Annotated in this window: 42 protein-coding genes; 28 read left to right on the top strand and 14 right to left on the bottom strand. The window is 66.7% G+C overall.

The window, feature by feature from the left end:
* Nucleotides 1–108: 108 nt before the first annotated feature.
* Together glpK and N5C88_RS28870 are read right to left on the bottom strand one after the other, a co-directional pair.
* The gene (gene glpK, locus N5C88_RS28875; RefSeq protein WP_059374016.1) at nt 109–1,635 is read right to left on the bottom strand and encodes a glycerol kinase GlpK; all 1,527 of its coding nucleotides are present in this window, start codon (nt 1,633–1,635) and stop codon (nt 109–111) included.
* Nucleotides 1,622–3,076, bottom strand: coding sequence for a DHA2 family efflux MFS transporter permease subunit (locus tag N5C88_RS28870; RefSeq protein WP_280016715.1), 1,455 nt, complete (start codon nt 3,074–3,076; stop codon nt 1,622–1,624). Before N5C88_RS28870 ends, glpK begins: the two co-directional genes overlap by 14 nt.
* Nucleotides 3,077–3,174: 98 nt before the next feature.
* Between N5C88_RS28870 and N5C88_RS28865 the strand changes: the two genes are divergently transcribed.
* The 4 genes from N5C88_RS28865 to N5C88_RS28850 all read left to right on the top strand — a co-directional run bounded on the left by N5C88_RS28865 (nt 3,175) and on the right by N5C88_RS28850 (nt 5,694).
* Complete coding sequence (locus N5C88_RS28865; protein ID WP_042796240.1) at nt 3,175–3,363, top strand: DUF3460 family protein; 189 nt, start codon at nt 3,175–3,177, stop codon at nt 3,361–3,363.
* 16 nt (nt 3,364–3,379) lie between these two features.
* Nucleotides 3,380–4,270, top strand: a complete 891-nt coding sequence (locus tag N5C88_RS28860; RefSeq protein WP_059374014.1) for a ScpA family protein — start codon at nt 3,380–3,382, stop codon at nt 4,268–4,270.
* 36 nt (nt 4,271–4,306) lie between these two features.
* Nucleotides 4,307–5,161 carry a pantoate--beta-alanine ligase gene (gene panC / locus N5C88_RS28855; RefSeq protein ID WP_059374013.1) on the top strand — a complete coding sequence of 285 codons (855 nt, stop codon included), beginning with the start codon at nt 4,307–4,309 and terminating at the stop codon, nt 5,159–5,161.
* Nucleotides 5,162–5,277: 116 nt separating this feature from the next.
* Nucleotides 5,278–5,694 carry a helix-turn-helix transcriptional regulator gene (locus tag N5C88_RS28850; RefSeq protein ID WP_118935154.1) on the top strand — a complete coding sequence of 139 codons (417 nt, stop codon included), beginning with the start codon at nt 5,278–5,280 and terminating at the stop codon, nt 5,692–5,694.
* An 87-nt stretch (nt 5,695–5,781) separates the two neighbouring features.
* On the opposite strand, the gene N5C88_RS28845 is transcribed toward N5C88_RS28850, so the two are convergent.
* Nucleotides 5,782–6,561, bottom strand: coding sequence for a copper resistance protein NlpE N-terminal domain-containing protein (locus tag N5C88_RS28845; RefSeq protein WP_059374011.1), 780 nt, complete (start codon nt 6,559–6,561; stop codon nt 5,782–5,784).
* A gap of 203 nt (nt 6,562–6,764) precedes the next feature.
* Here N5C88_RS28845 and N5C88_RS28840 point away from each other — a divergent pair, with 203 nt between their 5' ends.
* The 7 genes from N5C88_RS28840 to N5C88_RS28810 all read left to right on the top strand — a co-directional run bounded on the left by N5C88_RS28840 (nt 6,765) and on the right by N5C88_RS28810 (nt 18,427).
* Complete coding sequence (locus N5C88_RS28840) at nt 6,765–7,613, top strand: A24 family peptidase (RefSeq protein WP_059374035.1); 849 nt, start codon at nt 6,765–6,767, stop codon at nt 7,611–7,613.
* Nucleotides 7,614–7,644: 31 nt separating this feature from the next.
* Nucleotides 7,645–8,274, top strand: a complete 630-nt coding sequence (gene coaE, locus N5C88_RS28835; protein WP_118935150.1) for a dephospho-CoA kinase — start codon at nt 7,645–7,647, stop codon at nt 8,272–8,274.
* 61 nt (nt 8,275–8,335) lie between these two features.
* Nucleotides 8,336–9,088, top strand: coding sequence for a cell division protein ZapD (gene zapD / locus N5C88_RS28830; RefSeq protein ID WP_059374009.1), 753 nt, complete (start codon nt 8,336–8,338; stop codon nt 9,086–9,088).
* A gap of 322 nt (nt 9,089–9,410) precedes the next feature.
* Nucleotides 9,411–10,685, top strand: coding sequence for an MdtA/MuxA family multidrug efflux RND transporter periplasmic adaptor subunit (locus tag N5C88_RS28825; protein ID WP_280016714.1), 1,275 nt, complete (start codon nt 9,411–9,413; stop codon nt 10,683–10,685).
* Nucleotides 10,686–10,698: 13 nt separating this feature from the next.
* Nucleotides 10,699–13,797, top strand: a complete 3,099-nt coding sequence (locus N5C88_RS28820) for an MdtB/MuxB family multidrug efflux RND transporter permease subunit (RefSeq protein ID WP_059374007.1) — start codon at nt 10,699–10,701, stop codon at nt 13,795–13,797.
* Entirely contained in the window at nt 13,794–16,907 is a 3,114-nt protein-coding gene (locus tag N5C88_RS28815) for a multidrug efflux RND transporter permease subunit (protein WP_059374006.1), read from the top strand. Before N5C88_RS28820 ends, N5C88_RS28815 begins: the two co-directional genes overlap by 4 nt.
* Nucleotides 16,904–18,427 carry an efflux transporter outer membrane subunit gene (locus N5C88_RS28810; RefSeq protein WP_280016713.1) on the top strand — a complete coding sequence of 508 codons (1,524 nt, stop codon included), beginning with the start codon at nt 16,904–16,906 and terminating at the stop codon, nt 18,425–18,427. Before N5C88_RS28815 ends, N5C88_RS28810 begins: the two co-directional genes overlap by 4 nt.
* Before the next feature lie 53 nt (nt 18,428–18,480).
* Here the strand turns inward: N5C88_RS28810 and N5C88_RS28805 are convergent, their stop codons facing one another.
* Both N5C88_RS28805 and N5C88_RS28800 read right to left on the bottom strand, forming a co-directional pair.
* Complete coding sequence (locus N5C88_RS28805; RefSeq protein ID WP_088138194.1) at nt 18,481–18,750, bottom strand: hypothetical protein; 270 nt, start codon at nt 18,748–18,750, stop codon at nt 18,481–18,483.
* A gap of 10 nt (nt 18,751–18,760) precedes the next feature.
* Nucleotides 18,761–19,534 (bottom strand): SDR family oxidoreductase, encoded by a 774-nt coding sequence (locus N5C88_RS28800; protein WP_059374003.1) that lies wholly within the window; start codon nt 19,532–19,534, stop codon nt 18,761–18,763.
* Nucleotides 19,535–19,681: 147 nt separating this feature from the next.
* On the opposite strand from N5C88_RS28800, the gene N5C88_RS28795 reads away from it, so the two are divergent.
* Entirely contained in the window at nt 19,682–20,590 is a 909-nt protein-coding gene (locus N5C88_RS28795) for a LysR family transcriptional regulator (protein WP_118931441.1), read from the top strand.
* Between the two features lie 63 nt (nt 20,591–20,653).
* On the opposite strand, the gene N5C88_RS28790 is transcribed toward N5C88_RS28795, so the two are convergent.
* Nucleotides 20,654–22,072, bottom strand: coding sequence for an amidase (locus tag N5C88_RS28790; RefSeq protein ID WP_280016712.1), 1,419 nt, complete (start codon nt 22,070–22,072; stop codon nt 20,654–20,656).
* Between the two features lie 64 nt (nt 22,073–22,136).
* Nucleotides 22,137–23,369 (bottom strand): amino acid ABC transporter substrate-binding protein, encoded by a 1,233-nt coding sequence (locus tag N5C88_RS28785; RefSeq protein ID WP_088138198.1) that lies wholly within the window; start codon nt 23,367–23,369, stop codon nt 22,137–22,139.
* Nucleotides 23,370–23,530: 161 nt separating this feature from the next.
* Between N5C88_RS28785 and N5C88_RS28780 the strand changes: the two genes are divergently transcribed.
* The 5 genes from N5C88_RS28780 to N5C88_RS28760 all read left to right on the top strand — a co-directional run bounded on the left by N5C88_RS28780 (nt 23,531) and on the right by N5C88_RS28760 (nt 27,852).
* Nucleotides 23,531–24,415 carry a LysR family transcriptional regulator gene (locus tag N5C88_RS28780; RefSeq protein WP_306637402.1) on the top strand — a complete coding sequence of 295 codons (885 nt, stop codon included), beginning with the start codon at nt 23,531–23,533 and terminating at the stop codon, nt 24,413–24,415.
* An 89-nt stretch (nt 24,416–24,504) separates the two neighbouring features.
* Nucleotides 24,505–25,497: a branched-chain amino acid ABC transporter permease gene (locus N5C88_RS28775; protein WP_280016710.1), complete on the top strand. Its 993-nt coding sequence runs from the start codon at nt 24,505–24,507 to the stop codon at nt 25,495–25,497.
* Between the two features lie 9 nt (nt 25,498–25,506).
* Nucleotides 25,507–26,388: a branched-chain amino acid ABC transporter permease gene (locus N5C88_RS28770; RefSeq protein WP_059373997.1), complete on the top strand. Its 882-nt coding sequence runs from the start codon at nt 25,507–25,509 to the stop codon at nt 26,386–26,388.
* Nucleotides 26,389–26,402: 14 nt separating this feature from the next.
* The gene (locus tag N5C88_RS28765; protein WP_054459256.1) at nt 26,403–27,110 is read left to right on the top strand and encodes an ABC transporter ATP-binding protein; all 708 of its coding nucleotides are present in this window, start codon (nt 26,403–26,405) and stop codon (nt 27,108–27,110) included.
* 1 nt (nt 27,111) lies between these two features.
* Nucleotides 27,112–27,852 (top strand): ABC transporter ATP-binding protein, encoded by a 741-nt coding sequence (locus N5C88_RS28760; protein WP_054459254.1) that lies wholly within the window; start codon nt 27,112–27,114, stop codon nt 27,850–27,852.
* 7 nt (nt 27,853–27,859) lie between these two features.
* On the opposite strand, the gene N5C88_RS28755 is transcribed toward N5C88_RS28760, so the two are convergent.
* A complete protein-coding gene (locus N5C88_RS28755) occupies nt 27,860–28,333 on the bottom strand; it encodes a helix-turn-helix domain-containing protein (RefSeq protein WP_118931444.1) in 474 nt (157 codons plus the stop codon).
* A gap of 106 nt (nt 28,334–28,439) precedes the next feature.
* Complete coding sequence (gene vapC / locus N5C88_RS28750; protein ID WP_280016709.1) at nt 28,440–28,850, bottom strand: tRNA(fMet)-specific endonuclease VapC; 411 nt, start codon at nt 28,848–28,850, stop codon at nt 28,440–28,442.
* A 495-nt stretch (nt 28,851–29,345) separates the two neighbouring features.
* On the opposite strand from vapC, the gene N5C88_RS28745 reads away from it, so the two are divergent.
* A complete protein-coding gene (locus N5C88_RS28745) occupies nt 29,346–30,539 on the top strand; it encodes a low temperature requirement protein A (protein ID WP_059373994.1) in 1,194 nt (397 codons plus the stop codon).
* A 96-nt stretch (nt 30,540–30,635) separates the two neighbouring features.
* Here N5C88_RS28745 and N5C88_RS28740 read toward each other — a convergent pair whose 3' ends face one another.
* From N5C88_RS28740 to N5C88_RS28720, 5 genes are all read right to left on the bottom strand, one after another.
* Nucleotides 30,636–31,598 carry a Nudix family hydrolase gene (locus N5C88_RS28740; protein ID WP_280016708.1) on the bottom strand — a complete coding sequence of 321 codons (963 nt, stop codon included), beginning with the start codon at nt 31,596–31,598 and terminating at the stop codon, nt 30,636–30,638.
* The gene (locus N5C88_RS28735; protein ID WP_059373992.1) at nt 31,591–32,457 is read right to left on the bottom strand and encodes an ATP-binding protein; all 867 of its coding nucleotides are present in this window, start codon (nt 32,455–32,457) and stop codon (nt 31,591–31,593) included. The genes N5C88_RS28740 and N5C88_RS28735 overlap by 8 nt, the downstream gene beginning before the upstream one ends.
* A 24-nt stretch (nt 32,458–32,481) precedes the next feature.
* Nucleotides 32,482–33,708 carry a bifunctional glutamate N-acetyltransferase/amino-acid acetyltransferase ArgJ gene (gene argJ, locus N5C88_RS28730; protein WP_054459243.1) on the bottom strand — a complete coding sequence of 409 codons (1,227 nt, stop codon included), beginning with the start codon at nt 33,706–33,708 and terminating at the stop codon, nt 32,482–32,484.
* 99 nt (nt 33,709–33,807) lie between these two features.
* Nucleotides 33,808–34,830 carry a hypothetical protein gene (locus N5C88_RS28725; RefSeq protein ID WP_118931447.1) on the bottom strand — a complete coding sequence of 341 codons (1,023 nt, stop codon included), beginning with the start codon at nt 34,828–34,830 and terminating at the stop codon, nt 33,808–33,810.
* Between the two features lie 50 nt (nt 34,831–34,880).
* Nucleotides 34,881–35,375, bottom strand: a complete 495-nt coding sequence (locus N5C88_RS28720; RefSeq protein WP_059373990.1) for a MarR family transcriptional regulator — start codon at nt 35,373–35,375, stop codon at nt 34,881–34,883.
* Nucleotides 35,376–35,734: 359 nt separating this feature from the next.
* On the opposite strand from N5C88_RS28720, the gene N5C88_RS28715 reads away from it, so the two are divergent.
* The 10 genes from N5C88_RS28715 to N5C88_RS28670 all read left to right on the top strand — a co-directional run bounded on the left by N5C88_RS28715 (nt 35,735) and on the right by N5C88_RS28670 (nt 47,139).
* Nucleotides 35,735–36,898, top strand: a complete 1,164-nt coding sequence (locus N5C88_RS28715) for an ABC transporter substrate-binding protein (RefSeq protein WP_118931449.1) — start codon at nt 35,735–35,737, stop codon at nt 36,896–36,898.
* Between the two features lie 207 nt (nt 36,899–37,105).
* On the top strand, nt 37,106–38,026 hold the full coding sequence (locus tag N5C88_RS28710; protein WP_013391329.1) for a branched-chain amino acid ABC transporter permease: 921 nt from the start codon (nt 37,106–37,108) through the stop codon (nt 38,024–38,026).
* Between the two features lie 2 nt (nt 38,027–38,028).
* Nucleotides 38,029–38,994: a branched-chain amino acid ABC transporter permease gene (locus N5C88_RS28705; RefSeq protein WP_118931450.1), complete on the top strand. Its 966-nt coding sequence runs from the start codon at nt 38,029–38,031 to the stop codon at nt 38,992–38,994.
* Nucleotides 38,991–39,758, top strand: coding sequence for an ABC transporter ATP-binding protein (locus tag N5C88_RS28700; protein WP_054459230.1), 768 nt, complete (start codon nt 38,991–38,993; stop codon nt 39,756–39,758). Before N5C88_RS28705 ends, N5C88_RS28700 begins: the two co-directional genes overlap by 4 nt.
* Nucleotides 39,758–40,462 carry an ABC transporter ATP-binding protein gene (locus tag N5C88_RS28695; protein WP_059373986.1) on the top strand — a complete coding sequence of 235 codons (705 nt, stop codon included), beginning with the start codon at nt 39,758–39,760 and terminating at the stop codon, nt 40,460–40,462. The genes N5C88_RS28700 and N5C88_RS28695 overlap by 1 nt, the downstream gene beginning before the upstream one ends.
* 308 nt (nt 40,463–40,770) lie before the next feature.
* On the top strand, nt 40,771–42,753 hold the full coding sequence (siaA, locus tag N5C88_RS28690) for a biofilm regulation protein phosphatase SiaA (RefSeq protein WP_205736582.1): 1,983 nt from the start codon (nt 40,771–40,773) through the stop codon (nt 42,751–42,753).
* A gap of 23 nt (nt 42,754–42,776) precedes the next feature.
* The gene (siaB, locus tag N5C88_RS28685) at nt 42,777–43,316 is read left to right on the top strand and encodes a biofilm regulation protein kinase SiaB (protein WP_059373984.1); all 540 of its coding nucleotides are present in this window, start codon (nt 42,777–42,779) and stop codon (nt 43,314–43,316) included.
* A gap of 36 nt (nt 43,317–43,352) precedes the next feature.
* Nucleotides 43,353–43,730 (top strand): biofilm regulation phosphoprotein SiaC, encoded by a 378-nt coding sequence (gene siaC / locus N5C88_RS28680; RefSeq protein WP_059373983.1) that lies wholly within the window; start codon nt 43,353–43,355, stop codon nt 43,728–43,730.
* Nucleotides 43,727–44,527, top strand: a complete 801-nt coding sequence (gene siaD / locus N5C88_RS28675; RefSeq protein WP_059373982.1) for a biofilm regulation diguanylate cyclase SiaD — start codon at nt 43,727–43,729, stop codon at nt 44,525–44,527. The genes siaC and siaD overlap by 4 nt, the downstream gene beginning before the upstream one ends.
* 35 nt (nt 44,528–44,562) lie before the next feature.
* On the top strand, nt 44,563–47,139 hold the full coding sequence (locus N5C88_RS28670; RefSeq protein ID WP_280016707.1) for an EAL domain-containing protein: 2,577 nt from the start codon (nt 44,563–44,565) through the stop codon (nt 47,137–47,139).
* Nucleotides 47,140–47,199: the final 60 nt, after the last annotated feature.

Here is a 47,199-nt window from a genome sequence, read left to right as displayed (position 1 = left end):
GAGCGGCCTACGAAGCAGAGCGGCCGACGAAGCACAGGACCGGCACCCCGAAACCCTGCCAACGAGAAACCTCGGGCGCACTCAAAACCAGAAAGCTACAAAGCCCGCCTACTTCCCAGCGCTATCCGCCCACCCCTTCGACAACTCCACCGCCTGCCGCCACCGCTTCATCCGCGCCGCCCGCACAGACTCCGGCCAGGTCGGTTCGAACGTCCGCTCCGCCTGCCACTTCGACGCGAATTCATCCAGCCCCGACCAGAATCCGACCGCCAGCCCTGCCAACCCCGCAGCCCCCAGCGCCGTCGATTCCGACACGCGCGGACGGACCACCGGGACGCCCAGCAAATCTGCCTGCATCTGCATCAGCAGGTCGTTGCGGGCGGCGCCGCCGTCCACGCGCAGCTCGGTCAGCGCGATGCCGCTGTCGCCGTTCATGCAGGTCAGCAGTTCGGCGCTTTGCAGCGCGATGGATTCCAGCGTGGCGCGGGCGATGTGGGCGCGGGTGGTGCCGCGGGTCAGGCCCACCAGCGTGCCGCGCGCATAGGGATCCCAGTGCGGCGCGCCCAGGCCGGCGAAGGCCGGGACCATGAAGACGTCGTCGGTGTCGGCCACGCTGGCGGCCAGGGATTCGATTTCTTCCGAACGCTGGATGATGCCCAGGCCGTCGCGCAACCATTGCACCGCGGCGCCGGCCACGAACACGCCGCCTTCCAGCATGTAGGTCGGACGCCAGCCGCTGTTGCCGGCTTGCGGCAGGCCCCAGCCTACCGTGGACAGCAGATTGTTGTGGGATTGCACCGGTTTTTCGCCTACGTTCATCAGCATGAAGCAGCCGGTGCCGTAGGTGTTCTTGGCCATGCCCGGCGTAAAGCAGGCCTGGCCGAAGGTGGCCGCCTGCTGGTCGCCGGCGTTGCCGGCGATCGGGATGGAGCCGCCCAGCCACTCTGGCAGGGCGTCGCCCACCACCGCGCTGCTGGGCGCAATGTTGGGCAGCACGCTGCGCGGGATCTTCAGCAGCGCCAGGATCTCGTCGTTCCAGTCCTGCGTGTGCAGGTCGAACAGCATGGTGCGCGAGGCGTTGCTCGGGTCGGTGCTGTGCACCGCGCCGCCGGTCAGTTGCCAGATCAGCCAGGTGTCCACCGTGCCGAAGGCCAGTTCGCCGCGGTCGGCCATCTGGCGCGCGCCCGGCACGTGGTCCAGCAGCCAGGCGAGCTTGGTGCCGGAGAAATAGGCGTCCAGCACCAGGCCGGTGCGCGATTGCAGGAAAGCGGCGTGACCGTCCTGGCGCAGCTGGTCGCATAGCGGCGCCGTGCGGCGGTCCTGCCAGACGATGGCGCGCGCCAGCGGGCGGCCGGTGGCGCGTTCCCAGATCAGGGTGGTTTCGCGCTGATTGGTGATGCCGATGGCGGCGATGTCGGCGGCGGTCGCGGCGGCATTGCGCAGGGCTTCGCGCGCCACGTCCAGCTGGCTGTGCCAGATCTCGCTGGCGTCGTGCTCGACCCAGCCCGGCCGCGGGTAGTGCTGGCGGAATTCGCGCTGGCCCACGCCGCGCACCACGCCCTCACGGTCGAACACGATTGCGCGGGAGCTGGTCGTGCCCTGGTCCAGGGCTAGGACAAATTCATTCGTCGTCACTTTGTTTAGCGCCGTTCAGGTGTGCCCCGGCCAGAGGGTCGAGGCGTCTAAAGGAGAAGGTCGAAGCCATGCACAGCAAGCCGACGACGATGAAGCCCGCGACGACATCGCGGATCGCCAGCGTTTCCGCGCCGCGCAAGGACATGCTGATGTTCAGCGTCACCGCGGCCACGCCCACGCCCAGGCTGATGCCCAGTTGCTGCGCCATCGCGGCGAAACTGCTGGCGCGGCTCATCTTGGACGGGGGGATGTCGGCATAGGTTAGCGTATTTACCCCGGTGAACTGTAGCGAACGGAAAAAGCCTCCGACCAGCAGGACCGCGATCATCAGCCACACCGGCGTGGTGGGCGTGAAGGCGCCGCAGACCACGATGAACGCACCCGCCAGCACGGCGTTCACGGTCAGGACCCGGCGAAAGCCGAAGTGCTTCACGATCGGGGTGGCCACGAACTTCATCAGCAGTGCGCCCGCGGCGCTGGCGAAAGTGATCAGGCCGGCCGCGAACGGCGTCAGGCCAAAGCCCACCTGCAGCAGCATGGCCAGCAGAAAGGGGGTGGCGCCCACGGCGAAGCGGCACAGATTGCCGCCCAGCGTGGAGATGGCGAAGGTGGGGATCCGCATCAGCGAGAGGTCGATGATGGGGTGCTCGGTGCGCTTGGCGTGCCAGCCGTAGAGCAGGCCGCAGACCGTGCCCACCGCGATCAGCCCCAGCAGCATGGACAGCGGCATGACGTCGCGGCCGATGGCCTCGAAACCGCTGACCAGGGCCGCCAGGCAGATTGAGCTGAGCAGGAAGCCCGGCCAGTCCAGGCGCGGGGCGGCTTCCTCGCGGATCTCCGCGACGTAGCGCAGCACCAGGAAAATTCCCAGGACGCCGATAGGGATATTGATCAGGAAGATCCAGTGCCAGGACATATAGGTGACCATGAAGCCGCCCAGCGGCGGTCCGATCACGGGGCCCAGCAGGGCCGGAATGGAAAGGAAGGACATGGCCTTCAGCAAGTCCTGCTTGGGCACGGTGCGCAGCAGGATGATGCGTCCCACTGGCACCATCATTGCGCCCGCCATCCCCTGGACGATGCGGGCCAGGACCAGTTGCGGCAGATCCTGGGACAGCGCACAGGCCACCGAGCTGAGCGTGAACAGGCCGATCGCCGCCACGAACACCCGCCGCGCGCCGTAGCGGTCGGCCGCCCAGCCGCTGACGGGCACGAATACCGCCACCGACAGCAGGTAGGAGGTGATGGCCACGTTCAGCCGCACCGGGGTCGACCCCAGGGCGTGGGCCATGGCTGGCAGGGCGGTGGCCACCACGGTGGCGTCCAGCATCTGCATGAACAGCGCACAGCCTACGATGAAGGGAATCATGCGCGCCGCGCGCGCGGCTTGCTCATTGGAAAGAGGAGCGGGACGGGCTGCTGCTGCGGTTTCTGCGGACATGGCGGGCGGGGGCGATGGGTGCCGCGAGATTGTAACGCCGGGGGGTGGGCCGCCGTGAAGTAAACTCCCTACATCCGAAACCCATTGAAATTGGTGCCATGGCGACCAACTACGAATCCGAGATCACCCTTTTCCTGAAGGACTACAAGAAATCGCATCCTGGCACCGAAGAGCGCCAGCGCGAGGGCCGCGCCCGCCTTTGGGACAAACCGCAGGACTCGGAGCTGCTGGAAGGCTTCCGCGCGGCCCGTGTGCCGCAAAAGCCGTACGTCTACCAGGCCGACTGAGCCCATTGCGGCAATCATGGCCCAAAACGCTTCCGTCCCGGGCGACGCCCTGGCCGCGCTAGTGGAACCGCCCGTCGACAGCACCCCTGACACGATCGACAGCGTGGCGTTCGCGCGCCTGTATGGCGAGCCGCTGTTCCAGATGCCCACGGACCTGTACATCCCGCCGGATGCGCTGGAAGTGTTCCTGGAAGCGTTTGAAGGGCCGCTGGACCTGCTGCTCTACCTGATCCGCAAACAGAACTTCAACGTGCTGGACATCCCCATGGCGGATGTCACGCGGCAGTATCTGTCGTATGTGGAGCAGATCCGCATCCACAATCTGGAGCTGGCCGCCGAGTACCTGCTGATGGCGGCGATGCTCATCGAGATCAAGTCGCGCATGCTGCTGCCGGTCAAGAAGACCGACACCGGCGAAGAGCCGGAAGATCCGCGCGCCGAACTCGTGCGCCGCCTGCTCGAATACGAGCAGATGAAGCTGGCCGCCCAGAAGCTGGACGCGATGCCGCAGCTGGGCCGCGACTTCGTCAGCAGCCAGGCGGTGGCCGACCTGAGCGTGGAGCGCATGCTGCCCGAGGTCAGCGTGGACGACCTGCGCGCGGCCTGGGCCGACATCATGAAGCGGGCCAAGCTGAACCAGCACCATCACATCACGCGCGAACAGCTGTCCGTGCGCGATCACATGACGCACATCCTGCGGCGCCTGAACGACGTGCGTTTCATGGAATTCGGCGACCTGTTCATGGAACGCGTGCGCGAAGGCGCGCCCGCGGCGGTGGTCGTCGTGCATTTCATCGCCATGCTGGAACTGGCGCGCGAGTCCTTGCTGGAAATTACGCAGGCCGAGCCCTATGCTCCCATCTATGTGCGCCTGGCCTACACCAGCGTGGCGGCGGTCGCGGCCTGATCCTGACCGGGCTGCCCCCAACCCCGGAGAAACTCCTTGAAAGTCGTACACACCATCCAGGAATTGCGCGATCACCTGCGCGGCCAGAATCGCGTGTCGTTCGTGCCCACCATGGGCAATCTGCACGAAGGCCACCTGTCCCTGATGAAGCTGGCGCGCCAGCATGGCGACCCGGTGGTGGCCAGCATCTTCGTGAACCGCCTGCAGTTCGGCCCCAACGAAGACTTCGACCAATATCCCCGCACGCTCGCCGCCGACATCGAGAAGCTCGAGCGCGAGCGCGACGTGTACGTGCTGTTCGCGCCGAACGAGCGCGAGATGTATCCCGAGCCGCAGAACTTCCGCGTCCAGCCTCCCGACGATCTGGGCGACATCCTGGAAGGCGAATTCCGCCCGGGCTTCTTCGAAGGCGTCAGCACCGTGGTGCTGAAGCTGTTTTCCTGCGTGCAGCCGCGCGTGGCGGTGTTTGGCAAGAAGGATTACCAGCAGCTGATGGTGGTGCGCAATATGTGCCGCCAGTTCCAGCTGCCCGTCGAAGTGCTGGCCCACGAGACCGTGCGCGCCGACGACGGCCTGGCCTTGTCCTCCCGCAACCGTTACCTCAGCGACGCCGATCGCGCCGAGGCGCCTGCGTTGTATGCCGCGCTGCGGCACGCCAACGAGCGCCTGGCCCAGGGCGAACGCGATGCCGCCGCGCTGGAGCGCGAAGCCATCGAGACCCTGACCCGGCGCGGCTGGCAGGTGGACTACGTGGCCCTGCGCCGCCAGCGCGATCTCAAGCGTCCCGACGCCGCCGACCTGCAGGCCGGCGAACCGTTGGTGGCGCTGGCGGCGGCCAAGCTGGGCACGACCCGCCTGATCGACAATCTGGAGCTGGCCTACACGGCCTGACGCGGCAAGGCCCCAGGGGTGGCGTTCATGTCCACCCCTGAAAGAATTACCAGCTTACGTCGTGACGGGCGGCGGATCAGACTCGGCGCAATCCTACATTGCAAGCGAGCCGCCCCATGCAAGCTCCCCGTCCCGACCTGGAAGCCGTTCTTTCCTCTCTCACGCCGCGCGAACGGCAAATCGTCACCTACGTGGCCGCCGGCCGTCCCAACAAGGTCATCGCCATAGACCTGGGCATTTCGTTGCGCACCGTAGAAGCCCATCGTTCCCGCATTTTCACCAAGCTGCAAGTCCGCAATGCCATGCAACTGGCCTGCCGGCTTTGCGAACACGGACGTTCCGGCGCCTCGCCCGTGCCTGGCGCGGCCGGACCGGACCGCGCGCATGCACTGATTCCGATGCCTCGGAAGCTCATCGACAGTCCGAGCTACACGCTGCATGAGCCGCCAGGGCCGGAGTATCACCGATGTCTGGCAAGTCCCGCGTCACTGCGTGCCGATTCCGGTGTAGATCCGGATCCCGATGCCGGGTAGCCCAAAAGCACCAGGCCCGGCGAACGAGATGTCCGTCGGGCCTGGGGGTAGAGGCTGCGTGGCGGCGTATTCAGCCGCCGCCGGTCTTCAAGGGCACTTGGGCGCTGCCGCCTTGGCCAGTTCGTCGATCGGGTCCAGATCCGGCTGGCGGGTCAGGTTGTAGTTCAGGTTGGGCGTCTGGCCATCGATGGAACGCACGCGCAGCACGTTGTTGGCTGCAACAACGAATTCCGCGCGGCCGTTGCCCTGGCTGTCCATCAGGATGACGCGCGGCGGGCGTTCTTCGGTGGCGTCCCAGCAGCCTTGCTCGGTGACCGGCGGGCCTTTCTTGGGATCGTTTTCCAGGTAGGCCACGCGGCCGCGCCAACGGCCATTGGGCGCCAGCGTCAGCGTCACGCGCTGCGCGGTGCACTGCATGGCGGGCGAGAAGCAAGGCAGGGTGCCCATGTAGGTTTGCGGTTGCGGCACCAGGCTATGCACGGCTGCGCTGGGCGCGGCCGGGTTGGCGGCGACGGGAGCGCTCGCGGCCGATGCCGTCGTTGCCGTGTGTTCGGTTTCCGCCGGAACGGCCTGGCCGTCTTCCGTGGTCTGGCCGCCTGCAGCCTGTGCGGCTTGATTCTGATTCTTGCGGGGAGCGTCCGGCTTGAGGGCGATCTGCACTTGCGACGGGGCGCGGATGATGCTGCGGTATCCCGCGCCCGACCCCTGGTACTGGGCGTCGGTCACGGTGCTTTCGGCGGGCGGGTCGTAATAGCCTTCGGTTTTCTGTTGGGCACAGCCGGCTGCGCCCAGCACGGTGCCTGCGAGCAGCAACCCCATGACGCTGAGTTTGCGGGAGCGGGTACCGATTTCTACGCGCGCGGTCATGGCAGCTTATCCGTGTGGTGAGTCTGTCTCCGATTTTACGCACTTATGCGAAGATTCGATACGTTCCCCTTAGCCGCACTTGGGCATCCTCAACACTTTATGCACTATTTACGACACGGCCGCCGCCAGCTTGCCCCGCGCACTGCCGCCAGCTCCTGGCGCGGCGCCGCTGCGTCCCGGTGCCGCGCGGTCGGATGACGGCGATGCGGCATGTCTTTGATCTGCCTTTGGGCGCCTTCATTGGCCTGGCGGCACTGGCGGGTTTGTTCGTGGGCAACTGGCTGACGGTGCTGACCCACCGGCTGCCGCGCATGATGGAGCAGGAATGGCAGGCGCACTGCCAGGAAGCCTCGGGCAAGCCGCCCGCAGCGGGCCGCTATGGCTTGTGGTCGCCGGCCTCGCACTGTCCCGCCTGCGACACCGCCGTGACCGGCTGGCGGCGGCTGCCGCTCCTGGGTTGGCTGCTGCTGCGGGGCCGCTGCGGCGCTTGCGGCGCGGCCATAGGCTGGCGCTACCCGGCCATCGAACTGCTGACCTGCGCGCTGTTCGCCGCATGTGCCTGGCGTTTCGGCGCCACGCCGCTGGCGCTGTCCGCCATGGGCTTGTCGGCCATGCTGGTGGCGCTGGCCTGGATCGATTTCGAGTCCACGCTGTTGCCCGACGCATTGACCCAGCCGCTGCTCTGGGCCGGGCTGCTGGTCAATCTGTTCGACGCTTATGCCAGCCTGCAGATGGCGGTGGTAGGGGCGGTGGCGGGCTACGTCTTTCTGTGGGTTATCTTTCATGTGTTTCGCCTGCTGACGGGGCGCGAGGGCATGGGCTATGGTGACTTCAAGCTGCTCGCCGCGCTGGGCGCATGGTTCGGCGTGGAAGCCCTGCCGACGCTGCTGCTGAGCGCATCGTTGCTGGGCGTGCTGATCGGCGGCGCGCTGACCTTGAGCGGCCGCGCCAGCCGCGGGCAGCCGTTGCCCTTTGGTCCCTATCTGGCGCTGGCGGGCGTCGTGACGCTGTTGCTGGGCGGCGAGCAGGGCTTGGGGCAGTTTTTGCAATAGGGCGGTTCATGTCCTCCATGGGATGGGCGGTATGTTGAAGATAGGTCTGACGGGCGGCATCGGGTCGGGCAAGACCCGGGTGGCGGACATGCTCGCAGAGTGGGGCGCCACGCTGGTCGATACCGACGAGATCGCGCGCGAACTGACCGCCGCGGGCGGTGCAGCCATGCCTGCCATAGAACGCGAGTTCGGCCCGCGCGCATTGACGCCGGACGGGGCGCTGGACCGCGCGTGGATGCGGGACCAGGCGTTCTCGGATCCGCAGGTGCGCTTGCGGCTGGAGGCCGTGCTGCATCCCGCCATCGGGCAGGAGACCGAGCGTCAGGCTGCGGCTGCGACCGGCGCCTATCTGGTTTTCGTGGTGCCGCTGCTGGTGGAGTCGTTGCCGCGTTGGCGCGCGCGCCTGGACCGCATCTGCGTGGTGGACTGCGACCCGGAAACGCAGGTGGCGCGGGTGCGGCAGCGCAGCGGGCTGACGGAGCCAGCCATACGGCGTATCATGGCGGCACAGGCTGCGCGGGCAAGCCGTCTGGAAGTCGCCGACGACGTCATCGTCAATGACGCAGGCACTACGCCGGAACAACTGCGCGCGCAGGCGAAGACCCTGCATGACCGCTGGCTGGCGCTGGCGAGCACGACGGACCGGCAAGCTCCCCGCTAGGCCGGCACCCCTGAATAACATTGGCCCCGCCGGCCAAACACAGATGGGCCTGTAAAGAAGCGTGATCGTTTACGAATACCCCTTCAATGAGCGCATCCGCGCTTATCTGCGGCTGGAATACCTGTTCGACAGGTTGTTCTTCTTTGCCCGCGAGGGGGACTCGCGCCTGCACCAGGTTGCCGTCACGTCCCTGTTCGACCTGCTCGATGCCTGCGAGCGCACCGATGTGAAAGGCGCGGTCCTGCAAGACCTGGAACGCCAGCGCATGGCGCTGGTCGGGTTGCGCGATCATCCCGGCGTGGCGCAGGATGCGCTCGAAGCCATGCTGCGCGAAATGGAAAAGGTGACCACGGCGCTGGCCGCGCCCGGCAAGACCGGGCAGTCCCTGCGCGAAAACGAATGGCTGACCAGCCTGCGCGGGCGCCTTTCCGTGCCGGGCAGCGCCACCCAGGTCGACATGCCGTCGTACTTCGCCTGGCAGAACAAATCCGAAGCTGCCCGCTGCGCCGACCTGCAGGCCTGGGTGGCACCCTTCATCCCTTTGTATGACGGCCTGACCCTGGCCCTGCGCCTGCTGCGCGAATCCGGCCGCAAGTCGGACATCGTGGGCGAGCAGGGCGCCTACCAGCAGATGCTGGGCGGCAAGCAGTTCCAGCTGCTGCGGGTCTGGCTGGACCCCGCCCAGGGCGTATTCCCCGAGATCAGCGCCAATAAGTACATGATCTGGATACGTTTTTCCACCCAGGACGGCGAATTCAAGCCCCAGCAGGTCGCCCGCGACGTGCCCTTCCAGATGACACTGTGCAGTTCGTAGGACGGGTGAAGCGCGAGCGTTCTTAAGCTAGAACGCGGATGCCGAACGCGCGCAACCCATCCTGCGGCGCCGTATCTATTCCCGATTCGTCGGCAGGGCAGCCCCGGGGCCGCGGCCACCGTTTTCCCACGGTTCCGCCATGGCGACCCGGCCCATCGCCATGATTTCCACGACCCGTCCCCCTGTTTCGCCAGGCTTTGGTCCCCGCCTGCCTCCGTGCCAGATTCCTGTTGCGGCCAGTTTCAACTAGGGGTGGCGAGACTGGAAACCGGGACGGTCTAGTAGACAATACGGCTTTCTCCGCCTGTGCCGGAACTGTTCCATGCCTGATAGCCGTCCCGTATCTCCGCCCACCCGTTGGACCCGCCGCCGCCTGCTTGGGCTGGCGCTGGTATTGCTCGTTGTGGCGGGCATAGCCTGGCTGGCGCTGCGGCCCGCGGCCAAGCCGGGCGCCGCAGGCGGCCCGGGGGGGCGGCCCGGCGGCCGGCCGCCAGCGGGCGCCATGATGACCCCCGCGGTGCCGGTGCGCATCGCCACCGCCGCCAAGCAGGACATCGACATCTACCTGAAGTCGCTGGGCACGGTCACCGCCTACAACACCGTCACCGTGCGCAGCCGGGTCAGCGGCGAGCTGGTGGAAGTGGCTTTCCAGGAAGGCCAGCAAGTGAAGGCCGGCGATCTGCTGGCGCAGGTGGACCCGCGGGCCTTCCAGGTGGCGCTGGACCAGGCGCGCGGCACGCAGATGCAGAACCAGGCCCAGCTGGAGAACGCGCGGCGAGACCTGCAACGCTACCAGGCGCTGTTCAAGCAGGACTCGATTGCCAAGCAGCAGGTCGACACGCAGGCCGCGCTGGTGCGCCAGTACGAAGGCACGGTCAAGAGCGACCAGGCCAATGTGGACAACGCCCGCCTGCAGCTGGATTACGCGCGCATCACCGCGCCGATCAGTGGCCGCCTGGGTTTGCGCCAGGTGGACCGCGGCAATCTGGTGTCCAGTTCTGATGCCAACGGCCTGGTGGTGATTACCCAGACCCAGCCGATTTCCGTGGTGTTCACGCTGCCCGAGACCCAGTTGCCCGAAGTGCGCGCCGAGATCGCGGCGGGCAAGACGCTGACCGTCGACGCCTATGACCGCGCCGACACCCGGCGCATCGCCACCGGCCAGCTGGAAACGCTGGACAACCAGATCGACGTGACTACCGGCACGCTGAAGATGAAGGCGCGCTTCGAGAATGCCGACGACGCGCTCTTCCCCAACCAGTTCGTCAACGTGCGCCTGCACGTGCTGACGCGCAAGGACGTGACCGCGATCCCCACCGCGGCCATCCAGCAGGGCTCGGCCGGCGCCTTCGTGTTCCTGGTGCAGGCGGACGATACCGTGCAGGTGCGCCAGGTGAAGCTGGGCGCGGTCAACAACGGCATGGTGGCCGTCAACGAAGGCCTGCAGCCCGGCGACCGGGTGGTGGTCGAAGGCACCGACCGCCTGCGCGCGGGCGCCAAGGTGGAAGTGGTCGGCGGCGCCGAGACCGTCCCGGCCTCCCCCAACAAGAACCTGGGCGCCGGCGCCCCGGCCGGCACCACGCCGCCGTCGAAGTAAGCCAGGAATTGCCGTGAGTCCGTCGCGCCTGTTCATTCTGCGTCCGGTGGCCACCACGCTGTCGATGGTGGCCATCCTGATCGCCGGTTTCATCGCCTACCGGCTGCTGCCCGTTTCGGCCCTGCCGGAAGTGGACTATCCGACGATCCAGGTGGTGACGCTGTACCCCGGCGCCAGCCCCGACGTGATGACCTCGCTGGTCACCTCGCCATTGGAACGGCAGTTCGGACAGATGCCGGGCCTGAACCAGATGTCGTCCACCAGCTCGGGCGGCGCCTCGGTCATCACCCTGCAGTTCAACCTGACCCTGCCGCTGGACGTGGCCGAGCAGCAGGTGCAGGCGGCGATCAACGCCGCCTCGAACCTGCTGCCCAGCGACCTGCCGGTGCCGCCGACCTATAACAAGGTGAATCCGGCGGACGCCGCAGTGCTGACGCTGGCGATCACTTCCCCCACCATGCCCCTGCCGCAAGTGCGCGATCTGGTGGATACGCGGGTGGCGCAGAAGCTGTCGCAGATCCCGGGCGTGGGCCTGGTCAGCGTGGCGGGCGGCCAGCGGCCGGCGGTGCGGGTGCAGGTCAATCCGCAGGCGCTGGCGGCCAACGGCCTGTCGATGTCGGACTTGCGCACGGCCATCGTCGGCGCCAACGTCAATCAGCCCAAGGGCAATCTGGACGGGCCGCAGCGCTCCACCACCATCAACGCCAACGATCAGCTCAAGACGCCCACCGACTACAACGACCTGATCATCGCGTACAAGAACAATGCGCCGCTGCGCTTGTCCGACGTGGCGCGCGCCGTCGAAGGCGCCGAGGACACGCGCCAGGCGGCCTGGGCCGGCGACAAGCCCGCCATCCTGCTCAATATCCAGCGCCAGCCGGGCGCCAACGTGATCGACGTGGTCAACCGGATCCAGGCGCTGCTGCCCCAGCTGCGCGCCGCCTTGCCGGCGACCCTGGACGTGAGCGTGGTGTCCGACCGCACCCAGACCATCCGCGACTCGGTGGCCGACGTGCAGTTCGAGATGATGCTGGCCGTGGCCCTGGTGGTCATGGTGACCTTCGTGTTCCTGCGCAGCCTGACCGCCACGCTGATCCCCAGCGTGGTCGTGCCGCTGTCGCTGGTGGGCACCTTCGGCATCATGTACCTGGCCGGTTTCTCCATCAACAACCTGACCCTGATGGCGCTGACCATCGCCACCGGCTTCGTGGTGGACGACGCCATCGTCATGATCGAGAACATCGCCCGCCACATCGAGGAAGGCGAAACGCCGCTGCAGGCCGCGCTCAAGGGCGCCTCGCAGATCGGCTTCACGCTGATCTCGCTGACCTTCTCGCTGATCGCGGTGCTGATTCCGCTGTTGTTCATGACCGAAGTGGTGGGGCGGCTGTTCCGCGAGTTCGCCATCACGCTGGCCGTGTCCATCCTGATATCGCTGGTGGTGTCGCTGACCCTGACGCCCATGATGTGCGCGCGCCTGTTGCGCGCCGAGTCGGAGCAGAAGCACGGCCGCTTCCATCAGGTCACCGGCGCCTTCATCGACCGCGTCATTGCCGGCTACGACCGCTGGTTGCAGGTCGTGCTGCGGCATCAGCCGCTGACGCTGCTGGTGGCGCTGGCGACCTTCGCGCTGACGGTGCTGCTGTATCTGGTGATTCCCAAGGGCTTCTTCCCGCAGCAGGACACCGGCCTGATCCAGGCCATCACGCAGGCGCCGCAGTCGATTTCCTTCCCGGCCATGGCCGAGCGCCAGCGCACGGCCGCGCGCCTGGTGCTGGAAGATCCCGACGTGCAGGCCGTATCGTCCTTCATCGGCGTGGACGGCAGCAACGCCACGCTCAGCGCCGGGCGCATGCAGATCGCGCTCAAGCCGCAAGCCGAGCGCAACGGCGACCTGCGCACGGTGATGGGGCGCCTGGAGCAGGCCCTGGCCAAGCAGGACGGCCTGACCGTCTACATGCAGCCGGTGCAGGACTTGACCATCGAGGACCGCGTAAGCCGCACGCAGTACCAGATGACGCTGTCCAATCCCGACCTGAAGGTGCTGAGCGAATGGACGCCCAAGCTGGTGAACCGCCTGCGCCAGGTGCCCGGGCTGAAGGATGTGACCGACGACCTGCAGGACGACGGCCTGCAGACCTGGGTCGAGATCGACCGCGACGCCGCGTCGCGGCTGGGCATCACGGCGGCGGTGATCGATGAGGCGCTCTACAACGCCTTCGGCCAGCGGCTGATTTCCACCATCTTCACGCAATCCAACCAGTACCGCGTGGTGCTGGAGGTCGAGCCGCAATTCCAGGTGACGCCTGCCTCGCTGGGCCAGATCCACGTACCTACCTCGACCGGCGCGCAGGTGCCGCTGTCGTCGGTGGCGCACATCAGCGAAGGCAAGACGATACTGGCCGTCAACCGGCTGGACCAGTTCCCCATGGTGACCGTGTCCTTCAACCTGGCGCCGGGGGCTTCCTTGTCCGGCGCGGTGGAGGACATCATCGCGGCCGAGGCCGACATCGGTTTGCCCACCGGCGTCGAGACGCGCTTCCAGGGCGCGGCGCTGGCGTTCCAGAATTCGCTGTCCAGCACCTTGTGGCTGATCCTGGCCGCCATCGTGACGATGTACATCGTGCTGGGCGTGCTGTACGAAAGCTATATCCACCCCATCACCATCCTGTCGACGCTGCCTTCGGCCGGCGTGGGGGCGCTGCTGGCCTTGCTGATCAGCGGCACCGAGCTGGACATGATCGGCATCATCGGCATCATCCTCTTGATCGGCATCGTCAAGAAGAACGCCATCATGATGATCGACTTCGCGCTGGACGCGGAGCGCAAGCGCGGCCTGAGCCCGCGCGCGGCCATACATGAGGCGGCGCTGCTGCGCTTCCGGCCCATCCTGATGACCACGCTGGCCGCCCTGTTCGGGGCGCTGCCGCTGATGCTGTCCACCGGCACGGGCGCCGAGCTGCGCCAGCCGCTGGGCCTGGTGATGGTGGGCGGGCTGCTGCTGTCGCAGGTGTTGACGCTGTTCACCACGCCGGTCATCTATCTGATGTTCGACCGCATGTCGCGCCGCTGGCGCGGCGTGGATCAGGCGCAGGCGGGGGACGCGTCATGATCCTGTCGGCACCCTTCATCGCCCGGCCGGTAGCGACCACGCTGCTGAGCCTGGCGGTCGTGCTGGCAGGCTTGCTGTCGTTCTTCCTTTTGCCCGTGGCGCCGTTGCCGCAAGTGGACATTCCCACGATTTCGGTGTCGGCCAGCCTGCCGGGCGCCAGTCCGGAAACCATGGCGTCCAGCGTGGCCACGCCGCTGGAGCGTTCGCTGGGCAGCATCGCCGGCGTGACCGAGATGACGTCCAGCAGCTCGCAGGGCTCGACCCGCATCACGCTGCAGTTCGATCTGTCGCGCGACATCAACGGCGCGGCTCGCGACGTGCAGGCCGCCATCAACGCGGCGCGCTCGCTCTTGCCGACCAGCCTGCGCAGCAATCCCACGTACCACAAGGCCAATCCCTCCGCGGCGCCCATCATGACCCTGGCGCTGACGTCCGACACGCTCAGCCAGGGCCAGCTTTACGACATCGCCTCGACCATCGTGGCGCAGAAGCTGTCGCAGGTGGACGGCGTGGGCGAGGTGACGGTGGGCGGCAGTTCGCTGCCGGCGGTGCGCGTTACCGTGCTGCCGGGTGCGCTGGCCAACCGCGGCGTGTCGCTGGACCAGCTGCGCGCCACGCTGGCCAATGCCAACGCCAACCGCCCCAAGGGCGTATTGCAGAACGATCGCTATCACTGGCAGATCATGGTCAGCGACCAGCTCAGCCGCGCCGAGCAATACCGGCCGCTGATCGTCGCCTGGAAGGATGGCGCGCCGGTGCGCGTCTCCGACGTGGCCCGCGTGGAAGACTCGGTCGAAGACCTGTACCAGACCGGTTTCTTCAATGAGCGCAAGGCCATCCTGATGATCGTGCGGCGCCAGGCGGACGCCAACATCATCGAAACCGTGGATGCGGTGCGCGCCCAGCTGCCCATCCTGCAGGCGTTGATGCCGGCGGACGTCAACATGACGGTGGCGCAGGACCGCACCCCCAGCATCCGGGCCTCGCTGCACGAGGCCGAGCTGACGCTGATCATTGCCGTGGGCCTGGTGGTGCTGGTGGTGTTGCTGTTCCTGCGGCGCTGGCGCGCGGCCATCATTCCCAGCGTGGCGGTGCCGGTGTCGCTGATCGGCACCTTTTGCATCATGTACCTCTGCGGCTTCACGCTGAATACCATTTCGCTGATGGCGCTGATCGTGGCGACCGGCTTCGTGGTGGACGACGCGATCGTGGTGCTGGAGAACATCATGCGCCATGTGGAGCGGGGCATGTCGCCCATGCGCGCGGCGCTGCGCGGTTCGCGCGAAGTGGGCTTCACGGTGCTGTCGATGAGCCTGTCGCTGGTGGCGGTGTTCATCCCCATCCTGCTGATGGGCGGCGTGGTCGGCAGGCTGTTCCGCGAGTTCGCGGTGACGCTGTCGGCCGCCATCATGGTGTCGCTGGTGGTGTCGCTGACCTTGACGCCGATGATGTGCGCGCGCCTGTTGCGACAGGAAGCTCCCGACGAGAAGCCGCCGGGCCGGCTGGCGCGCTGGTCGGAGCGCGGCTTTGAGTCCATGCTGGACGGCTACCGCCGCAGCCTGCGCTGGGCGCTGACGCACAGCCGCCTGATGATGCTGATCCTGGCGGTTGCCGTGGGCCTGAACGTCTATCTGTATACCGCGGTACCCAAGGGCTTCTTCCCGCAGCAGGACACGGGCCAACTGCTGGGCTTTTTCCGGGTCGACCAGGGCACCTCGTTCCAGGCCACGCTGCCCAAGCTGGAGGCGCTGCGCAAGGTGGTGCTGGCCGATCCGGCGGTGCAGAGCATGACGGGTTACGCGGGCGGACGCGGCGGCAGCAACAGCAGCTTCATGCAGATCCAGTTAAAGCCCCTGGAAGAGCGCAAGGTCTCGGCGGACGTGGTCATCAACCGGCTGCGCGGCAAGCTGCAGAACATGCCGGGCGCGCGCATGTTCCTGGTGTCGCAGCAGGACATCCGCATCGGCGGGCGCGCCAGCCAGGGTTCCTACGACTACACGCTGATGTCGGGCGATCTGCAATTGCTGCGCACCTGGATGCCCAAGGTGCAGCAGGCCATGGCGCAGGTTCCCGAGATCACCGACGTGGACACCGACGTCGAGGACAAGGGCCGCCAGATCAACCTGGTGATTGACCGCGAGGCCGCGACCCGCCTGGGCGTAAGCATGTCCACCATTTCCACGGTGCTGAACAACTCCTTCAGCCAGCGCCAGGTGTCGGTGATGTACGGACCGTTGAACCAGTACCACGTGGTGCTGGGCGTGGACCCGAAGTTCGCGCAGGACATCGAATCGCTCAGGCAGGTAGAGGTCATCACCGCGGCCGGCGCGCGCGTGCCGCTGTCGGCTTTCACCCGCCTGGAAAACGCCAACGCGCCGCTCAGCGTGCAGCACCAGGGGCTGTTCGTGGCCGACACCATCTCGTTCAGCCTGGCGCCCGGCGTGTCATTGGGCCAGGCGACCAGCGCCATCGACGCGGCGGTGGCGCGCATCGGGCTGCCGTCAGATCAGATCCAGGCTGGTTTCCAGGGCACCGCCGCAGCCTTGCAGCAGACCTTGGCGCAGCAGCCCTGGCTGATCCTCGCGGCGCTGGTCACCATGTATATCGTGCTGGGCATCCTGTACGAGAGCTTCGTGCATCCGCTGACCATCCTGTCGACCTTGCCGTCCGCCGGTCTGGGCGCGCTGCTGGCGCTGCTGCTGGTGCGCTATGACTTCACGCTGATCGCGCTGATCGGGGTGTTCCTGCTGATCGGCATCGTCAAGAAGAACGCCATCATGATGGTGGACTTCGCCCTGGAAGCCGAGCGCACTCAGGGGATGAGCCCGCGCGATGCGATTTTCCAGGCGTGCCTGACGCGCTTTCGCCCCATCATGATGACGACCATGGCCGCCATTTTCGGGGCGCTGCCCCTGGTGCTGGCCACCGGCGCCGGGGTCGAGATGCGCCAGCCGCTGGGCATTACCATCGTCGGCGGCCTGGTCCTGAGCCAGATCCTCACGCTGTACACCACGCCCGTGGTCTATCTTTACCTGGACCGCTTCCGTCTCTGGGCCGCGCGCAAGCGCGCTTCCAGGAACGGGTCCTCCGCTCCCATAGAACCCACATGATGCGCAACGCCAAGTCTGTTCCGAACCTGTTCCTTCCCCGCAGCATCGCCGTGGCCGCGCTGTGCGCGCTGCTGGGCGCTTGCGCGGTCGGCCCCGATTACCAGCGCCCGGCGCTGGACGTGGGCACGGCCTACAAGGAAGGCCAGGACCAGGTCGACGGCTGGAAGCCCGCCCGGCCGCAGGACCAGGCCGAGCGCGGCGCATGGTGGCAGGTCTATGACGACGCGACCTTGAACGGCCTGGTCGAACGCCTGAACGCGTCCAACCAGACCGTGGCCCAGGCCGAGGCCAACTACCGGCAGGCGCTGGGCCTGGTGCGCGGCGCGCGCGCCGGCTTCTTCCCCACGGTAGGCGCGGGCGCGGGCATGACGCGCTCGGGCAGCGGCGGCGGGCAGAACGGCTCGACGTCGTCGTCCGGCAGCAACGTCTCGAACCAGTACTCGCTGACCGGCAACGTCAGTTGGGAAGTGGATCTGTGGGGACGGGTGCGGCGCAGCGTGGAATCCTCGGAAGCCAGCGCCGCGGCCAGCCTGGCCGACCTGGGCGCCACGCGCCTGAGCGCGCAGGCCGCGCTGGTGCAGGCCTATCTGCAATTGCGGGTGCTGGACGAACAGAAGCGCCTGCTGGACGCTACGGTGGCGGCTTATGAGAAATCCCTGCAACTGACGCAGAACCGCTACGCCGTGGGCGTGGCGGGGCAGGCCGACGTGGCCGTGGCGCGCACGCAGGTGGAAAGCACGCGCGCGCAGTCGATCGACCTCGATTGGCAGCGTGGCCAGCTCGAACATGCCATCGCCGTGCTGATGGGCCAGGCGCCGTCGCAATTCAGCCTGCCGCCCACGGTGTTCGCGCTGCAACTGCCGCAGATCCCGGTGGGCCTGCCGTCCGAACTGCTGGAACGCCGGCCCGACGTGGCCGCGGCCGAGCGCCGCGCAGCCGCCGCCAATGCGCAGATCGGCGTGGCGCAGGCCGCGTGGTTCCCCAGCCTGACGCTGTCGGCCGATGGCGGTTTCCGCAACGGCCAGTTCGCGGAACTGCTGACGGCGCCGGCGCGGTTCTGGTCGCTGGGACCGGCGCTGGCGCTGACGATATTCGATGGCGGCGCGCGCGAGGCGCAGGTGGAGCAGGCGCGTGCGTCCTATGACGCGCAAGCGGCCGCCTACCGCCAGACGGCGTTGACCGGACTGCGCGAGGTCGAGGACTATCTGATCCAGCTGCGCGTCATGGAGAACGAGCAGGTGGTGCAGCGCCGTGCGCTCGAAGCGGCGCGCGAATCGCTGCGCCTGACCCAGAATCAATATAAGGCGGGTCTGGTCGATTACCTGAGCGTGGCGGTGGTGGACGCCACCGCGCTCAACAGCGAACGCAATGCGCTGAGCCTGCTGGGCAACCGCTTCGCGGCCAGCGTCAATCTGATCGTGGCCCTGGGCGGTGGCTGGGAAGGGCTGCCTACCGCGGGAGCGCAAGCGCGCGCGGACAATCAGGCGACGCCTGCGGCAGCGGCTCCCGCGCAGCCCTGAGGTCGGGCCGCGCGGATGCGTGATGGAGCGCCGGCGCGGTCAACGCCAGCGTTTCACGCGCGCGGCAGGAAGGCGATGACCAGCCAGGCCGCCGCGGCGGGCACCGCGAACACCAGCAGCAAGATGGGCAGTTCCTCGCGTACCGTATAGCCGGCGCGCGTGACGCCGACCCACATGTTGACGATAGCCATCAGCAGCCACGCGGGCAGGAACAGTTTGGCCGCGGCGATCGAGCCGGCGGCGTCGCCGCCCCATTGCTTGCCAAATAGCGCGAACACGGCCAGCAGCAGCAGGCCTCCGACGATGGTCAACAGTACGTGCATGGCGTCCCTCCTATTTGGTGGTGTAGCCGCCGTTGATCAGCACCGTCTGGCCGGTGATCCACCAGCCGTCCGACACCAGGAAGCGGATGAAGGGGACGACGTCCTCGATGTCGGTAAGCCCGGTTTTCGAGAATGGCGACAAGGCGGCTGCGGTCTTGTGGTACGCCACCGCGTCGGCGCCTTCCGCCGGATAGAAGAACGGCGTGTCCATGGGGCCGGGGCCTACCGCCGTCACCGAAATGCCGCGCGCGCCGAACTCCTTGGAGGCGGCGCGGGTGTAGTGCTCCACCGGCGCCTTGGTGCCGGCGTAAGCCGCGTAGAAAGGCGTGAATGCGCCCAGCAGCGATGTGACCAGCGTGCAGATCTTGCCGTTGTCATTGACGTGGCGGCCGGCTTCCTTCAGGAAGAAGAAGGCGGACTTCGAGTTCACCGCGGCCATCTCGTCGTATTCCGCTTCCGTGATTTCGGTGAAGGGCTTCTTCAGCACTTTGCCGACGGTATTGATCGCAATGTCCGGCCGTCCCACCGCGGCCACCGCGTCGGCGAACAACTTTTCCATCGCGCCGGCCGAGCTCAGGTCGGCCTGCAAGGCAATGGCCTGCGCGCCCGCCGCCTTGACGGCGGCGACCGTCGCGTCCGCATCGGCCTTGGTGGCCGCGCTGTTGTAATGCACCGCCACCGCGCGTGCGCCTTGCTGCGCCAGATCGCGCGCGATCAGTCCGCCCAGGTTTTTCGCGCCGCCCGCGATGATGACGGTTTTGCCTTTGATTCCGTGGTCTGCCATGGTCCTCTCCGCTATCGGGCCGCCGGATGCGAGCCCTAGTGCAGACGATGATATATTCCATAAAATCCGCATAAAACTACTATTTCTGGCATCTCTATCCAGAAATTACGAACAGTGAGGCCCGCCCTCGCAGGAGCCAACCGCCCCATGGACCGTATAGACCTGTTCCGGGTTTACGCCCGTGTCGTCGAGTGCGCGAATTTCTCTCGTGCGGCGGATACACTGGGCCTGCCGCGCTCCACGGTGTCCGCCGCCGTGCAGGAATTGGAGGGCCGGCTGGGCGCGCGGCTGCTGAACCGCACCACGCGGCAAGTGGCGCCCACGCAGGAGGGCGCGGCTTTCTATGAGCGCTGCCTGCGCCTGGTGGCCGACATGGAAGAGGCCGAAAACCTGTTTCGCCACAGTTCGGTGGGCCCCAGCGGCATGCTGCGCGTGGACGTGCCCGGACGCGTGGGCCGCCTGATCGTGGCGCCGGCGTTGCCGTCTTTCCTGGAAGCCTATCCGCAGATCGACGTCACGCTGGGCGTGACGGATCGTGCCGTAAACCTGATCGAAGAGGGGGTGGACTGCGTGCTGCGGGTCGGCGTGCTGCCGGACTCGGGCCTGGTGGCCAGGCCCATAGGCATGCTGCGCCTGATCAATGTCGCCAGCCCCGCCTATTTGTCGCGCCATGGCGTGCCGCGCACGCCGGACGATCTTGCGGCGGGGCATGCTTGCGTGAACTACGCCTCGCCGTCGACCGGCCGGCTGGCGCCCTGGGAATGGCTGGACGGCGGCGCGTCCCGGACCGCGCCGTTGCGCGGGCGGGTCACGGTCAACAGTGCCGAAGCCTATATCGCCAGCTGCATCGCGGGACTGGGGCTGATCCAGATCCCCGCCTACGACGTGCAGCCGCAGATCGCCGCGGGGGAATTGGTCGAGGTCATGCCGGAGCATCGGCCCGCGCCCATGCCGATGACCTTGCTGTATCCGCAGCGGCGTCAGCCGTCGCGGCGGGTGCAGGTGTTCGCGGATTGGTTGGAGGCGCTGCTGCGGCCAGCCTGCAGCCTGGGCTGAGGGCATGAAAAAGGCCGGCCATGACGGGCCGGCCTTGCTGGCGCGAGAACTGCGGCGCGGGGTTTACAACTGGATCGCCGACAGGTCCGGACGCCGCAGGTGCCAGTCGGTGGCCGCCTGGAAGGCCATGCCGATGCGGCCCAGCGCGTCTTCGCCGTTGGGCTTGCCCAGCAGCTGCACGCCGATGGGCATGCCGTCAGCGGAAAAGCCCGCGGGCAGGGCCAGGCCCGAGGCGTTGACGTAGTTGCCCGGACGGGTGAAGGCGGCCAGCGGCGTCGCGGCCTCGTCCACGTCTTCCAGCGGGCAGGCGGCAAACGGCAGGCAGGGCGCGAGGACCGCGTCGTAGTCGCGCATCCAGTCCTGCCAGGCCGCGCAGGCGCGCGCATGGGCCTGCAGCGCCAGCACGTAGTCGGCGGCGCTGGTGTGCTTGCCGCCCAGCACGCGGGCGCGCACATAGCGGCCCAGCGGCAGGCTGTCGTCCTCGATGTAGTCGCGGTGCTGGGCATAGGCTTCAGCGGCGATGATCAGGCCGTTGCGCAACATCATGTCGTGGAAATCGAAGGGGAAGGGGGCTTCCACGCATTCCGCGCCCAGGTCGGCCAGCGCGCGCCGCGTGTCGTCCAGCGCAGCTTGCACCGCCGCGTCGATGGCGATGGGGTACTGCGCCTGCGGCATGACGGCGATGCGGGTGCCGGCCAGCGGCTTCGCGCCCGCGCGCAGATCGCGGTAGCGGTAGGCGGGTATGCCCCGCGTCACGGGGTCGCGCGGGTCCGGACCGGACATGGCTTCGGTCAGCAGCAGCGAGTCGCGGGTGTCGCGGGTGAGCGGGCCGATGGAATCCAGCGTGTGCGACAACGCCACCGCGCCGTACAGGCTGATGAGGCCACGCGTGGTTTTCAGGCCGGTGATGCCGTTCAATGCAGCGGGAATCCGCACCGAGCCGCCGGTGTCCGAGCCCAGCGCGGCCGGCGCCAGGCCCGCAGCCACGGCCACGCCGGAACCGCTGGAGGAGCCGCCGGGAATGCGTGCGCGCGTCAGATCCCAGGGATTGCGCGGCGTGCCCATGACGGGGTTGGTGCCCCAGCCGCCAAAGGCGAACTCCACCATGTGGGTCTTGCCCAGCACCACCATGCCGGCGTCGATCAGGCGGGTCACGGCCGTGGCGGTGGTTGCGCTGCGGCGCTCGCGCCAGGCTTGCGAGCCGGCCGTGGTGATCTGGCCTTCGATGTCGCACAGATCCTTGACGGCCACGGGCAGGCCGTCCAGCGGACCGAGCAGGCCGTAGCCCGCGCGGCGGCGCGCGTCGGCGGCTTCGGCCAGGCGCAGCGCGCCCGCGTGGTCGACGCTGACGTAGGCGCCCAGCGCCGGATTGGCGCGGTCGATGCGGTCCAGGTAGTGCCGCGCCAGCTCTACCGAGCTGTAGCGGCCGTCGGCCAGGCCCTGCGCAAGTTCGCCGAGCGTGGCAAATGCAATGTCAGACATGTTTTCCTCGGGTGATGTCAGCGCGGCGCGCGGGTCGCCGCGCGCCGCCTTCCTGCCTGCGCGATCAGCGCTTGTTCCAGTCGGGGGCCGGGTATACCGGCTTTTGCGTGGCCACGTCGGCGGGCCAGACCGGGACCATGCCCTTGCCCGGCAGCAGCTGCACCACGGGGAAGGGCATCAAGAGCTGCTTGCCCGTTTCGTCGATGGCGTAGGGACCGGCCATGACGGTGAGCTTGCCGGACAGGTCCAGCGAGGCCTTCTTCAGCGCGGCGGCGTCGGTGCTGCCGGCTTGCTTGACGATCTCCTCGGTCAACGCGCCCGCGCCATAGGCCAGCGCGGTCTGGAAATCGGGCGGGAACTCGGCCTTGGGGAAGCGCTGGTCATAGGCGGCGGCGAACTGCTCGCGCGTCATGCCGGCGTTGACCTTCCAGTTGATCGCGGGGTGGTAGTTGGTGTGGCTGTAGATGTAGTTGGAATCCGCGCCGATGGCCTGGAATTGCGGGGTCGACGCATACACCATGAAGACATACGGGAAGTTGATGTCCAGCTGCTTCATCTGGCGCGTCATGCTGATCAGGTCGCCCTCGTACGAGGTCGGCACCAGCGCTTCGGCGCCGGCCGCGCGGGCCTTCTGCAGAATGGTGCTGAAGTCCTTCTGACCCTTGGGGTACTTCTCGAACAGCACGACCTGCATGCCATTCTTGGCGGCCTGTTCCTTGCCGCCTTCGGCCAGGCCCGCCGGGAACGGCTCGTCCGAATACAGTATGGCGACCTTCTTCACGCCCTGGTTGGCGGCCAGCTCCATGTTGGCGCGCAGCATCGCCGACACCGGCATCTGCGTGCCGGACACCATGTTCTTGAAGCCCTGCTTGTACAGGTCGTCGCTGGCGGCGGACCAGACCATCAGGTACTTGCCCAGGCGCTCGGTCACCGTGGCGGCCGCGGCGGTCAGCGTGGAGCCGAAGGGCGCGAACACCAGATCCACTTTTTCATCGACAATCAGGCGTTCGTAAACGCGGGTCACCATCTGCTTGTCGCTGCGGTCGTCCAGCTTGACCAGCTCGACGGGGTATTTCTTGCCTTTGACTTCGATGCCGCCGCGGCGGTTGACGTCGTCGACCCACAGTTCGACGCCGCGCACGCCCGATTGCGAGGCGAGCGCGAAACTGCCGGTCGACGATACCGTCATGCCGACGCGGATCTTGTCCGAGGTCTGGGCGGCGCCCAGGGCAGGGGTCAGGGCGGCGACGGCAAGGGCCAGCGCCGGTAAGCGGGACAGCCAGGGTCTAGCGTGCATGGGAGGTCTCCTATCGTTTTTGGTATGCGGCCCCGCGTTCCGTGGCGGACCATCGGACACAGGCCATATGTTGGGCAATGTTTGCTCAACATGCGAGATAGCGTATAACAAATAGGCATGGAGCGCACGCCTTGAATAAATTGAATTACCGGCAGACCGAAATGCTGTGGGCCATCGTCATGGCCGGGTCCATCAGCGGCGCCGCCCGGCTGCTGAACATTTCCCAGCCGGCCGTCAGCCGGATGCTGGCGCATACGGAAAAAGCCATGGGTGTCACGCTCTTCGAGCGGGTCCGCGGCAAGCTCAGGCCGACCTCGCAAGTGCAGAGCCTGTTTGAGGAAATCGAGAAAACACAGCGCATGATGCAGCGCGTCAACGACCTGGCCGACGCGCTGGCGGAGCACGGCACCGGGGTGTTGCGGCTGGCGTCCATTCCCAGCCTGGCCCAGTTCCTGGTGCCGCGCGCCGTGGCGCGCTTCCAGCAGCGGCATCCGGAGCTGCTGTTGCGGTTGAACACGACGGCGCTGCCCACGCTGATCACCGACGTATTGCAGGGCGAGGCCGAGCTGGGGTTGGTGGTGATGCAGGCGGATCACCCCTTCCTGACGTCCCAGCCCCTGCACGTGGGAAAGATGGTGGCCGCCATACCCAAGGCGCATCCGCTGGCGGCTCGTGCCGAGGTAAGCCTGGCCGATCTGTCGCCGCATCCGCATATCGTGGTGGGCACGCGCATGCCCTTTGGCATGCTGGTGCTGGGCGCCTTCGAGCAGGCGGGCCTGCCGTGCCGCATGTGTGCCGACGTGCCCTGGAGTCAGCTGGCCTGCGCCCTGGTCAACGCTGGGGTGGGCATCGCCATCGTGGATGAATTCACCGTCATGCAAAACACCATGCCGGACGTGGTCATCGTGCCACTGGCCGAGCGCATTCCCCTGAATATCTCGGCCGTCTATGCCAGCAATCGCGAGCCCTCGGCCATCGCGCTGGAGTTCATCAACGAGCTGCGCGGGGTGCTTGCCGAGGCCTTTCCGGTCGAAAATAAGGGTTAGTCCTTAACTTGCAGTTATGGTTTGAACTGTTCATAATCGCCTCCAAATAAAGCGGCCGTCCAACCCGGAAACGGCCCGGAGGAAGACATATGAGCAGCAGTCCCGTCCTGGCGGCGGGCGCCGCCTCGCATCGCGCGCAGGATCAGCGCGCAGTGCGGTTGCGCACCCGCATCGCCATCATCGTCTTTGCCGGCCTGGCTGCGGGCCTGGCTTTGATTCCGATGGCCACGTCGAACATCTCGTTCGCGTTCTACCTGATGTTGTGGATCACCATGGCCAGCGCCATGAACATCTGCGTCGGCTTCACCGGCTATCTGCCGTTCGGCTACGTGGTGTTTTATGGCGTGGGCTCGTACGCCACCGGCATCTGCTACAAGATCCTGGGCTGGCCCATCCTGCCGTCGCTGCTGGCGGCGGGCGGCGTGGGCGTGGCGATCGCGCTGCTGCTGGCGCCCACGCTGAGGTTGCGCGGGGTGTACTTCGGCATCGTGAGCCTGGCGCTGGCCACCATCGTCAAGCTGGTGATCTCCAACCTGCCGCAGTCCTTCACCGGCGGCAGCATGGGCATCATCCTGTCCAACGCCAACAATCCCACGCATAGCTATTACGCCATGCTGGTGGTGATGGGCGCGACCCTGGCCACCGTCACCTGGCTGTCGGTGTCCAGCCTGGGCCGCGCGCTCAAGGCCATCCGCGACGATGACGGCGCGGCCGCCTGCGTCGGCATCCACGTGCCCAACACCCGCCTCAAGGCCTGGCTGCTGGCCGCGCTGTTCCCTGCGCTGGCCGGCGGCATCGAGGCCTGGTACACGAACGTGGTGGATCCGGAGTACGCCTTCCACGTGCTGATCACCGCCAAGAGCATCATCTACGCGATGGCGGGCGGCTTCGGCACCATCCTCGGGCCGGTCGTCGGCACGCTGGCGCTCCTGGGCATCGACCACATGATCTGGCAGAAATTCCCGGTGGTTAACCTGCTGCTGCTGGGCCTGATCATCGTGCTGCTGATGCTGTTCCTGCCGCGCGGCATCGTCGGCAGCCTGATCAAACGCAAGCCGCAACTGCGCCGCTACATCGCCTGAGGAACCGCCATGACCGGACTGATTATCCAAGGGCTGATCAACGGCCTGATCCTGGGCGCCATCTATGGCCTGATCGGCGTGGGGCTGAACGTGATCTTCGGCGTGCTGCGCGTGGTCAACTTCGCGCACGGCGAGTTCCTGGTGCTGGGCGCGTACTTCGCCTTCTATCTGATGGAGTACGCCGGCATCAACCCGCTGGTGGCGCTGCCGCTGGCCTTCGCCGCGTTCTTCCTGGCGGGCTATCTGCTTTATTTCGTACTGATTCCGCGGCTGTCCAAGGCGGACGATCCCGAGATCAGTTCGCTGCTGCTGATGTTCGGCGTGTCCATCATGCTGGGCGCCATCATGCTGCTGGTGTTCGACGCCGACGCGCGCTCGCTGCCCTATGAGATCGAACCCGTGTTCCTGAAGTTCGGGCCGGTGCTGATCCCGACCGTGCGCCTCTTGGCGCTGGTGATTGCGCTGGCCATCATCGGCGCGCTGACGGTGTTCCTGTACCGCAGCCAGCTGGGCAAGGCGCTGCGCGCCATCATCATGAACCGCGACGCGGTGCGCATCGTGGGGATCAACGCCGAACGCCTGTCGGCCGTGGCCTTCGGGCTGGGCATCGGCCTGGCCGCCGCCAGCGGCGTGCTGGTGGCGATGGTGTTCCCGGCGTTCTCGCCGTTCATGGGCAACGACTACACGCTGATCGGCTTCATCGTCATCGTCCTGGGCGGCCTGGGCCACCCGGTGGGCGCGCTGGTCGGCGCGCTGCTGTTCGGCGTCACGGAGCAGGTGTCGGTGGTGTTCTTCAATCCCTCCATCGCCACCATCTGCGGCTTCACGCTCATGGTTGCCACCATCTTCATCCGGCCCAGCGGACTCTTCGGCCGCCAGGCGTTGCGCTAACAGGAGCCGGACACATGTTGAAAGTCAGCAATCTCAAGAAGCGCTTCGGCGGGCTGGTGGCCTTGCAGGGCGTGGACCTGGACGTGCCGCGCGGCTCGATCCTGGGCGTCATCGGCATGAACGGGTCGGGCAAGACCACCATGCTCAACTGCATCAACGGCATCTACACGCCGGACGAGGGCCGCATCGAGCTCGACGGCCAGAACATCGCCGGCAAGCAGATCCACGAGGTCGCCCGGCTGGGCGTGGGCCGCACCTTCCAGGTGCCGCGCATCTTCCGCCAGCTGACCCTGCTGGACAATCTGGAAGTGGCGCAGCAGCAGACCGGCCGCAGCGCCGACGAGCGCTACGCCCAATCCGAGTACTGGCTGCACAAGGTGGAGCTGCATCGTCTGCGCCACAACTACGCCGAGGAGCTGTCCGGCGGACAGCAGAAACTGGTGGAGCTGGCGCGCATCATGGTGGCACGGCCCAAGGTGGTGCTGCTGGACGAGCCCTTCGCGGGCGTCAACCCGGCGCTGGCGCAGCTGCTGATCTCGGTCATCCGCGAACTGCCGGGCGAGCACGACTGCTCGGTGGTGCTGGTGTCGCACGACCTGACCTCGATCTACCAGCTGTCTCATCACATCATCGTCATGAACGAAGGCGCCATCCTGAGCCAGGGCAACGCCGAGCAAGTGCGCGCCGACCCCCGTGTGGTCGAAGCCTATCTGGGAGCCTGACATGAGCACGTCGATACTCGCGCTGGAAGACGTGACCGTGGCCTACCACGGCGACATCACCATCCTGAACCACGTCAACATCCAGGCGCGCGCAGGCAAGGTGACGGGCGTCATCGGCCCCAACGGCGCCGGCAAGTCCACGGTGCTGAAGACCATGTTCGGCTTCCTGCCGCCGCGCACCGGCCGCATTACGCTGCGCGGCGCGGACATCAGCGCGCAACCCTCGCACGAGCGCGCCAGCAACGGCGTGGCTTTCGTGCCGCAGCACCGCAGCCTGTTCGGCGAACTGTCGGTGCACGACAACCTGCTGCTGGGCTGCTGGCCGTTCCGCAAGGACAAGGCGCGGGTGCGCCAGCGCATCGATTCCGTCTACGACCGCTTCCCGATCCTGGCGCAGAAGCGCGACGACCCCGTCTCCAGCATGAGCGGCGGACAGCAGCGCTTCGTGGAGTTCGGACGGGCCTTGTTGATCGAGCCGTCCGTCATCCTGCTGGACGAGCCCACCGCCATGCTGGCGCCCAAGATCTCCAAGGAGATCTACACGCTGATCCGCGGCTTTGCCGACGAGGGCATGACGGTGGTGCTGGTGGACCAGAACGTGCGCCGCTGCGCCGAGGTGTCCGACTACATGTACATCCTGGAGCTGGGCCGCAACAAGGCCGAGGGCGGGCGCGAAGCCTTCGATGACGGCGGCGGGCTGCGCGAGATGGTTGCGTCGTGGATGGATTACAAGATCGATTGACTTCGGGTCAAAGCGGCCGTCCCAGCCGCTTTTCGACCTGCCGCCTTTCCCATTGGGGACCGAACAGCCGGTACGGCGCGTAGACCCGGATGGCGCGCGCCGCCAGGGCCAGTCCCAGGCCCAGCATCACCCAGTATGACCACATGCGCTGGGGCGAGGTCAGCAGATTGATCGCGTACAGCGCCGCCGCGATCAGCGCGTAGCGCAGGCAGGCCACATAGAAGCCGCGCAAGGCGCGCACGTGGGCGAAGGCTTCCCGTTCCGCCTCCTCGGCGGCTGTCATTGTCGTATCCATTGCTGTTTCCTCCGTATTCAGGGTGGAAAAATCGACTTCGAAAACCGAGGCAATGGACTTGAGCGTCTCCACACTCGCGGGTTGGCCCGCTTCGATGCGCTGGATGGTCCGCGCGCTCAGGCCGCTGGCCTGGGCCAGCTGCTGCTGGGACCATCCGCGCTTGAGGCGTAGCTTTTGAATCAGCATGGTTCGATTCCCATTGGTTCGGAATCACCAAGGTAGCCGATAGGGCGGCGCAGCGATACGACAGGGGCACGACACGGGCACGACAGCGGGGCGACGGGGCCCAGTTTCAGTGTTTCAGCGTCCAATCGTCCAGCTGCAATCCGGGCTCGCGGGAAAATTCACGCGTGTTGTTGGTAACAAGTACCAGGCCGCGCGAGCGGGTGTGGCCGGCGATCATGGCGTCGTAGGGGCCAATAGGGGTTCCGGCGCGCGCCAGTTCCGCGCGAAGCTGACCCGAATCTGCTGCCGCGTCATGGTCATAGTCGAGCACTTCCAGGCGCTGCAGGAAATCGTCGACAACGGCGTCATTGCGCGTGGGGGCGGCGGACTTTTCCGCGCCATAGGCGAGCTCCATGGCGGTGATCGCGCTGATACATAGCTGGCCCTGCCGCCGGTTGAATGCCTGCTGCACTGCGTCTGGCTTGTTCTTGATGGCAAAGATGCAGGTGTTCGTGTCCAGCACGAACTTCAGCGGCATGAGCGGCCTCCTGCCCTGGCCACGGGTTGATCGCGGTCGTTGAGAAAGTCGGCCGTGACGGACTCGCCTGCGAACCAGGCGTCCCAGGACCTGTCGGCGGGCACCGGCGCCGGCGTTGGCCGTTGGGTGATGGCGACGACGTACCCCAGTGCCGGACTGCCTGGCCGGGCGGCGGTTTTGCGTCGGTCTGCTGGGCGGCGATGGGGTGTTTTATAGATGGATTCTGATTTCATGGCGCTCTTCTCGACTGGTGTATGACGCCCGTTTTTTATAGCGCGCTACGTGTCTCCCGCCTATGACGGCTTACCGCAAATCGCTGCCAGCCTTGTTCGGCTTGGGCCGGCTTCCGTGCTGTTGCGAGCGGCGGTCAGGCTGCACAGATCCGGCGCGTGGCGCCGCCGCCACGCCCGCCAGGCTTTGCATTTTTTGACGGTCCGGCACCACCAGCCTTGCGCTAATCTGGCTGCGCCATCATCCCCAGGCGAGGCCCACGCCATGACCTTTCTTGCAAGCGCCAACCTGCTGCGCCGCCGCGACGGACACGAAGCCCGCGTCACCTACGTCGAGCTGTTCTTCGACCTGGTGTACGTCTTCGCGGTCACCCAGATATCCCACAGCCTGCTGCATGATCTGACCTTGATGGGCGCGCTCCACTCCCTGGTGCTGTGGTTCGCCGTCTGGCTGGGCTGGCAATACACCTGCTGGGTCACCAACTGGTTCGATCCCGACGCCGTACCCATGCGCGTCATGTTGTTCGCCGTGATGCTGGCGGGCCTGGTCTTTGGCGCCGCCCTGCCGGGCGCGTTCGGCGCCACCGGGCTGGTGTTCGCCGTCAGCTACGCGCTGATCCAGGTGGGGCGCACGCTGTTCATCGTGCTGCACCTGGGGCCTGCGCATCCGCTGGCGCCCAACTTCCGCCGCATGTTGGCCTGGCTGTGCGTGTCGGCGGTCCTGTGGATCGCCGGCGGACTCTCGCAGGACGGCGCGCGGCTGGCGCTGTGGGCGCTGGCGGTGGCCTGCGAGTATCTGTCGCCCATGATCGGCTTCCGCTTTCCCGGCCTGGGGCGTTCCGCGACCAGCGAATGGACGATCGAGGGCGGCCACCTGGCCGAGCGCTGCCAACTGTTCGTCATCGTGGCGCTGGGCGAAACCCTGCTCATCACCGGCGCCACGCTAGCTGGCCTGGAGCGCTGGGACGCACCCGCGCTGATCGCGTTGCTGGCGGCCTTCCTGGGCACGGCCGCCATGTGGTGGGTGTACTTCGACACCAGCAGCCGCGATGGCAGCGAGGCCATCGTGCATAGCGACGATCCGGGCCGCATCGGCGCCTGGTTCCATTATGTGCACGTCATCCTGATCGCCGGCGTGATCGTGTCCGCCGTGGCCAACGAGCTGGTCATATTGCATCCGGACGGGCGTATCGCCATGCCGGCGGCTGCCGCGCTGATCGGCGGGCCGGCGCTATACCTGGCAGGCAACGGCATCTACAAGACAGTGGTCTACGGCCGTTTTCCGCTGTCGCACGTCGTGGGGCTGGTGCTGCTGGCGGTGCTGGCGCCCGTGGCTTTCGTGACCGACAACCTCATGGTGGGCGGTTTGACCACGTTGATCATGATTCTGGTGGCGGCGTGGGAAAGCGTGTCGCGGCGCAGGGCGCATGCTGGCGTTCCGCAAGGAGTCGCGGAGTAGCGTCAATCCTGTGAGGGCCGGAGGCTGCCCCAGCGGGAGCCGCTGGACGCTCCCGCGCCGTTGGCAGGTGGCGGCTTTCAGCAAAGCCGCCGCGGTTCAGATCAGGCCGCGTATCCCTGCAATGCCGTGCGCGCCATGGCGCAGCGCTTGCGATACGGTCTGGGTGGACTGGCCTCCCAGCGCGAACACCGGGATGCCGGCGTCGCGGTTGCCTGCCACGAAGCCTTCCCACCCGAGCGTCGGCGCGCCGGGATGGCTGGGCGTGTCCAGCACGGGGCCCAGCACCGCGAAATCGGCGCCAAGTTCGCGCGCATGGACGACCTGGGCGTTGTCGTGCGCGGATACGCCGACCAGCGCGCCCGCGGGGAGTTCGGGACGCGCCGTGAGCGTGGCCGCATCGGCCGCGCGCAGGTGCACGCCGTCGGCCTCGCGCCACCAGGCGGCGGGATGGACGCTGTTGACCAGCACCCGGGCGCCCGCGGCGCGGCAGCGCTTCTGCACCTGTTGCAGCACTTCATGCAACGACGGGGAGGCCGCGCCGTCCGGCCATTGCGGTTCGCGCAACTGCACCAGCTTGACGCCGCGCGCCAGCGCCGCTTCCAGCCGGCCCAGGAAGGCGGCCACGCCGGCCCGCGAACCCACGGAGCTGATGCCGTAGGACGTGGGCAACTGCAGCCAGCGCAGCGGGGGCAGGGTGGCGGGCAACAGATCGCCCACCGACGCGGCCTGCGCGGGGTTGACCCATTCCAGGCGCTGGTTTTCCAGGCTGCGCGGTTCGCCTTCCCAGCCGGTGACGTGGCAGAACGCCAGGCGCACCGTGGTGTGGGGGTAGGCGTGCACGTAGGTGACCCAGGGGCGCGACTGCGTGACGCGGATGCCGATTTCTTCCTGCAGTTCGCGCGCCAGGGCTTCCAGCACGGTTTCGCCGGGTTCGAGCTTGCCGCCGGGCAGCTCCCACCAGCCCGCCCAGGGTTTGCCTTCGGGGCGCTGTCCCAGCAGCAGCATGCCGTCCGGACGCAGGATCAGGCCGGCGGCGACGTCGACGATCTTTTCAGACATGACGGGCCGCCCAGTCGCGCGCGAACTGGTACGCCACGCGGCCCGAACGCGAGCCGCGCTCGATGGTCCATTGCAGCGCCTCGGTGCGCGAGGGTTCGATCTGCGCTTCCGGGCAACCCAGTTCGCGCAGCCAGTGATAGACGATGTCCAGGTAGTCGTCCTGCTTGAAGGGGTAGAACGACAGCCACAGGCCGAAGCGCTCGGACAGCGAGATCTTTTCCTCGACGGTTTCGCCCGGGTGGATCTCGCCGTCGGGCTGATGCTTGGCCGCCAGGTTCTCGCTCATGTATTCCGGCATCAGGTGGCGCCGGTTGGACGTTGCATAGATCAGCACGTTGTCGCCCGAGGCCGAGACCGAGCCGTCCAGCACCGACTTCAGCGCCTTGTAGCCGGCCTCGCCTTCCTCGAACGACAGGTCGTCGCAGAACACAATAAAGCGTTCGGGACGGGAGGCGACCAGTTCGACGATGTCGGCCAGGTCGCCGAGGTCGGATTTGTCGACTTCGATCAGGCGCAGTCCGCGCTCGCCATAGGCGGCCAGCATGGCCTTGACCAGCGAGCTCTTGCCGGTGCCGCGGGCGCCGGTCATGAGCACGTTGTTGGCCGGTTTCTTTTCCAGGAACTGCAGCGTGTTGCGGTCGATGATGCCCTTCTGGCGCTCGATGTGCTGCAAGTCCGCCATGTCGATGCGCGCGACATGGCGTACGGCGTCCAGCCAGCCGCGCGCGCCGCGCTTGCGCCAGCGGTAGGCATGGGCGGTCCAGTCGATTTCGGGCGTTGCGGGCGGAAGCCAGGCTTCCAGCTGCGCCAGCACGCGCTCGGCGCGCTGGATAAGGGTGGAGAACTCGGTTGCGGTCACGTCTGAAGTCCCGGAAGTTTCGGATCAGGAGCGGTAGTCGGCGTTGATCGACACGTATTCGTGCGAGAAGTCGCAGGTGTAGACGGTGTCGCTGACCTGGCCGCGGCCCAGCGCGATGCGCACCTGGATCTCGGCCTGCTTCATCACGCGCTGGCCGTCGGCTTCCTGGTAGGCGGGGTTGCGGCCGCCGTCCTTGGCCACCAGCACGTCGTCCAGCCACAGGCGGATGTTGGACACGTCCAGGTCGTCGATGCCGGCGTAGCCCACCGCGGCCAGGATGCGGCCCAGGTTGGGGTCCGAGGCGAAGAAAGCGGTCTTGACCAGCGGCGAGTGGGCCACGGCGTACGCCACCTTCAGCGCTTCCTCGGTGGTGCCGGCCTCTTCGACGCGGATGGTCATGAACTTGGTGGCGCCTTCGGCGTCGCGCACGATCTTGGTGGCCAGTTCCAGCGCGGCGGCCGTCAGGGCTGCGCGCACGGCGGCGTAGGCCGGATCGGATTCGGCATTCACTTCGACGCCCGACTTGCCGGTGGCGGCGATGATGAAGGAGTCGTTGGTGGAGGTGTCGCCGTCGACCGTGATGCGGTTGAACGAGGCGTCGGCGATTTCGCCGGCCAGCTTGGACAGCAGCGGCTGGGCGATGCCGGCGTCAGTGGCCAGGAAGCTCAGCATGGTGGCCATGTTGGGCCGGATCATGCCGGCGCCCTTGCTGATGCCGGTGAAGGTGACGGTCTTGCCGTCGATCTGCACCTTGGCCGAAGAAATCTTCGGCAGGGTGTCGGTCGTCATGATGCCGTGGGCGGCGCTGAACCAGTGGTCGGCGCCCAGGTCGGCGATGGCGGCGGGCAGGCCGGCCACCAGGCGGTCCAGCGGCAGCGGCTCCAGGATGACGCCGGTGGAGAAGGGCAGGACTTCGGCCGCGGGCACGCCCAGCAGCTTGCCCAGCGCGGCGCAGGTGTCCTTGGCCTTCTGCAGGCCTTCTTCGCCGGTGCCGGCATTGGCGTTGCCCGTGTTGATGACCAGCGCGCTGATCGGGCCGCCGGCGGCCAGGTGGGCCTGGCAAACCTGCACCGGCGCGGCGCAGAAGCGGTTGCGCGTGAACACGCCGGCCACGCTGGTGCCCTGTGCGAAACGGAACACGGTCAGGTCGCGTCGGTTGGCTTTGCGGATGCCGGCCTCGGTAACGCCGATTTCAACGCCGGCAACAGGAAAAATTTCGGACTCGGAGGGGATCTGCAGATTAACGGCCATGACTTCGTCTCATGTATGAGCAGGACGGAATCGCCGCCAGGCGAGGCGGCGCGCGGGGGAAAGCTTCGTATTATCCCACCGGAATGGGACAGCGTCCGGTCAGGGGCCGATCCGCATGGCCGCGACGTCCAGCACGCCGGCCTCGCGGTTGCCCAGCACGCTGCGCACGGCGCCGTCCGGGGCCTGCAGCACCGACTTGCCCGCTGGCACGTCTTCGCCGCCCGCACGGCGCGCCGAACGCCCGCGCGAGGGCGAGAACAGCATATCGCCGGGCTGGGCGCCCGGCAGGCGGGCGTTGGCGGCCAGCACCCGGGTGCCGGGCTGGTAGGTCATGTCGCCCAGTACGGTTTCGCGGGCCAGCAGGCCTTCGAAATCCAGCATGCGGCGCTGGCTGTCCAGCTGCATGTCCACCTTGAGCATGGGCATGCGGGCCACCTCCAGCGCCTCGCTGCCTTCGGTGCGCAGCAGCCAGCGCGGCGCACCGGCGGCGCTGCCGCCATTGACGACCTTGAGCCAGGCGCCGGGCGGCACGGGTTGCTGGTTCAGGGTATTGCCGATGGCCAGATGGCAGCTGGCAAAGCGAGGACGGCCGTCGTGCAGCACGAATTCAAGGCGGTGCCCATGCGCGCACAGCCAGCCGTCCTGCGCCTGGTCGCGGGCGATCTCCACCGACAGGGTCTCGGCCTGCTTGCTGCTGGCCGGGTAGCGGAACATGCGCGTGGCCGCGACCCCCTGGATGGAGGCGGGGTGGGTTTCGGGGAAGACGGCGAGATCGAACGATGCCAGATCGCCCGGCTTGGCCAGGCTGAGCACGGTTCCGGCCGGCATCTCCACGCCCGCCAGCTGGGTGGACTGGGCCAGCACGGTCTTGCGGTCGGCGTCGGCCTGGGCGCTTTGCCGGGCCGAGAACCACAGGCTGAACTGCTGATAGGGAAAGATGGTGCCGACGATGGCAAGCAAGGCCATCAGGACGGCGCCGCCGCGCCGGTGGCCGCCAAGCCATTCCCGGGCGCTGGGGGTGGTGGCCAGCACGGCCAGCCAGGTCAACAGCGTAGCCAGGCAGGCCAGCGAAGCTGCCATCAGCACGTAGAAATTACCGCCAGGGAGAGAAACCGGAATCATGGCGGCAATTATGCGCCAATCCGCAGGCGGACATGGGCGCCTGCGGGCGTTCAGTTCTTGGCGGATTCGGAGCGGGTTGCCACCACTTGCAGCTTGAGTTCGCCCAGGGCCTGGAACAGCGCGTTGCGGGTGCTTTCGGGCAGGTCGCCGAACATGGACTTGACCCAGGATTCATGGGCGCGGGCCATGCGGGCGAAGCTCTTCTTGCCCAGCGGCGTAAGTTTGATGAGCGAGCTGCGGCGGTCGGATTCGACCTTGGTGCGCACCACCAGGCCTTCTTTTTCGAGCTGGTCGGTGATGCCGGTGATATTGCCGTTGGTGACCATCATGTGGCGCGACAGCTCGCCCATCTTCATGCCCTTGGGCGCGCGCTGCAATTGCGCCATCAGGTCAAAGCGCGGCAAGGTCGTGTCGAATTCATTGCGCAGGCGGCTGCGGATCTCGCTCTCGACGAGATTGGCGCAGGTCAGCATGCGCAGCCACAGGCGCAGCGCATGGTGATCGTCGGGCGCGGCGCGGGATTCCAGGTCGGGAGTATCGGTCATGGCTATGGAAATTACCGGGAATGAGGGGCGGGCGCCAGATGCTGTCGATCGAGGATCGTCAGGCGGGCCGCGGCGTGGCCGGCGGCGCGCTTCTTGAGTATCGGCGGGATGTCGGGTACTGTCGCGCGAACGTCGCGCCGGGTAGCCGGCACGGCGTGTTCATAGTTTGGGTGGAGGGTAACCATGGCGGTAGCTTATTAGTAAAAACCCTTTGGTAAAAACCCTAGACTTGTTTTGCCGAATACTTTAAACCTAAACTATGAAGCACGCCAGCCTTGGCTGTGCTGCACGAAGTTTTTCGAATCGCGATTTCAAAAAAGAACACCCTCTGCGCGGGCTCGCGCACGGAGCACACCACCATGCGTTTGATCACTTCCCTTCTGGCCGCCGCCGCCCTGGTGCCGGCACTGGCCGGCGCCGACACCATCAAGGTCGGCATCGCCAACGACATCTCCGGCCCGTTCTCCGCCTTGGGCGCCGAAGCCCGCGACGGTTTCAACCTGGCCATCAAGCAACTGGGCAGCAAGCTGGGCGGACAGCCCGCCGAATTCGTGCAGACCGACATGGGCGGCAACCCCGACCAGGCCCGCCAACTGGTGACGCGCTACATCCAGCGCGACAAGGTCGATTTCTTCACCGGCCCCATCGGCTCGAACGTGGCGCTGGCCGTGGGCCCCGCGCTGTTCGCGGCCAAGGTGCCGTACCTGTCGAACAACCCCGGCCCCAGCCAGTTCGCCGGCGCGCAATGCAATGCGTACTGGTTCGGCACGTCGTACCAGAACGACGCCTTCCACGAAGCGGCCGGCAAGGTCGCGGCGGATCGCGGCTTCAAGAAGATGTTCATCATGGCCCCGGACTATCCGGCCGGCAAGGATGCGCTCAACGGCTTCAAGCGCGGCTACAAGACCGCCCCGGGCGACGAGGTCTACACCAAGCTCGGCCAGATCGACTACGCCGCCGAATTGGCGCAGATCCGCGCCGCCAAGCCGGACGCTGTCTATATCTTCCTGCCGGGCGGCATGGGCATCAACTTCGTCAAGCAGTTTGTCTCGACCGGCCTGTCGCAAAGCGTCAAGCTGATCGGCCCGGGCTTCTCGGCCGACGAGGACGTGATCCAGGCCGTGGGCGAACCCATGCTGGGCATGTACAACACGGCGCAGTGGGCGCATGACCTGGACGTGCCGCAGAACAAGGCTTTCGTCGACGCCTTCCGCAAGGAATACAACGGCCGCTACCCCTCGGTGTACGCCGCCCAGGCCTACGACGTGATCATGGCCATGGACGCCGCCGTCAAGCAGGCCGGCGGCAAGGCCTCCGACCGCGAAGCCATCGTGCGCGCGCTGGAAAAGGCCGACTACCCCTCGGTGCGCGGCAGCTTCACCTACGGCAAGAACCACTATCCCATCCAGTCCTACTATCTGCGCGTCGTCGACAAGGACGGCAGCGGCCGCATCACCAACAAGCTGGTGGGCAAGGTGTTCGACAAGTACCAGGACGTCTACGTCGGCGAGTGCAAGTTGTAGAGGGAAAGACCCACCCCCGAAGCGCTGCGCGCTTCCCCCTCAAGGGGGCATGCCTGCGGACCGGCGGAGCCGGATCCGCGGCATCTGGATCGGGTGGCACCGCAGCATGCGTCGTGCTTGGTGCGCGGACGCGATGCGCAATCAGATGGCTTTAATGATTAGGCCGCGAACCAGGCCATTGGCAATTCGCGGCAGGGGGAAGTGTTCATGACGTTTACGCTGATCGTCGAGCAATTGCTGAACGGTCTGCAGTTTGGGTTGATGTTGTTTCTGATCGCGGCCGGGCTGACCCTGGTGTTCGGCATCATGGACATCATGAATCTGGCTCACGGCTCGCTCTACATGGCCGGCGCCTATGTCGCCGCCGAAACCATGCAGCGCACAGGTTCATTCACCGCCGCCGTCCTGGTGGCGGCCGTCGCCACCGGCATCGTCGGCGTGGTGCTGGAACTTACGCTGATCCGCCGCCTGGCGCTGCGCGACCACCTGGCCCAGGTGTTGGGCACCTACGCCGTCATCCTCATCGCCAATGACCTGGTCAAGATGATCTGGGGACCTGCCCCGGTCATGCTGAACATGCCGGCCGCGCTGTCCGGCCCGGTCCGGCTGCTGCCCGACCTGCTCTATCCCGCCTACCGCCTGATGATCATCGTGTTCGGCGTGGCCGCCGCCGCGGGCCTGTACTGGTTCGTGACGCGCACCCGCGCGGGCGTGCTGGTGCGGGCGGGGGCGTCCAACCGCCAGATGGCCACCCTGATGGGCGTGCGCGTGCCGCTGCTGTTCCTGGGCGTGTTCGTGCTGGGCGCGATGCTGGCCGCCGTGGCCGGCGCCTTGCTCGGCCCCATCACTTCGGTGCAGGTGGGCATGGGCGAGGAAATCCTGATCCTGGTGCTGGTGTGCATCGTGATCGGCGGCATCGGATCGATTCGCGGCGCCTTTGTCGGCGCGCTGCTGGTGGGCATGGTGGACACGGCGGGGCGGGCCTTCCTGCCCATGCTGCTGCGCCAGGTCTTTTCTCCGGCCGTGGCTTCCAGCGTCGGGCCGACGCTGGCCGCCATCGCCATTTACGTATTGATGGCGGCAGTGCTGGTGTTCCGGCCCTCCGGCTTGTTTCCGGCGCGGGGTTGAGCATGAAATCCATGATCTGGACCGTGGTCCTGCTGGCCGCGCTGGCGGTGTTCCCGCTGGTCGCGCCGGCGCTGGGCCTGGACTTCTATATTTCCTTCGTACGGCGCGTGCTGATCTATGCGCTGGCCGCGACCAGCCTGAATCTGATCCTGGGTTACGGCGGCATGGTGGCGCTGGGGCATGCCGCCTTCTTCGGCGCGGGCGCCTACGCGGTCGGCATCCTGGCCATGTCGGGCGTGACGTCCGCCTTGATCGTCTGGCCGGTGGCCATGCTGTTGGCGGCGGTGCTGGCCTGCATCACGGGGGCGATTTCGCTGCGCACCCGCGGCGTGTATTTCATCATGATCACGCTGGCCTTCGCGCAGATGCTGTTCTACATCTTCATCTCGCTGCGCCAGTACGGCGGCGAGGACGGGCTGAACCTGCCGGGCTATTCCAGCCTGCCGGGCCTGGACCTGGCCAATGACGTCAGCTTCTATTACCTGGTGCTGGCGCTGTTCGCGCTGATCATGTGGGTGTTCGGCCGCGTGGTGACCTCGCGCTTCGGCACCGCCCTGCAAGGCATACGCGAGAACGAATCGCGCATGGAATCCATGGGCTATCCGGTCTATCGCATCAAGCTGATGGCCTTCACGCTGAGCGGCGCGGTGGCGGGCCTGGCCGGCGCGCTGCTGGCCAACCACAACCTCTTCATCTCGCCCAGCCTGATGCACTGGACCCAGTCGGCCAACCTGCTGATCATGGTGCTGGTGGGCGGCATCGGCCTGCGCTATGGCGGCGTGGCCGGCGCCGTGGTCATGCTGACCCTGGAGGAAGTGCTGCGCCTGTGGACCGAATATTGGCATCTGCCCCTGGGCGTGCTGCTGTTGTGCGTGGTGTTCGGCGCGCCGCGCGGCCTGGTCGGGCTGTTCGGCCCCCTGTTCAGCGGCCGCGCCGCTGCCACCCAATCCGGCAAGGCGGGATCATGAACGCAGCTGTAACGCCAGCCCTGCAGGCCACGGGACTGGTGCGCCGCTTTGGCGCGCTGGTCGCCACCGACAATGTGTCGCTGTCCCTGAACCCGGGCGAGATCCACGCCCTGATCGGCCCCAATGGCGCGGGCAAGTCCACGCTGATCCATCTGCTGTCCGGCACGTTGACGGCGGACTCGGGCAAGCTGACGGTGGGCGGACGCGACGTCACCAGCATGAACGCCCACCAGCGCGTCGCGGCCGGGCTATCGCGGTCGTACCAGATCACCAACATCTTCAAACAATCCTCGGTGCTCGACAACCTGGTGCTGGCGGTGCAGGCGCACGCCGGCAGCAGCTTCCGCTTCTGGAAGCCGCGCGCCGCCGAATCGGCCCTGTACGAGCAGGCGCGCGAGCTGGCACGGGAATGCGCGATCGACGCCAGCCTGCTGGAACGCCCGGCCGGCACCTTGCCGCACGGCGAACAGCGCAAGGTCGAATTCGCGCTGGCCCTGGCCGCACGGCCTGCCGTGCTGCTGCTGGACGAACCCATGGCGGGCATGGGGCCGGATGAAACCGTGCGCCTGACCGAACTGATCGAATCCATGCGCGGCCGCGCCGCCATGCTGCTGGTCGAACACGACATGCAGGCGGTGTTCCGCCTGGCCGACCGCCTGTCGGTGCTGGTCTACGGCCGCGTCATCGCGACCGGCACCCCTGACGAAATCCGCGCCAACCCGGAAGTGCGGCAAGCCTACCTGGGCGACGAGGAGACCGCGTGATGCTGACCATCGAATCCGCCAAGAGCGGCTATGGCGCCAGCCAGGTGCTGTTTGGCGTGGACCTGCAGATCGGCGCGGGCCAGGTCGTGACCTTGCTGGGCCGCAATGGCATGGGCAAGACCACGCTGCTGCGCACCTTGTTCGGCCAGTTGCCCCTGCGCGGCGGCAAGATCCAGTTCGCGGGCCAGGACATCAGCGGCTGGAGTCCGGACCGCATCGCGCGGGTCGGCATGGCCATCGTGCCGGAAGGGCGGCAGTGCTTCCCGAACCTGACGGTGCGCGAGCACCTGACGGCCTTCGTCGCTGCGCGCAATCCGGACATCGGCGAACCCTGGACGCCGGAGCGCGTCTTCGAACTCTTCCCCCGTCTGCACGAACGCGCCCGCAACATGGGCAACCAGCTTTCGGGCGGCGAACAGCAGATGCTGGCCATTGGCCGGGCGCTGGTCACCAATCCGCGGCTGCTGATCCTGGATGAGGCCACCGAAGGCCTGGCGCCCAAGATCCGCGAGGAAATCTGGAATTGCCTGGCGCGCCTGCGCCAGGCCGGCCAGACCATCCTGGTCATCGACAAATACGTCGAACGGCTGCTGAGCCTGGCCGACCGCCATGTGATCCTGGAGCGCGGCAAGGTGGTGTGGACCGGAGACTCGCAGGCGCTGGACGCCGATCGCGGCCTTTGGGAACGCTATCTGGGCGTGTAGCAAGAAAGCTGCAATGTAAACAGGCAAATGCCGGCAGTCGTGACATAAAAAGCAATAAATCGACATTTACATTGCAACAGTGCAACTTAGGACGCCCAGGCGTCTTACAAGCGTTTGCTCCTGTTTCAATTGGAACCACTGTTCTCTACACTTGTCGCGCCGGACGTGCCTCGCGGGTACGCCAGCAACAGGCTCATGGCTGGACTAGCGGGGCAAGCGCGCGGCGAAACATCGTTACACAACGAAAGCCTACCCATGCGTCCCCTTCACGCACGTTACGTCTTATCAGGCAGTAAGGAAGACTTTGCATGGCGAAATGGGGTTTGCGCAGAAAATCGTTGATGGCGCTGTTGCTGGCGTGCCTGGTCGCCCTGGCGCCGGCGGCCCTGATCGGCTGGCAGGTGCTGGACGGGGTCAGGGAGCACTTCGGACGGGCTTTCTCCGACAACTTCACGCAATTGAACCGCCAGCGCATCCTGGCGCCGGTGTCCCGCGAACTGGCCCTGTCGCTGCGGCTGGCGGATAGCGAGGTCACGCGCCGCTGGCTGCGGCACGAAAGCGATCCGGCCGCGCGCGAGCTGTTCTTCCGCGAAGCCGACGGCTACCGCCGCGATCTGCTGGGACGCGCCTACTTCATCGCCAGCGCCGCCTCGGGCAATTATTACTTCAACGACGACCAGCCCCTGTCCGAGACACCGCGCTACACGCTGAGCAAAGGCGCTGCCGACGACGCCTGGTTCTACCTGACGCTGGCGTCGCCCGCCAAATACAACATCAACGTCAACCCGGACCTGAAGCTCAAGACCACCAAGGTCTGGATCAACGTCCAGGTGCGCGACGGCGACCGGGTCATCGGCCTGACCGGTTCCGGTCTGGACGTAGGCGGGTTCCTGCGTGATTTCGTCAACAGCGGCCAGCCCGGGGTCACGCCCATCATCGTCGACGAGGAAGGCGCGATCCAGGCGCACATGGACGCCTCGCTCATCGCCTACAACTCTGGCGCGGGCGGTGTTGCCCGCGGCACGGTATTCAATCTGCTGGACGGCGGCGAAGGCCGCGCCGAGCTGGCCGCGGCCATGAAGGCGGCGCGGACCGACCCGCAGTCGGTGCAATCCGCCTGGGTCAAGATGGACGGCATCCGCCAGCTGGTTTCGGTGGCCTACATGCCGGAACTGCACTGGCACGTGCTGACGGTGGTGGACCTGGGCGCGGCCCGGGTACTGGACACGGATTGGCTCTGGCCCGCGGCTATCGGTCTGGTGGTGCTGTTCGCGGCTATGCTGCTGTGCTTCGGCTACGCCATTGAACGCCTGATGCTGCGCCCCTTGCGCCGCCTGCAGCAGTCGGCGCGGGCCATCGCCGACGGCAGCTATGACGTGCGCCTGCCTCCGGGCGGCCAGGACGAAATCGGCGACCTCAGCCGCGCCTTCGGCGTGATGGCGGACAAGGTGCGCCAGCACACCGCCGAACTCGAAACCAAGGTGCGCGAGCGCACCTCCGAACTCGAGGACGCCAATCGCGCCATGGCCGCCGCGCACAAGAAGATCGACGATTCCATCGATTACGCCAGCCTGATCCAGCGCGCCATCCTGCCGGACCGCCAGCTGACCCAGTCGCTGGGCGCGCACCATTTCGTGCTGTGGAAGCCGCGCGACGTGGTGGGCGGCGACTTCTACGTCTTCCGCTCCGACGGCGCCAACTGCCTGCTGGGCATCATGGACTGCGCCGGCCACGGCGTGCCCGGCGCGCTGATGACCATGCTGGCCCGCGCGGCCATCGACCTGGCGATCGCCGAGGCCGGCCCGGCCGACCCGGCGGCCATCCTGACCCGCACCGACAGCGCCATCCGCGCCATGCTTGCGGACGCGCAATTGCCCCGTGCGCTGGCTACGAATACCGATGCGGCCCTGGTTTATATTGACCGCCAGGCCGGTCGGCTGCGCTATGCGGGCGCCAAGATCAGCCTGTACACGAGCAACGGCGAGGAACTGCGCGAGGTGCCCGGCGGCAAGCGGGCGCTGGGAGACAAGCGCACCGAGATCTACGAAAACATCGAACTGCGGATGGAACCCGGCTGGACCTACTACCTGGTCACGGACGGGTTCCTGGACCAGGCGGGAGGCGAGCACGGCTTTGGCTTTGGCAATACGCGGTTTGCGGAAATGCTCAAGACGCACGCGCGCCGGCCGTTAACCGAACAGGCGGCCGCCTTTACCCAGGCGCTGGCAGAGTACCAAGGCGGTCGGCCGCAGCGTGATGACATCACCTTGCTGTCGTTCCGTTTCGAATAAACGTTATCAGGGCGGTTACCCCCATGAATGCCTCCGATCTTTACGCATTGGGCGAACGGTTCAACCAGAATCGCACTCTGTTGTGCTTCAACGGACCGACTTCCCGCAGCCTGATCGAGGAAATCGGCAATGCGCTCAAGAACTATCTGAACGCGGAGCACGCGCGGCCGGCCGAGGCCATGGACGTTTTCTCCGTCTATATCGAGATGATCCAGAACATCCGCCAGTACGCCGCGCTGCATGACGACCTGGACGCCTCGGCCACCGTGGTGATCGGTCGCCGCGATGAAAGCCGCTACGTGGTGTCCGCAGGCAATCTGGTCAAGGCGGAGGACGGCGAGGCGCTGGTCGCCCGTATCCAGGAATTGGCCGCGCTGGACAAGGCGGCGCTGAAGGCCGAGTACAAGGCGCAGCTGCATAAGCCGCGCGCCCAGGGCGTCGCCTCGGGCGCCGGTCTGGGGTTGATCGATATCGCCCGCCGCGCCGGTGCGCCGCTGGAGGCCAGCCTGACGCCCGCCACGGCGCCCGGACAGGCTTTCTTCAGCCTGAGCGTCGTGATCTGAAGGCGTGCCCGGCCAAGAATATATTTGGAGCAACTAATGAACGATTTGAACATTCCCGGGACCCAGTCCACGCCCGCCATCACCGCCGACACCGCAGCGGGCGTGCTGGCGATGCGCGGCGACTCCTATCCCGAGAATTCCTTCGAGCTGTTCGGCCCCGTCATCGAATGGGTCGAAGCCTATCTGCTGAGCAGCGCCGTACCCCTGAAGCTGGAACTGGAACTGCTTTACCTGAACACCAGCAGCATCAAGTCCGTCATGGACATCTTCGATCTGCTGGAGGCTGCCCACAACAAGGGCCGCGAGGTCAGCGTCACCTGGTTCTACGACATGCGCAATGAGCGCGTCGGCGAACTGGCCGAGGAATTCAAGGAAGACTGCACGTTTCCCTTTTCGGTTGTCGGCCGCCAATGAAATCCGACGCCGCCCAGCTGGACAAGCGCATCGCCGAATTGCTGGCGGACCCGGCCTATCAGGGCCATCCGTTGCATGAAGCGCTGGACGCGCTCTGGCGGCATACGGCCGAGCAGATGGCGCGCATCGAGCGCGTGACCCAACTGTCGGACGCCTACCAGAGCATGGCGCACGAGCGCGAGCTGGGCCTGTGCGACCGTTTCGACCGGCAATTGCGCCGCCTGACCCGCATCGCGCGCATCTCGGACCATTACCAGAACATGATGCGGGACCTGAACTCCGCATTGCAGGAAACCTCCAATCGCGATCCCCTGACCGGCCTTTTGAATCGGCGCGCCTTGATGGAAATGATCAAGCAGGAGGTCCTGCGCGTGTCCCGTGGCGGTTCGACTTTCGTCGTGGCGATGTTGGACGTGGATCACTTCAAGTCGGTCAACGACCGCTATGGCCATGAAACAGGCGACCGCGCGCTGGTGGAACTGGCCGGTGCGCTGGGCAACAACTTGCGTGAATACGATCTGTGCGGCCGCTGGGGCGGCGAGGAATTCCTGGTGCTGCTGCCCAGCACCCAGCCCGAGGACGCCCAGCGCGTCATGGACCGGCTGGTAGGCGCGGTGCGCGCCCTGGCGATCACGGTGGGGGATGGCGTGTTGAGATTGACGGTCAGCATAGGCATGGCATACCACCAGTTGGGAGAAACCTTCTCTGAAACGCTTAGCCGCGCGGACCAGGCCCTGTACCTGGCCAAGCAGGACGGACGCGACCGCGTCGAACTCGGGTTTCCGAAGCGCAGATGAAACCGGATCAGCTGTTATCCGGCATGGAGCCCCATATGCTTGATTCTTATCCAGGCGTTACCGACGAGCGCCCGCAAGGCGCCGCATGGCATCCGGGCACATACCTGGCGTCCATGGATAGGGCGCTGTTGCTGTTCGATTTCAACCCGGCCGGCTCCTTGTTGAACGCCAACGCGAATTTTCTCGCCTTGGTGGGCTACGCCCGCGAAGAGGCCCTGGCGCTGCGCCATGACATGCTGTGCGACAGCATGGACGAAGGCAAGGGCATCGTCGGCGGCGAGCAGGTCTGGGCCAGGCTGCTGGGCGGCAAGCACTTCACCGGCACCTGCCGCTACCGCAAGAAGGATGGCGGCTTTGTCTGGATCGAAGCCACCTACATGCCCATCGCCGGTGAAGCCGGCGAGGTCGTCCGCATATCCGTCATCTCCCGCAAGTCCATCGCGGACGCCGATCGCCAGGAAGAGATCCGCCTCCTGTTGCTGGGCATCAACGAAACCGGCAACGCCGTCGCGGTGTCGGGCAAGGACGGCCGCATCCTCTACGTGAACGACGGCTTCCAGCGCATGCTGGGCTTTGCCCGCGGCGACGCCGTGAATCAGGAGCTGGGCGAACTGCTGGCCGGCGGCCGGCCGGACGGCGGCACGCGCGAAGAGCTGGGCCGCCGCATCGCCTGCCGCGAGGGCTACCACAAGGACGTGCTGGTCTACGACCGCGCCGGCCGCCCGCTGTGGGTGTCGGTGATGGCCAACTCCGTGTTCGACGAACGCGGCGCGCTGGTCAATATCGTGGACGTGCTGACGGACATCACGCCCACCAAGGTGCACGAAGTCCTGCAGCGCCGCGTGCTGCAAGCCATGGTCAACGAGGCCTCGGTGGTCGAGGTCATGAACATGGTGTGCCGCGAGGTCGAACGCCTGGCGCCCGAAGTCGCGGCCAGCGTCCTGCGGGTGGATGACGCCGGGCTGCTGCGGCCGCTGGCCGCGCCCAGCCTGCCGCAAGCCTATACCGACGCCTTGGACGGCGTGGCCATCGGGCCGCAGGCGGGCGCTTGCGGCACCTCCGCCTTCCTGGGCCGGCCGGTGATCGTGCCGGACATCTCCACCGATCCGCTGTGGGACGATTATCGCCACCTGCCGCTGCCGGACGACGTGAAGGCCTGCTGGTCGTCGCCGATCAAGTCCAGCGACGGCCGGGTCATAGGCACCTTCGGTTTTTATTTCCGCGAGCGGCGTCTGCCCGATGATTTCCACCACCGGCTGGTGGACGTGTGCGTGTACCTGTGCGCGCTGGCGCTGGAGCGCGAGGAGGCTCGCGCCCGGATCCGCCAGTTGGCGTTCTACGACGAACTGACCGGTCTGCCGAATCGCAACCTGCTGCTGGCGCAGGCCGAGCAGGCCATCGCGCGAGCCGAACCCGAGCGCAAGCGTGTCGCCGTCCTGTTCCTGGACCTGGATCGCTTCAAGCAGGTCAACGACACGCTGGGCCATCCCATAGGCGACGCGTTGCTGCGCGACGTGGCGCAACGCTTGCGCCGCCTGGCGCGCGCGACCGACATCGTGGGCCGCCTGTCAGGCGATGAGTTCGTGATGCTGATGCCGGACTTCGAACACGGTCGCCTGACGACCGCGGCGGAGCATGTGCTGGTCGCCCTGGCTCAGCCATTCTCGGTGGGCGGCATCACGCTGAATCCTTCGGTCAGCATCGGCATCAGCGTGTTCCCGGAGAACGGGCGCGACATGGATACGCTGCTGCGCCATGCCGACATGGCGATGTACCAGGCCAAGACGGCGGGGCGCAACCGCATCTCTTTCTTCAGCGCCGAGATGAACCGGCAGGCGCAGGAGCGCCTGGCGCTGGAGGCGGCCTTGCGCGACGCGCTGGAGGCGAAGGCCTTGCGGTTGCATTATCAGCCGCAGGTGGGGCTGAAGAACGGCCAGCTATACGGCGTCGAGGCGCTGGCGCGCTGGCGTCATCCGACGCAGGGCGATATTTCGCCGGCGCGCTTTGTGCCGCTGGCCGAGGAATGCGGGTTGATCGGCGACCTGGGCGACTGGGCGGTGCACGAGGCTTGTTCGCAACTGGCGGTCTGGCGGGCGAAGGGCCTGCGGGTGCCGTCGGTGTCGGTGAACCTGTCGGCGACGAATTTCCACAATTTGAATCTGCCGCGGTTGATCGAGGCGACGCTGGCCGAGTTTGGGCTGGCGGCGGCGGATCTGATGCTGGAGATCACGGAAGGCGTGGTGCTGGACGCGACGGCGGGTACGTTGCGGACGATTGCGGAGCTGCACCGCTTGGGCGTGCGGCTGTCGATGGACGATTTCGGGACTGGCTATTCCAGCCTGGGGCATTTGCGGCGACTGATCGTGGATGAACTGAAGCTGGATCGCAGTTTCGTGCAGGGGCTGGAGAGCGATGACGCGGCTAGGGCGTTGACCAGCGCGGTGATTCGTATCGGCGAGAGCCTGAGCCTGCCTGTGGTGGCTGAAGGCGTTGAGAATGAAGAACAGCGGCGGTTCTTGATCGAGCAGGGGTGTGCGGCGGGGCAGGGGTTTTTGTTTTCGCCGCCGTTGCCGGCTGCTGATCTTGAGGAGTGGTTGCGGGGGCGGCCGTAGGTTTTTTGGCTGCTGCTGCTGCTGCTGCTGCTGTGGCTTCCGTTGGTTCTTAAGACGCCA

The organism is Achromobacter sp. GD03932, assembly GCF_029839485.1.
Classification (GTDB): Bacteria; Pseudomonadota; Gammaproteobacteria; order Burkholderiales; family Burkholderiaceae_B; genus Achromobacter; species Achromobacter bronchisepticus_A.
Note: the sequence above shows the minus strand (reverse complement) of the source record. Positions and strands in the feature narration are given on the sequence as shown.

Coding starts and splice junctions, on each gene's coding strand:
- N5C88_RS28870 (WP_280016715.1), bottom strand. CDS start 3,076: ATGTCCGCAGAAACCGCAGCAGCAGCCCGTCCCGCTCCTCTTTCCAAT.
- N5C88_RS28865 (WP_042796240.1), top strand. CDS start 3,175: ATGGCGACCAACTACGAATCCGAGATCACCCTTTTCCTGAAGGACTAC.
- N5C88_RS28860 (WP_059374014.1), top strand. CDS start 3,380: ATGGCCCAAAACGCTTCCGTCCCGGGCGACGCCCTGGCCGCGCTAGTG.
- N5C88_RS28850 (WP_118935154.1), top strand. CDS start 5,278: ATGCAAGCTCCCCGTCCCGACCTGGAAGCCGTTCTTTCCTCTCTCACG.
- N5C88_RS28845 (WP_059374011.1), bottom strand. CDS start 6,561: ATGACCGCGCGCGTAGAAATCGGTACCCGCTCCCGCAAACTCAGCGTC.
- N5C88_RS28840 (WP_059374035.1), top strand. CDS start 6,765: ATGCGGCATGTCTTTGATCTGCCTTTGGGCGCCTTCATTGGCCTGGCG.
- coaE (WP_118935150.1), top strand. CDS start 7,645: ATGTTGAAGATAGGTCTGACGGGCGGCATCGGGTCGGGCAAGACCCGG.
- N5C88_RS28825 (WP_280016714.1), top strand. CDS start 9,411: ATGCCTGATAGCCGTCCCGTATCTCCGCCCACCCGTTGGACCCGCCGC.
- N5C88_RS28815 (WP_059374006.1), top strand. CDS start 13,794: ATGATCCTGTCGGCACCCTTCATCGCCCGGCCGGTAGCGACCACGCTG.
- N5C88_RS28810 (WP_280016713.1), top strand. CDS start 16,904: ATGATGCGCAACGCCAAGTCTGTTCCGAACCTGTTCCTTCCCCGCAGC.
- N5C88_RS28805 (WP_088138194.1), bottom strand. CDS start 18,750: ATGCACGTACTGTTGACCATCGTCGGAGGCCTGCTGCTGCTGGCCGTG.
- N5C88_RS28800 (WP_059374003.1), bottom strand. CDS start 19,534: ATGGCAGACCACGGAATCAAAGGCAAAACCGTCATCATCGCGGGCGGC.
- N5C88_RS28795 (WP_118931441.1), top strand. CDS start 19,682: ATGGACCGTATAGACCTGTTCCGGGTTTACGCCCGTGTCGTCGAGTGC.
- N5C88_RS28790 (WP_280016712.1), bottom strand. CDS start 22,072: ATGTCTGACATTGCATTTGCCACGCTCGGCGAACTTGCGCAGGGCCTG.
- N5C88_RS28785 (WP_088138198.1), bottom strand. CDS start 23,369: ATGCACGCTAGACCCTGGCTGTCCCGCTTACCGGCGCTGGCCCTTGCC.
- N5C88_RS28780 (WP_306637402.1), top strand. CDS start 23,531: ATGCTGTGGGCCATCGTCATGGCCGGGTCCATCAGCGGCGCCGCCCGG.
- N5C88_RS28775 (WP_280016710.1), top strand. CDS start 24,505: ATGAGCAGCAGTCCCGTCCTGGCGGCGGGCGCCGCCTCGCATCGCGCG.
- N5C88_RS28770 (WP_059373997.1), top strand. CDS start 25,507: ATGACCGGACTGATTATCCAAGGGCTGATCAACGGCCTGATCCTGGGC.
- N5C88_RS28765 (WP_054459256.1), top strand. CDS start 26,403: ATGTTGAAAGTCAGCAATCTCAAGAAGCGCTTCGGCGGGCTGGTGGCC.
- N5C88_RS28760 (WP_054459254.1), top strand. CDS start 27,112: ATGAGCACGTCGATACTCGCGCTGGAAGACGTGACCGTGGCCTACCAC.
- N5C88_RS28755 (WP_118931444.1), bottom strand. CDS start 28,333: ATGCTGATTCAAAAGCTACGCCTCAAGCGCGGATGGTCCCAGCAGCAG.
- vapC (WP_280016709.1), bottom strand. CDS start 28,850: ATGCCGCTGAAGTTCGTGCTGGACACGAACACCTGCATCTTTGCCATC.
- N5C88_RS28745 (WP_059373994.1), top strand. CDS start 29,346: ATGACCTTTCTTGCAAGCGCCAACCTGCTGCGCCGCCGCGACGGACAC.
- N5C88_RS28740 (WP_280016708.1), bottom strand. CDS start 31,598: ATGTCTGAAAAGATCGTCGACGTCGCCGCCGGCCTGATCCTGCGTCCG.
- argJ (WP_054459243.1), bottom strand. CDS start 33,708: ATGGCCGTTAATCTGCAGATCCCCTCCGAGTCCGAAATTTTTCCTGTT.
- N5C88_RS28725 (WP_118931447.1), bottom strand. CDS start 34,830: ATGATTCCGGTTTCTCTCCCTGGCGGTAATTTCTACGTGCTGATGGCA.
- N5C88_RS28720 (WP_059373990.1), bottom strand. CDS start 35,375: ATGACCGATACTCCCGACCTGGAATCCCGCGCCGCGCCCGACGATCAC.
- N5C88_RS28715 (WP_118931449.1), top strand. CDS start 35,735: ATGCGTTTGATCACTTCCCTTCTGGCCGCCGCCGCCCTGGTGCCGGCA.
- N5C88_RS28710 (WP_013391329.1), top strand. CDS start 37,106: ATGACGTTTACGCTGATCGTCGAGCAATTGCTGAACGGTCTGCAGTTT.
- N5C88_RS28705 (WP_118931450.1), top strand. CDS start 38,029: ATGAAATCCATGATCTGGACCGTGGTCCTGCTGGCCGCGCTGGCGGTG.
- N5C88_RS28700 (WP_054459230.1), top strand. CDS start 38,991: ATGAACGCAGCTGTAACGCCAGCCCTGCAGGCCACGGGACTGGTGCGC.
- N5C88_RS28695 (WP_059373986.1), top strand. CDS start 39,758: ATGCTGACCATCGAATCCGCCAAGAGCGGCTATGGCGCCAGCCAGGTG.
- siaA (WP_205736582.1), top strand. CDS start 40,771: ATGGCGAAATGGGGTTTGCGCAGAAAATCGTTGATGGCGCTGTTGCTG.
- siaB (WP_059373984.1), top strand. CDS start 42,777: ATGAATGCCTCCGATCTTTACGCATTGGGCGAACGGTTCAACCAGAAT.
- siaC (WP_059373983.1), top strand. CDS start 43,353: ATGAACGATTTGAACATTCCCGGGACCCAGTCCACGCCCGCCATCACC.
- siaD (WP_059373982.1), top strand. CDS start 43,727: ATGAAATCCGACGCCGCCCAGCTGGACAAGCGCATCGCCGAATTGCTG.
- N5C88_RS28670 (WP_280016707.1), top strand. CDS start 44,563: ATGCTTGATTCTTATCCAGGCGTTACCGACGAGCGCCCGCAAGGCGCC.